47 protein-coding genes and 1 pseudogene (1 of these 48 running past the window's edge) are annotated in these 57,671 nt (G+C 61.7%); 27 read left to right on the forward strand and 21 right to left on the reverse strand.

The genetic code is table 11. From position 1 onward, the window contains the following. Positions 1-74: 74 nt before the first annotated feature. The 7 genes and pseudogenes from ABDB84_RS10480 to ABDB84_RS10510 form a co-directional block, all read right to left on the reverse strand. Positions 75-509, reverse strand: coding sequence for a phospholipase D-like domain-containing protein (locus ABDB84_RS10480; protein ID WP_345919676.1), 435 nt, complete (start codon positions 507-509; stop codon positions 75-77). A 103-nt stretch (positions 510-612) separates the two neighbouring features. After that, positions 613-1,794, reverse strand: coding sequence for a DUF3322 domain-containing protein (locus tag ABDB84_RS10485; RefSeq protein WP_345919677.1), 1,182 nt, complete (start codon positions 1,792-1,794; stop codon positions 613-615). Further along, positions 1,791-5,171 (reverse strand): ATP-binding protein, encoded by a 3,381-nt coding sequence (locus tag ABDB84_RS10490; protein WP_345919678.1) that lies wholly within the window; start codon positions 5,169-5,171, stop codon positions 1,791-1,793. The genes ABDB84_RS10485 and ABDB84_RS10490 overlap by 4 nt, the downstream gene beginning before the upstream one ends. Next, positions 5,164-5,820: a DUF4194 domain-containing protein gene (locus ABDB84_RS10495; RefSeq protein WP_345919679.1), complete on the reverse strand. Its 657-nt coding sequence runs from the start codon at positions 5,818-5,820 to the stop codon at positions 5,164-5,166. The genes ABDB84_RS10490 and ABDB84_RS10495 overlap by 8 nt, the downstream gene beginning before the upstream one ends. 36 nt (positions 5,821-5,856) lie before the next feature. Beyond that, the gene (locus tag ABDB84_RS10500) at positions 5,857-7,320 is read right to left on the reverse strand and encodes a DUF3375 domain-containing protein (RefSeq protein WP_345919680.1); all 1,464 of its coding nucleotides are present in this window, start codon (positions 7,318-7,320) and stop codon (positions 5,857-5,859) included. 20 nt (positions 7,321-7,340) lie between these two features. Beyond that, positions 7,341-7,571, reverse strand: a complete 231-nt coding sequence (locus ABDB84_RS10505) for a hypothetical protein (protein ID WP_345919681.1) — start codon at positions 7,569-7,571, stop codon at positions 7,341-7,343. Positions 7,572-7,622: 51 nt separating this feature from the next. Further along, positions 7,623-7,751, reverse strand: a pseudogene (locus tag ABDB84_RS10510) (integrase core domain-containing protein); the annotation flags it as partial. A gap of 10 nt (positions 7,752-7,761) precedes the next feature. On the opposite strand from ABDB84_RS10510, the gene ABDB84_RS10515 reads away from it, so the two are divergent. Then, a complete protein-coding gene (locus ABDB84_RS10515) occupies positions 7,762-8,085 on the forward strand; it encodes a hypothetical protein (RefSeq protein ID WP_345919682.1) in 324 nt (107 codons plus the stop codon). A gap of 311 nt (positions 8,086-8,396) precedes the next feature. Here ABDB84_RS10515 and fliE read toward each other — a convergent pair whose 3' ends face one another. Genes fliE through ABDB84_RS10530 form a run of 3 tightly spaced genes read right to left on the reverse strand, consistent with a single transcriptional unit; the run spans position 8,397 to position 11,347 of the window. Continuing rightward, complete coding sequence (gene fliE / locus ABDB84_RS10520; RefSeq protein ID WP_345919683.1) at positions 8,397-8,717, reverse strand: flagellar hook-basal body complex protein FliE; 321 nt, start codon at positions 8,715-8,717, stop codon at positions 8,397-8,399. Between the two features lie 57 nt (positions 8,718-8,774). Next, complete coding sequence (locus ABDB84_RS10525; RefSeq protein WP_345919684.1) at positions 8,775-10,187, reverse strand: sigma-54-dependent transcriptional regulator; 1,413 nt, start codon at positions 10,185-10,187, stop codon at positions 8,775-8,777. Continuing rightward, a complete protein-coding gene (locus ABDB84_RS10530; RefSeq protein ID WP_345919685.1) occupies positions 10,184-11,347 on the reverse strand; it encodes a sensor histidine kinase in 1,164 nt (387 codons plus the stop codon). Before ABDB84_RS10530 ends, ABDB84_RS10525 begins: the two co-directional genes overlap by 4 nt. A gap of 139 nt (positions 11,348-11,486) precedes the next feature. Between ABDB84_RS10530 and fliF the strand changes: the two genes are divergently transcribed. The 18 genes from fliF to ABDB84_RS10620 all read left to right on the forward strand — a co-directional run bounded on the left by fliF (position 11,487) and on the right by ABDB84_RS10620 (position 27,562). Then, complete coding sequence (gene fliF / locus ABDB84_RS10535) at positions 11,487-13,202, forward strand: flagellar basal-body MS-ring/collar protein FliF (protein WP_345919686.1); 1,716 nt, start codon at positions 11,487-11,489, stop codon at positions 13,200-13,202. Then, complete coding sequence (gene fliG, locus ABDB84_RS10540) at positions 13,186-14,190, forward strand: flagellar motor switch protein FliG (protein ID WP_428715090.1); 1,005 nt, start codon at positions 13,186-13,188, stop codon at positions 14,188-14,190. The genes fliF and fliG overlap by 17 nt, the downstream gene beginning before the upstream one ends. Before the next feature lie 79 nt (positions 14,191-14,269). Then, complete coding sequence (locus tag ABDB84_RS10545; protein ID WP_345919688.1) at positions 14,270-14,938, forward strand: flagellar assembly protein FliH; 669 nt, start codon at positions 14,270-14,272, stop codon at positions 14,936-14,938. Between the two features lie 6 nt (positions 14,939-14,944). Beyond that, positions 14,945-16,348 (forward strand): flagellar protein export ATPase FliI, encoded by a 1,404-nt coding sequence (fliI, locus tag ABDB84_RS10550; RefSeq protein WP_345919689.1) that lies wholly within the window; start codon positions 14,945-14,947, stop codon positions 16,346-16,348. A gap of 8 nt (positions 16,349-16,356) precedes the next feature. Then, positions 16,357-16,797, forward strand: coding sequence for a flagellar export protein FliJ (gene fliJ, locus ABDB84_RS10555; protein ID WP_345919690.1), 441 nt, complete (start codon positions 16,357-16,359; stop codon positions 16,795-16,797). 67 nt (positions 16,798-16,864) lie between these two features. Continuing rightward, entirely contained in the window at positions 16,865-18,352 is a 1,488-nt protein-coding gene (locus ABDB84_RS10560; protein WP_345919691.1) for a flagellar hook-length control protein FliK, read from the forward strand. A 192-nt stretch (positions 18,353-18,544) separates the two neighbouring features. Continuing rightward, positions 18,545-19,126, forward strand: a complete 582-nt coding sequence (locus ABDB84_RS10565) for a flagellar basal body-associated FliL family protein (protein WP_345919692.1) — start codon at positions 18,545-18,547, stop codon at positions 19,124-19,126. A 16-nt stretch (positions 19,127-19,142) separates the two neighbouring features. After that, on the forward strand, positions 19,143-20,165 hold the full coding sequence (gene fliM, locus ABDB84_RS10570; protein WP_345919693.1) for a flagellar motor switch protein FliM: 1,023 nt from the start codon (positions 19,143-19,145) through the stop codon (positions 20,163-20,165). After that, a complete protein-coding gene (gene fliN / locus ABDB84_RS10575; protein WP_345919694.1) occupies positions 20,158-20,568 on the forward strand; it encodes a flagellar motor switch protein FliN in 411 nt (136 codons plus the stop codon). Before fliM ends, fliN begins: the two co-directional genes overlap by 8 nt. A gap of 149 nt (positions 20,569-20,717) precedes the next feature. Next, entirely contained in the window at positions 20,718-21,143 is a 426-nt protein-coding gene (gene fliO, locus ABDB84_RS10580; protein WP_345919695.1) for a flagellar biosynthetic protein FliO, read from the forward strand. After that, a complete protein-coding gene (fliP, locus tag ABDB84_RS10585; RefSeq protein WP_345919696.1) occupies positions 21,133-21,891 on the forward strand; it encodes a flagellar type III secretion system pore protein FliP in 759 nt (252 codons plus the stop codon). The genes fliO and fliP overlap by 11 nt, the downstream gene beginning before the upstream one ends. 31 nt (positions 21,892-21,922) lie before the next feature. Further along, entirely contained in the window at positions 21,923-22,192 is a 270-nt protein-coding gene (gene fliQ, locus ABDB84_RS10590; RefSeq protein WP_345919697.1) for a flagellar biosynthesis protein FliQ, read from the forward strand. 37 nt (positions 22,193-22,229) lie between these two features. Continuing rightward, entirely contained in the window at positions 22,230-23,015 is a 786-nt protein-coding gene (gene fliR / locus ABDB84_RS10595) for a flagellar biosynthetic protein FliR (protein WP_345919698.1), read from the forward strand. A 118-nt stretch (positions 23,016-23,133) separates the two neighbouring features. After that, positions 23,134-23,913 (forward strand): septum site-determining protein MinC, encoded by a 780-nt coding sequence (minC, locus tag ABDB84_RS10600; RefSeq protein ID WP_345919699.1) that lies wholly within the window; start codon positions 23,134-23,136, stop codon positions 23,911-23,913. Between the two features lie 130 nt (positions 23,914-24,043). Beyond that, entirely contained in the window at positions 24,044-24,859 is an 816-nt protein-coding gene (minD, locus tag ABDB84_RS10605) for a septum site-determining protein MinD (RefSeq protein ID WP_345919700.1), read from the forward strand. Position 24,860: 1 nt separating this feature from the next. Further along, on the forward strand, positions 24,861-25,124 hold the full coding sequence (gene minE / locus ABDB84_RS10610) for a cell division topological specificity factor MinE (RefSeq protein WP_345919701.1): 264 nt from the start codon (positions 24,861-24,863) through the stop codon (positions 25,122-25,124). A gap of 165 nt (positions 25,125-25,289) precedes the next feature. Next, complete coding sequence (locus tag ABDB84_RS10615; RefSeq protein WP_345919702.1) at positions 25,290-25,571, forward strand: TIGR02647 family protein; 282 nt, start codon at positions 25,290-25,292, stop codon at positions 25,569-25,571. Positions 25,572-25,837: 266 nt separating this feature from the next. After that, a complete protein-coding gene (locus ABDB84_RS10620; protein WP_345919703.1) occupies positions 25,838-27,562 on the forward strand; it encodes a tetratricopeptide repeat protein in 1,725 nt (574 codons plus the stop codon). A 285-nt stretch (positions 27,563-27,847) separates the two neighbouring features. Here the strand turns inward: ABDB84_RS10620 and ABDB84_RS10625 are convergent, their stop codons facing one another. Then, a complete protein-coding gene (locus ABDB84_RS10625) occupies positions 27,848-28,153 on the reverse strand; it encodes a hypothetical protein (protein ID WP_345919704.1) in 306 nt (101 codons plus the stop codon). A 405-nt stretch (positions 28,154-28,558) separates the two neighbouring features. Between ABDB84_RS10625 and ABDB84_RS10630 the strand changes: the two genes are divergently transcribed. After that, entirely contained in the window at positions 28,559-29,701 is a 1,143-nt protein-coding gene (locus ABDB84_RS10630) for a pectinesterase family protein (RefSeq protein ID WP_345919705.1), read from the forward strand. A gap of 388 nt (positions 29,702-30,089) precedes the next feature. Here ABDB84_RS10630 and ABDB84_RS10635 read toward each other — a convergent pair whose 3' ends face one another. Then, positions 30,090-31,190, reverse strand: a complete 1,101-nt coding sequence (locus ABDB84_RS10635) for a sugar kinase (RefSeq protein ID WP_345919706.1) — start codon at positions 31,188-31,190, stop codon at positions 30,090-30,092. Positions 31,191-31,289: 99 nt separating this feature from the next. Continuing rightward, positions 31,290-32,072, reverse strand: coding sequence for a bifunctional 4-hydroxy-2-oxoglutarate aldolase/2-dehydro-3-deoxy-phosphogluconate aldolase (locus tag ABDB84_RS10640; RefSeq protein ID WP_345919707.1), 783 nt, complete (start codon positions 32,070-32,072; stop codon positions 31,290-31,292). Positions 32,073-32,174: 102 nt separating this feature from the next. Here ABDB84_RS10640 and ABDB84_RS10645 point away from each other — a divergent pair, with 102 nt between their 5' ends. Together ABDB84_RS10645 and ABDB84_RS10650 are read left to right on the forward strand one after the other, a co-directional pair. After that, a complete protein-coding gene (locus ABDB84_RS10645; RefSeq protein WP_345919708.1) occupies positions 32,175-32,516 on the forward strand; it encodes a YkgJ family cysteine cluster protein in 342 nt (113 codons plus the stop codon). A 184-nt stretch (positions 32,517-32,700) separates the two neighbouring features. Next, the gene (locus ABDB84_RS10650; RefSeq protein WP_345919709.1) at positions 32,701-34,305 is read left to right on the forward strand and encodes a methyl-accepting chemotaxis protein; all 1,605 of its coding nucleotides are present in this window, start codon (positions 32,701-32,703) and stop codon (positions 34,303-34,305) included. Positions 34,306-34,343: 38 nt separating this feature from the next. Here ABDB84_RS10650 and parC read toward each other — a convergent pair whose 3' ends face one another. After that, the gene (gene parC / locus ABDB84_RS10655; RefSeq protein ID WP_345919710.1) at positions 34,344-36,731 is read right to left on the reverse strand and encodes a DNA topoisomerase IV subunit A; all 2,388 of its coding nucleotides are present in this window, start codon (positions 36,729-36,731) and stop codon (positions 34,344-34,346) included. 227 nt (positions 36,732-36,958) lie between these two features. Here parC and hutW point away from each other — a divergent pair, with 227 nt between their 5' ends. The 5 genes from hutW (at position 36,959) to ABDB84_RS10680 (ending at position 41,849) form a co-directional block, all read left to right on the forward strand. Further along, a complete protein-coding gene (gene hutW / locus ABDB84_RS10660; protein ID WP_345919711.1) occupies positions 36,959-38,368 on the forward strand; it encodes a heme anaerobic degradation radical SAM methyltransferase ChuW/HutW in 1,410 nt (469 codons plus the stop codon). Further along, positions 38,352-38,885, forward strand: a complete 534-nt coding sequence (gene hutX / locus ABDB84_RS10665; protein ID WP_345919712.1) for a heme utilization cystosolic carrier protein HutX — start codon at positions 38,352-38,354, stop codon at positions 38,883-38,885. The genes hutW and hutX overlap by 17 nt, the downstream gene beginning before the upstream one ends. Next, positions 38,882-39,577 carry an NAD(P)H-binding protein gene (locus ABDB84_RS10670; protein ID WP_345919713.1) on the forward strand — a complete coding sequence of 232 codons (696 nt, stop codon included), beginning with the start codon at positions 38,882-38,884 and terminating at the stop codon, positions 39,575-39,577. The genes hutX and ABDB84_RS10670 overlap by 4 nt, the downstream gene beginning before the upstream one ends. Before the next feature lie 198 nt (positions 39,578-39,775). Then, on the forward strand, positions 39,776-40,444 hold the full coding sequence (locus ABDB84_RS10675) for a response regulator transcription factor (protein ID WP_345919714.1): 669 nt from the start codon (positions 39,776-39,778) through the stop codon (positions 40,442-40,444). Then, positions 40,431-41,849 carry a sensor histidine kinase gene (locus ABDB84_RS10680; protein ID WP_345919715.1) on the forward strand — a complete coding sequence of 473 codons (1,419 nt, stop codon included), beginning with the start codon at positions 40,431-40,433 and terminating at the stop codon, positions 41,847-41,849. The genes ABDB84_RS10675 and ABDB84_RS10680 overlap by 14 nt, the downstream gene beginning before the upstream one ends. A gap of 10 nt (positions 41,850-41,859) precedes the next feature. On the opposite strand, the gene ABDB84_RS10685 is transcribed toward ABDB84_RS10680, so the two are convergent. The 7 genes from ABDB84_RS10685 to ABDB84_RS10715 form a co-directional block, all read right to left on the reverse strand. Continuing rightward, positions 41,860-42,291 (reverse strand): YbaN family protein, encoded by a 432-nt coding sequence (locus tag ABDB84_RS10685; RefSeq protein WP_345919716.1) that lies wholly within the window; start codon positions 42,289-42,291, stop codon positions 41,860-41,862. 56 nt (positions 42,292-42,347) lie between these two features. Further along, entirely contained in the window at positions 42,348-42,938 is a 591-nt protein-coding gene (locus tag ABDB84_RS10690) for a biliverdin-producing heme oxygenase (RefSeq protein WP_345919717.1), read from the reverse strand. 204 nt (positions 42,939-43,142) lie between these two features. Continuing rightward, positions 43,143-45,344: a site-2 protease family protein gene (locus ABDB84_RS10695; protein ID WP_345919718.1), complete on the reverse strand. Its 2,202-nt coding sequence runs from the start codon at positions 45,342-45,344 to the stop codon at positions 43,143-43,145. A gap of 1 nt (position 45,345) precedes the next feature. Further along, a complete protein-coding gene (locus ABDB84_RS10700; RefSeq protein ID WP_345919719.1) occupies positions 45,346-46,698 on the reverse strand; it encodes an efflux RND transporter periplasmic adaptor subunit in 1,353 nt (450 codons plus the stop codon). Beyond that, a complete protein-coding gene (locus ABDB84_RS10705; protein ID WP_345919720.1) occupies positions 46,695-47,486 on the reverse strand; it encodes an efflux RND transporter periplasmic adaptor subunit in 792 nt (263 codons plus the stop codon). The genes ABDB84_RS10700 and ABDB84_RS10705 overlap by 4 nt, the downstream gene beginning before the upstream one ends. Beyond that, on the reverse strand, positions 47,476-49,188 hold the full coding sequence (locus ABDB84_RS10710; protein WP_345919721.1) for a TolC family protein: 1,713 nt from the start codon (positions 49,186-49,188) through the stop codon (positions 47,476-47,478). The genes ABDB84_RS10705 and ABDB84_RS10710 overlap by 11 nt, the downstream gene beginning before the upstream one ends. An 8-nt stretch (positions 49,189-49,196) precedes the next feature. Beyond that, a protein-coding gene (locus ABDB84_RS10715; RefSeq protein ID WP_345919722.1) for a beta strand repeat-containing protein crosses the window boundary here: on the reverse strand, positions 49,197-57,671 show its 3' portion. 1,479 nt of this gene lie beyond the right edge of the window; 8,475 of the gene's 9,954 nt are visible here — the last part of the coding sequence; the start codon falls outside the window, past its right edge — the gene reads right to left on this strand; its stop codon occupies positions 49,197-49,199.

Below are 57,671 nucleotides of genomic sequence, written 5' to 3' on the forward strand. Positions count from 1 at the left end.
CGCTTGTTGCTCATAAACACCTCCATCAGCCTGAAAGTTTAAGGCTTCAGGGTGTCTAGAAAACCCGGGGCGATTCAAAACGCAGAAAACACCTGCTCAAAGTAGCCGGCTAGCTCTTCATCATTTTGTATTGATAGATCAGCATCCGCGATGAGCTCGGCGTTTCTATTCCCGCTAAAGGCTGCAGCGGTAGCATTAGCGGATCCGAATAGCAGCTGTCGCTTCCTTCTACGTGGGTTTTCTCGAACGAATTCAAAGTAAAAGGCTTTTATATGAACAAGTGCTGTTGCACGCGCCAGCCTAACCTCAAGCTCAACATGTGGCTTGCATGAACGCTTGAATTTCTCAATATCTTCAAGCCTCACACCATCATCGACCACTAAGCATAACCGGCGAGGCTTCAAGCGCTTAACCAACTCCTTCATAAACCGAGGATCAACATACGGCGCGATCACGAGCGCTCGGTCAGTCCAATATCCGTCTGGCAAAGTAAGCAGCTCAAAGCTCATTTTTATCCCAATGACAATTCAAAGTTCTATCTGAAAAATCCAAACAAAATCAGATTCCATAGGAAAATTAGGCGACTACACTACGCCACGAAACAATCAAAGCCTATGTCTCCAAGCGGCATAGACCATCAACAATGAACCCAAACCCAATGCGCTCCTGCTCCAAGCGCACCTTGGGTTCAATTCGGTCAAAACGCAAATCGTCGTAGAGTTCCGCTTCGCTCTCAGTCAGCCGCGAAAGCACGTTATGGGAGGGCTCAGGCTCCTTCACCCAGCACACCCGATGCGCCAGCAGCACCTCCCGATTCATCAGGAAGGACTCGGCATGCGGAAAGTAGCACCTGAACTGATCAAGGATTGCGAAACCATGCGTATCCAGATCCCCCCAGTAATGCACTCGGCATTGGCGAAGCCAATCAGCTCGGGACAAAGCGTCCCAACCGTAGCCAGCGCCAAATAGCACGATGGATCTCGGCACTGAGGGGAAAGCCAGAAAGTTGGTCTCGTTCTCCGTAATAAACACCCGTTCCAGCGGCAGGGATAGTGCCGCGAAACTCTCAGCATCAAGGGTTACATCCACCAATCCCTTGCACCCCGGCACACAGACCATTTCAGGATCGAGCATCCGGAACCTGATCCGCACGGGCTTTTCCTGGAAGCCATAACGACGCACAAACTGGAATACACCCGATACGTCATCGTCGATTGCTTCCACGGGCAAGGCCAGATCAAACAACTCAGCCAGAACGCCTCGATGCGACTCAATGAACTTGGTATCAACACCCGACACATCAACCTGGCGCATGTAGATGCCAGGGCGTGGATGAGCCTTCATCCAGGCGACGACTGCCAACAGCCTCGGCCAACAGTCGGACAACTCCAAGGCTTGCATTGGCCGTTTTTGTAGCCACGCCAGCAGCACTGGCTGCGCACCCTCGGTCATCTGCCACAAAGCACGAAAACGTTCAGTCGCACTGGCCTTGCCAATCATGGCCAATGCATCGGCCAAGGAGTCCACAAAGATGGCAGAGGGCAAGCGCTGGCACCCTTGCACACGGTGAGACCACTCCCGCCACTCAAGCCTGACATGAGCAATCTCCACAATGCGTTTTGCCCAGTCGCGAACCGCCTCAAAACGATCAGACAGATCTCCTGATGCCGGCCCTCGAAAGCTCAAACGCAGCGGCCAGACAAACTCATCCGACACACAGGCTCGCAGTAGTTCGCCCCGATCCCAGAGGCGCTGCACTTGGGCGCGAACATCCGCCTGCGTTGTCCAGTTCATGACACAGCCCCAAGCGCACTGGCCTTCTGTGTGCGATATTCATCAATGGAGAGGCACCTCATGCGTGAGTCTCGACCCGCTTCGTTATGCACGAAGCCCACGCTTGAAACAAAGGGTTCAATGACGTGGATCTTCTGCAGAGGCGTCACGATCAGCAATTGCAGATTCAGTTGCTGGAACAAGCGCAAGCCGTACTGCGCCGACTCATCAGAACCCCGCCCAAAGGCCTCGTCAATGACAACAAAGCGAAAGGAACGCGAACGCACCGCGCCCCATTCCAGTCCAAATTGATACGCAAGGCTGGCGGCCAGAATCGTGTAGGCGAGCTTTTCTTTCTGCCCACCCGATTTCCCGCCTGAGTCCGAGTAATGCTCGTACTCGGTTCTGTCCTCTCTCCAACGCTCACTGGCCGCAAACAGAAACCAGTTGCGCACATCGGTCACTTTGATGGTCCAGCGGCGATCCGCATCCGATAGTCCGTCCCGGCCCCGGAACCGATCAATAATCGCTTTCACCTGCAGGAATTTAGCCTCGGAGTACTGAGCATCCTCCGACCCTGTTAGCGTCCCTTCGATGCAGGCACGCAACTCCTGCTGAAAATCCCTGATTTCCACATCAGGACTCGTCTGAGGCTCCAGCACGATGTAACGGCCGGGGTTGTAGTCGATCTCGGCAAGCGATTTGTTGATGTAGTCGATACGTTCCTTGATCGTCTCGCGCTCCCGCGCCAGTTGCGCGTTGAAGTTTGCAATCTCATTGATCGTATTGACGTTCAGCAGCTCTTTGAAGCGCTCTGCAAATCGTGGCAGATCATCCAGCTTCAGCTTTTCAAGCAGGTTTTCATACTCAAATGCCGCCTCAAGATTCGCATCAAACTCAGCCGTCTCCAGCTTGAAAGCTTCCTTGAAGGAGACCATCGCCCGAATAATCCGGGCGGCCAGATCCTTGATCTTGCCGCCAACGGCATCAATCCGTTTGTCCTGCAGCCAGGTCCGAAGCTCTCGCTCACGGTTATCGCAAGACTCAACTGTCAAAACTGCATCCACCAATGCTTCATCACGCAAGGCATCAATGCTGGCCACCAGTGCTGCATCGATGACGACATCCTGAACAAGCGGCAGGGTCTGTTCGCGTAGTTCCGTTGCATCTGTGCGGCGCTGATCCGCCTTGGCTCGCCGCTCGCGCGCAGCCACCAAGGCATCGTCGGAGGCTTGAGCAGCGACCTGCAATGCCTTCAAGCGATCATTCAGCTCCTTGAGGATGTCTGAAGCCTGTTCGAGCATCTTCAGTTCATCATCCAGCACTGCAATCTCGGTCACGACGCTTGCCCAGTCGAGCTCCTCGAAGCTGCCGAATTCTTCCAGCCGCGCCAGCGCATCCAGTCGGCCCTGAAGTCCTCTTCGCTCTGTATCGCACTTTCCGACGAGGCTACCGATTTCGCCCAGATGAGTTTCAATCTGGCGGCGCTTCGCCTCTAGGGCTGCTACCTTGGCACTGTTACTCCAGCCCAAAACGTAACGGCTGCGGTCATCAATCCTGCTACGGTCATCCTTCTCATGCCGGCCACTCGGATCCTTAATCTGACCGACACGCGTAATGGCTCGCCTCTCCCGCCGGAACTGCTCTTGCGTGGCACAGCACGCAACGTCGAAGCGCATGCTCAGTTCACGCTCAAGCCAATCGTAGTAAGGAGAATCGGGCTTGACCGAAAGTTTGCGAACCAGTGAATCAGGGTGCAGAACAGGCAAATCCGATGCCCTGCGCGCCTGAACATGGAAGTACACAAAGCGCTCACGCAGATGGTTGCCATCTACCCACTCAGCCACCGCCTTGTAGTACTCATCAGGCACCAGAAGCGCCAGGCCGAAGCCACGCAGCAAGCGCTCCGCAGCACCTTCCCACTCGCGTTCGTCTTCACGAACCTGAATCAGCTCACCCGCAAACGGCATTTCCTCGACATCCAGACCCAGCGCTTGGCACAACGCATCACGTATCTGAATCTGCCGGTGATCGATGTTACTGACTCGCTGCTTCAGACTATCGATCTCGGTCATCAGCTGCTGGTGATCGAGCCTGCCCTGGCGCAAGGTTACGCCGTGCTCGGTCAAGGCGTTCTGCAGTTCAGCATCCCGGGCGCGCACATCCTCACGCCAGATTTTCAATTGCGAACGCTGCGCAACGAAAGCCGCTTCATCTGTCGCTACCGCCTCATCCAGCACGCTGACCAGCTCGGCATAACGCACCGACTTGGCCTTGCGCGCATCCCTGATTTTTTCTTTCTTGCGAATCTCTGTCGCCAGACTCTCCAGCCTGTCTCCACCGTTGTCACTGATATCGCGCTTCAGCTTCTCGATCTGGGTGCCCTGCTCTTCAAGCTCGCTGACGAGTCGACTGACTTGTGCATCCGCTCTTGCCCACTCCTCCTGCAACGAAGCAAGGCGCTTATCCAGCAGTTCCAGTTTCAGCTGAGCAAAGTAGGCACGCAGGGTGTCACGGCATTGCCGCAGCTGCGCCACCTCTGCCAGCAACTCATCATGACGCTTGCAATCGGCCACCAGCGGCGTCAGCAAGGCCATTTGCTGCTGCGCTTTCAGCACAGCCTGATGCGCACGATTCAGATCATCGAAGTGGCCGATCAAAGCTTTGATACGCGACTCAACCTCAAACGGCTCCAGCATGTGGCTACGCACAAAATCAGTCAGATTTCCGACTGACTTCATCGATACCGTCTGGTGAAACAGCTCCAGAGCCTGATCGCTCTCGATCCCAAATCTCCGCCGGAACCAGGCACCGTAAGGAGGGAAAGTCTCAAACAGCTCCGCTCCTGAAGCTCGCAGCTTCTTGCGCAGCGCAGTGATCTCACTGCCGAAGTTGGCAAAATCTGCTGCGATCGATAAGCCTCGCTCGGCCCCCACAAAGATCCGATCAGGCTGGCCGTGTGCGTCCTTCATCCAGAAAACCTGCGCCAAGGTCACAGTCTGGTCATAGCCCGCGTTATGGAAAACACCCAGGATCACGGAATAGTTGTTGTGATCACGCAGCGACACTGGCTTTGCAGCGCCGGTCGCTTCATTGCGCTCGGATTTGTAATGCCCTAACACATAGGAACGCAAAGTGCGTTCCTTGTTTTCTGCGCCAGCCGCCTTGTTGTAGGCAATGCGATGCGCAGGCACCAGCAGTGTGGTGATCGCATCCACTAACGTGGATTTACCGGAGCCAATGTCTCCCGTCAGCAGCCCGTTCTTTCCATCAAGCTGCATGCTCCACACTCGGCCGTCAAAGGTTCCCCAGTTGAACACCTCCAGTCTGGACAACCTGAAGCCTGACAATGCATCGTCTGCAACGAAATTCAGTTCCAGCGATTGCGTGTCATTCATCGCGCGCCTCCTTTGGGGCTGCGACGCCTGACAAGGCAGACCGATACACCTCAAGCTTGGCATCGAAATCGGCCAGCCACTGTGCATCAACAAAAGCCTTCAGAATGCGGCGCACCTCATAGCTGGCTACGCCCGCCTGACTGCCCGTTGCGGGCTTGAGCTTGTGCAAAAAACCCAGCTCGGCGACCTTGTTGATCGTGGTTTCGATCTGATCGATTAACTTCGCTTCGTTGGGACCATCAGGCAGGTACAAGCGCACCAGCTCCACAACATCATCACGGCTCAGCACCAACCGTGTATCGCCTCCGCCGGCATCAAACTCAGCCAGTTTCTTGCGCAAGAGCGCAAGCATCAAGCTCACGGGAAACGAGAGCGGGCGCCGTGCAATCAGTCGAGGCAAACGCGGCGCAGGGTCATCCGCATCAGGCTCGGGGCGACTCTTCAGAAACGCATAGCCTTCGGCCTCATCCAGCACGAGATCCAGATTGAGCACGGCCACATAGTCCCGCACCTGCGCCTGCAGGTTCAGCAAGCTGGCCCACTGGCGCTCATCCTGTTCGCGATACAGCACACCTTTCAGCAAACCAATAAGCAATACCGAAAGATCTGGTGCTGGGGCGATCTCTGCCGCCGTGAAATCTTGATCCATCCCTGGTAATTCCCCTGGCTCTCGTTGCTCGCCTGGTCAGCGCATGAAAATCACCCGCGCCAGATTTGCTGTTCTTGTAACCGACTGCCCACTGGCGGACATGGCTTGCCACTCAAGCGGCTCGGGCACGTTCTCATCCACCACCACACTGAAAACATCACTGCCCAGCTGAAGATAGGCCACCAGCTCCGCCAGCCCCTGTCGCATCGGCTGAGTTGCAACCAACTCACGTAGCGTAACTTGCGCCCGGTCCTGCAGCACCTGCCGGATGTGTCGGGTCAGCCGGGCCTTATCCACCACCACCTGCTCAAACATCACAGAAGGGTCGATATCTTGCTCTCCGGCCTCCAGTGTCAGCTGGGCGATGATGGGCTTCACGGCAGGCTTGAACAAGGGGCGCTCCATCGCCAATACGATGTACGCCTGTGATTCGGTGATCTCCATCACCACCCCGGCCGGTGGAGCCTCTCGCAAGGCCATCGCCTTGCCCTCGATGGCATGCAGGATATCCATGATCCGGCGGTTTTCCAGCCAGGCCTGATCATCCAGAAAACGCCGCAACTGCTGCGACAAGGCAGCGACCGTTCGCTGGGTATGCTCCCCTGCTTCCATCCAGTCGTAATGCACGCGGCGTGTGCGGCCATCAGGCTTCAGATCCGTCACCGCAGGTAAGGCCAGCACACGATCCAGCAACTCGCTCAGCTCTTCCTGACGACGACTCGAAAGAAGAAAGTCCCAGAAGGCACGGAAGCTCCTACCCTGATCCGAGTCAGCGATGGAATCCCGCTCACCCATGATCTCTTCAAGCAAGGCGCCCTTGCTGCCATCCCACAGGGCAATCCGTTCGCGCACGCGGCGGTCCAGCTGGCGAAAGTTGTGCTCCACCTCACGAAAATCTGCCAACAATTCACGCGCTCCTTGCATGAACTGCTGAAAACGATCTTTCAGCGCAGTGTCATCCAGCAGCGGTACATCCCCCGCCACGACGCGCGAAATCTCGGCATCAATCTCGTCTCGTTTTTTCTGAAGATCCGCAATCCGTTTGGCCGGATCCGCTTCACTGCCCTCACTCATCTGCTTAAGCAGATCAAACAAGGTCAGCAAACGCGATTCAGTGCCAACAAACTGGCGCTCAGACAACTGAGATAACCAGGCAATTGCCTTTTCAGTCGCGGGGGTCAGATCGAACTGGGCTTCATCCGTACCGGGCTTGTAGAACTTACGCAACCAGCCCTTATCGGGCGCAGCCCAATCGCTCAGGTATTCCAGTCCGGGTTTCGGAAAAGCCGTTTCACCCTTCTCGCCAAGCTGCAGCCGCAGGGCATACAGCTCATCCTCCAGGGCTTCAGCAAGATCCGCTGCCGCCATCACCCGCACATTCGGCAGCACAAACACCCGATGCAGAAAACTAGTCACCAGCGGCGCATGATCCGAACGCAACAACCGCCACGCGGGGTGGTGGGTGCGTAGAGCATCGAGAGTGGCGAAGTCGAGTGTCATGCGGCTGGGTCGGCAAGTCCTTAGAACAAAGCAATCTGTCGCGTGACCTGCTCGCGTAACGAGTTGGTGTTAGCAACTCTCAATTGTTTGATGGCAGTGAGATTGAATCCCACATCGTCTTTCGCATCGCCAATGCTACCGTTATGCAGCAACAGGAAATTTTCATGCTTGAGACCCTTGCCTTGGTTGAGCCCCATCAGGTAGGTAATGTTTTTCTGGTCGGCATCGAAACTAATCCGATTCTTGGCCAACCCCTGCTAAATGGTAATCTCCCCATTAGTGGCAGCTTCCAGAAGTAGAAACTAAGTGGCTTGTGCCAGTTTCTGTTTTGATGTGAAGCCTCCTAATGCCATGTGGGGCCGTTCGTGATTGTAGATCCATAGCCATTGCGTTGCATGTTCTTGCACCTGTTCAATCGATTCAAACAGGTGCTGACTGAACATGAGCTCAGAAGAAATGTCCCCCGCAACTCGAAGCAAAGACATTCCACGCGCCTGGATCGAAACTCCAATCGTCACTGGTGATACCGCCAAGGTCGTTGTGTACCCAGGCGGAGAGAAGCACGACAAGCCGCCCGCATCCAGTCTCGGCCGCAATCTCTTCTATCTCAAGAGGGACCCCATGAGAGGCTGGCGAATCACGAATGTGCTGATTCACGACTACTGGCCAGACATCCCGAACGATCCCCACAGTTGCGAGTACGGCTTTGCCAACCGAGCACCGACGCCCGAACAAGAGAAGGACGTTCCCAAGCATTGCAAGTGATGCCTTCCACGGACATGTCACCGCCTTCGAACGCCAGCGAGGCCTGCCCTCTCTCCAAACACCTCGCCCGCAAGCGGGCAAGGGAAGTGCAGAGCGCACGGGTGAATCTTGGTTGCCAGCCCTCCAAAGTTCGGGACGATGATTTTGTCTTAATTCATACCTTCTTTTGCAAACCCCGACGACGTACTGAGGGGAAATATCGTCCAATAGCGCTTGACCTTGCAGCCCCCAATCCACCGCAAGATCTCGGCATTTGCTGTGCGCAATGAAAAAGGCGCCCTCAGGCGCCTTTTTAGCGGGAATTCGCAGGCTCAGACCGACATGTTCATGATGTCCTGATAGGCCGTGACAAGCTTGTTACGGACCTGGACCATCTGCTGGAAGGAGAGGTTGGCTTTTTGCAGGTTGACCATCACGTCTTGCAGGTTGACATTGGGGTCGCCGGCGGAGAAGTCTTGCGCCATTTGCTGGGCCGACTCTTGTGCCTGGCTCACTTGCTGCAGGGCGCCTTGCAGGGCGCTGGCGAAATCGGTGCCGCCCGCCGATTGGGCAGACGCAGTGCTCTTGCCGGCAGCTACATCTGCTGTCGCCCGCAATTGCCCAATCATCTGCTCAATACCACGTGTGTCCATAGCCGTCCGCCTCAGTGTTAGAACTGTAAAAGCAGGTTACATGCCATGAAGGTGGCCTCAGATATCGGTGAAGCCTTCTTCACGGTACTGCTGCAGTTTATAACGCAAGGTCCGTTCCGAGATACCCAGCTTTTCGACGGCTTTCTTGCGCGAGCCGCCGACCGCCTTGAGGGTATCCAGAATGTGCTGGCGCTCCAGATCGCGCATGCTGGCGGGCTTGTCAAGTGTTTGATCTGCTTGCCTTTGTAGCGCCGCACCGCCAGCACTGGCGCCTTCGTAATTGAGCGGCACGGCCGTTTGCGGCGGCGCGGCCGGTGGCGCAGATTGATTGACGAAGCTGGCGGTCGCCGGCAAGCACAGACGCACGTCATCGGCGGTGATGGTGTCACCCGAGGCGACGATGAGCGCGCGCTGCACGGTATTCTCCAGCTCACGCACATTGCCGGGCCATTGCCAGGCGGCAAGAATTGCCGCTGCTTCGTCGGCAATTTTTGCCGTTTTGCCGATCCGTTCGCCGTGCCGCTCGATGAAATGCCGCGCCAGGGGCACGATGTCGGCGGGCCGCTCACGCAGGCTGGGAATGGCCAGCGGGAAAACATTGAGGCGGTAGTAAAGGTCTTCGCGGAAGCGCCCGGCCTGCACTTCACGCATCATGTCGCGGTTGCTGGTGGCCAGCACGCGGATGTCGAGGCCGATCGGCTTCTTGCCGCCGACGCGTTCGACTTCGCGCTCCTGCAGCACGCGCAGCATTTTCGCCTGCAGCCCCAGGGGCATTTCGGAGACTTCATCAAGCAGGATGGTGCCGCCCTGCGCCTGCTCGAACTTGCCAGCCTGGGCCGTTTGCGCGCCGGTAAAACTGCCCTTCTCGAAGCCAAACAACGTAGCTTCGAGCAGATTCTCGGGAATCGCCGCGCAGTTGATGGCAACAAAGGGGCCGCTGCGGCGCCGCGAATGCTGGTGGATGTAGCGTGCAAAGACTTCTTTACCGGTACCCGACTCGCCGGTGAGCATGATGGTGGCGTCGGTCTCGGCGACCTTGGCGGCCATCGCCAGCGCGTTGCGGGTGCGCGGGTCTTGTGCCACGGTATCTTCCTGCTGTGGCGCGACGGTCGCGTGGCGACGCACATTGTCGAGCAGCACATCGGGCTCGAAGGGCTTCATGAGGAAGTCGCAAGCGCCGCCGCGCATGGCCGCCACGGCTTTGTCGACGTCGCCAAAGGCGGTCATCAGCAGCACCGGCATCTGCGCGTGTTTGGCGCGGATGTTGGCGAGCAGGGTCAGGCCGTCCATCGGGTCCATGCGCAGGTCGGTGATGACCAGATTGAAATTGGCCTGCTCCAGTTCGCGCAGCGCGTCCGGCCCGCTGGCGGCGAGTGCCACGCGGTGACCAGCGGAGCGCAGGATCATGCCGATGGCGTCGCGCAGGGCGGGATCGTCGTCGACGACGAGGATATTGAGTGCTTCGATCATGCTGTTTCTCGCTCGGTTCGGACATCGTGCTGGCTGGATGTCACGGCTGACAGGATGAAACGGAATTCGCTGCCCTCGCCCGGTGCGGAACGCAGAGCGATGTCACCACCATGGGCGCGGGCAACGCCACGTGCGATGGCCAGGCCCAGGCCGGTGCCGTCGGCACGCGTGGTGAAAAAGGGTTCAAACAGACGTGCCTGCATGTCGAGCGGGATGCCGCGCCCGTTGTCACGCACGCAAAAAGCCACTTGCTCGCCATCTTCCTCGGCCGAGAGGCGGACTTCGCCATCCTGGCCGACTGCTTGGATGGCGTTTTCAAGCAGATTGAGCAAGGCGCTGGCGATTTCCTTGCGGTTGCCGAACAGCTGCTGGGTCTGCGCCAGGCATTCGCAACTGAAGCGGATGTCCTGCGCGCGCGCCACGGGCTCGATGGTGGCCGCCAGTTCAGCGATCAGATCACAGGCGCCGAACTGCTCGCGCCCTAGCGCTTCGCCGCGCGCAAAGATCAGCATGTCGTCGATCAGCTTCTTGAGGTGGCGCAGACGCTCCACCGCGCGCTCGGCGACGCTGACGCGGTCGGCAGCATCCAGATGCACGGTGGCCAGATGGCCGGTGTAGAGCAGCGCAGCCGACAACGGCGTGCGCAGCTGGTGCGCCAGCGAGGCGACCATCTCGCCCATCGAGGCCAGGCGTTCGTTACGTGAGGAGGTCAGGCGCATGCGCCAGGCTTCGGTGACATCATGAACCAGCACGATGCGGCCGCCCGACTGCGTCTGGCTGGTCGCCGAGATCGACACCCGGCGCACCTGCATCGGGTCTTCCGGCACCGGCGCCAGCGCCCACTCGCCGGGCGTATCGCTGGCCTGCAGGGCCTGCGCCGCGAACTCCTGCCAGTCACGCGCCTTGAGTTCGACACCAAAAATGTCCTGCGCCGCCCCATTGCATTGTTCGACGCGGCCTTGCTGATCCAGCACCACCACGCCGGCCGGCAAGGCGGCGAGCAGCAGATCGAGACGTTCGGTGAGCACCCCGACCTGGCCCTGCAAACCACTATAGGCAACGGTCAGCTCGTCGGACGCGCGGGCGAAGACCTGGAATGCCTCGGCCAGGCTGGCGGCATCGAGTGGCTGCGCGAAGGTTTGCAGATCAGGCGTGCTCATGGCGAAATCGGTGATGACACGCCTTGCACTCTAGCCCCGCAAGCGGTGCGCGAGCCACGGGAGAAGCCGGCAAAACTTGCCGCTTATCGACAACTTGCCGCCCTCGGCCGCAGCGCAGAATGCGTTCATCACAAATGGGATGAGTGCATTTCAAGAGATGGCTGCCGACAACGCCCTGCCGCAACCAGCCACATCGCCCATGCAGGCGATCATGGACAATCTGGCCCGCCTCACCGCCAAGCAGAAAATTGCTGGCGCGGTGGCCTTGGCCGTGGCCATTGCCTTGATTGCCGGCGTCTGGATGTGGAGCAGCCAGCCGCAGTACGCCATCCTGTTCTCCAATATCGCTGAAAAAGACGGCGGCGCGATCATCACCGCGCTGCAGCAGCAAAACGTGCCCTACCGGGTCGAAAACGCAGGCGGCACCATCCTCGTGCCGAGCACCCGTGCCAATGAACTGCGCCTGCTGCTGGCTTCGCAAGGCCTGCCCAAGGGGGGCCTGGTCGGCTTCGAGCTGCTCGAAAACCAGAAGATCGGCATCTCGCAATTCAACGAGCAGATCAATTACCAGCGCGGCCTCGAAGGCGAGCTGGCGCGCACCATTCAGTCCCTCGCGGCGGTGTCGGGCGCCCGCGTGCATCTGGCGATCCCCAAACAAACCGCATTCCTGCGCGACGCGCAAAAGCCGACGGCTTCGGTGGTGGTCAGCCTCAATCCGGGGCGTCGCCTGGAGCCCCAGCAGATTGCCGGCATCCTGCACCTGGTTGCCGCCAGCGTGCCGGAGCTCTCGACCAGCCAGGTCAGCGTAATCGATCAGAACGGCAACCTGCTCACGCGCAGCGGCGATGGCCGCTCTTCTGGCCTCGATTCGACCCAGCTCGGTTACATCGAGGAAGTCGAAAACAGCTACATCAAGCGTATCGACAGCATTCTCGAACCGGTGCTGGGCGCGGGCAATTTCAAGGCCCAGGTGACGGCCGACATCGACTTTGACACCACCGAGCAGACCTCGGAGACCTACAAGCCGAATCCGCCGCCGAACACCACCATCCGCAGCCAGCAAACGGCCGAGAATGCTACCAATATGCCGCAAGCCATCGGCGTGCCGGGCGCGCTGAGCAACCAGCCACCGGTGCCCGCATCGGCGCCGCTGACCAGCCCTGCCGTGCCGGGCACGAGCGGCGGCCAATCGCAACCGAGCACCATCAACAAGAGTTCGACCGTCAATTACGAGGTCGACAAGACCGTGCAGCACGTCAAGCGCGCGCTCGGCTCGGTACGTCGCCTGTCGGTCGCCATGGTGGTCAACAACAAGCTGGAAAAAGGCCCCAAGGGCGACAGCAAATCGGTGCCGCATACCGAAGAGGAACTCAAGAAGATCAACGATCTGGTGCGTGAAGCCGTCGGCCTGAACAAGGATCGCGGCGACACCCTCAACCTCGTCAATACCGCCTTTACCGAACCGGTGCGCGAAGAAGTCGCCGAGCTGCCGCTGTGGAAGAACCCGGAAGTCATCGCCAACGGCAAGGAAGCGCTGCGCTGGCTGCTGCTGCTCGGGGTGATCCTGTTCGTGGCACGCGGCGTCATCAAACCCTTGCTGGGCACCCTGATACCGCCCAAGCCGACGGAAGAGGAAACTGCCGAAAGCGAAGACGCCGCAGCCGAGGCCGAAGCGGCGGCGGCCAGCGAGCTCAACGACGATGGTGTTTCGCAGGAAGTCATGGAGGCCGAACTGGCCAAGATGAGTTTCGAGAAGAAACTCGCCCGCGCACGCGAAATCGCCGAGAAGGAACCGCGCGTGGTTGCTCAACTCTTGAAGGAATGGCTGGCAGGAGGCCCTGGTGGCGGACACTAACGAAGCGCTCGACGATTGCGCACTGCTCTTGCTGACGCTCGGCCCCGATCGTGCGGCCGAGGTTCTCAAACACATGTCGCCGCGCGAGGTGCAAAAGCTCGGCAGCGCGATGGCCAAGCTGCCACCGCAGCCACGCGAACGCGTCGAAAAGCTGGTCGAACAGATGCAGCTGCATGCCGCGCGCGGCTCGCAGATCGAGGCGCACGAAGACGACATTCGCATCATGCTGACCAAGGCGCTCGGCGACGAACGCGCCGCCAACCTGATCTCGCGCGTGCTGCAAGGCTCGGACACGGCCGGTATCGAATCGCTCAAGTGGATGGATGCGGCCACCGCGGCCGACCTGATCAAGAACGAACACCCGCAGATCATCGCCACCATCCTGGTGCACCTGGAGTTCGATCACGCCGGCGAAATCCTCAAGCATTTCACCGAACGCCAGCGCAATGACATTCTGCTGCGCATCGCCACCCTCGATGGCGTGCAGCCGACCGCCCTGCGCGAACTCAATGAAGCGCTCACCCGCGTGCTCTCCGGCTCCGGCAATTCGCTCAAGAAGACGTCGATGGGCGGCACCAAGCATGCGGCTGAAATCCTCAACTTCGTCGGCAGCGCGGCCGAGACCGCGATTCTCGACAATGTGCGCGAATACGACCCGGATCTGGCGCAACGCATCCTCGACGAAATGTTCGTCTTCGAGAACCTCATGGATGTCGATGACCGTGGCATCCAGGTGATCCTGCGCGAAGTGCAGTCCGATCAGCTGATTCTCGCCCTCAAGGGCGCTAATCCGGAAATGCGCGAGAAGATCTTCAAGAATATGTCATCGCGGGCGGCCGAGATGATGCGCGAAGACCTCGAAAGCAAAGGCCCGGTGCGTCTCTCCGAAGTCGAAGGCGCGCAGAAGGAAGTGCTCAAGATTGCACGTCGCCTCTCCGAAGAAGGGCAGATTGCGCTGGGCGGCGGCGGCGACGACGCCTTTGTGTAAGACAGAAGTTCCGGCAATGCGGACCCACAAGACAATGACCCCGCCGCGCACTGCGCGGCTTATGAGAGGCTGATCCAGCATGTCTTCCGTGATCCAGAACAATCAAGCTTCGGGGGCCTATCGGCGGGTGGAGTTCGTCAATTTCGACGCCCCCCAGACCACGCATGCAGCGGCGCAACAAGCCCAGCAAGAAGAAATCATCCCCGAACGCCTGGAAGTGGCGCCCGGCATCACCCTGCCCACCGCCGACGATCTTGAACGCCTGCACCAGGAAGCCTGGAAAGAAGGCTATGCCGCCGGCTACGACGAAGGCAGCGCACGCGGTCGCCTGGAAGCGGCCGAACTGCACCAGTTGCTGCAATCCTTCGATGCCGCGCTGTCGAATTTCGATCAGGAAGTCGCCGAAGAGCTGCAAGCCCTGGCGCTGGAAATCGCCCGCCAGGTCGTGCGCGACAGCCTCAAGCTGCAACCGGAGAGCGTGCTGGCGGTGATCCGCGAAGCCCTCTCGCAACTGCCGCAAAGTGGCGCCACCATTCACGTCAACACGCAAGATGCGGCGCTGGTGCGCCAGTATCTGGGCGAGCAGTTCGAAAGTGCCGGACACCGTCTGATCGAGAGCGACAAGGTCACGCCCGGCGGCTGCCTGGTCGACTCGGAGGGCGGGCAGATCGACGCACAGATCGCCACCCGCTGGCGCCGCGTGGTGGAAAACATCACCCGCAACGTACCGCCGCTGGACGAGGAGTAAGCGCAGATGGAGCACTTCGGCGCCACCTGGCGTGGCTTCCTGCATGACTGCCGCAAGCTCTCACGCGCCTCGACGCCGTTCCAGGTGTCGGGCCGGCTGACGCGCATCAACGGCCTGGTCATGGAAGCGGCCGGGCTCAAGCTGCCGCTGGGCTCCGGCTGCCGGGTGCTGGTGCCGGGCAGCAGCGGAGTCGAGGCTGAAGTGGTCGGCTTCTCAGGCGAAAAGCTGTTCATGATGCCGACCGACGATGTCTTCGGTCTGGCGCCGGGCGCCCACGTGATTCCCAACGAGCCCTCGCAGCCCACGCCAACCGCCGCCGAACGCGTCGAACCGCGCCGCCGCGCCTCGGACCGCGCCAAGCACCTGCCGGTCGGCGACGAACTGCTCGGCCGCGTCATCGATGGCGCCGGCCGGCCGCTCGACAGCCTGGGACCAATCAACACCACGCATTCGCGCTCGCTGCAAAGCCGGCCGATCAATCCGCTGGCACGGGCGCCGATTTCGCGCAGCCTGGATGTCGGCATCCGCGCCATCAACAGCCTGCTCACCGTCGGCCGTGGCCAGCGCCTGGGCCTGTTCGCCGGCTCGGGCGTCGGCAAATCGGTGCTGATCGGCATGATGGCGCGCTACACCGCCGCCGATGTGATCGTCGTCGGCCTGATCGGCGAACGCGGCCGCGAAGTCAAGGAATTCATCGAACATAATCTGGGCGAAACGGGTCGTGCCCGCTCGGTGATTGTCGCCGCGCCGGCTGACACCAGCCCGCTGATGCGCCTGCAGGGCGCCTCCTACGCCACCACCATTGCCGAGTATTTCCGCGATCAGGGCAAGCAGGTGCTGCTGATCATGGATTCGCTCACCCGCTACGCCATGGCGCAGCGCGAGATCGCACTGGCCATCGGCGAACCGCCGGTCACGCGCGGCTACCCGCCTTCAGTGTTCGCCCGCCTGCCGGCGCTGGTCGAGCGTGCCGGCAACGGCCCGGAAGGCGGCGGCTCGATCACGGCTTTCTACACCGTGCTCGCCGAGGGCGATGACCAGCAGGATCCGATTGCCGACTCGGCGCGGGCCATTCTCGACGGCCACTTCGTGCTGACCCGTGCGCTCGCCGACCAGGGCCATTACCCGGCAATCGACATCGAACAATCGATCTCGCGCGCCATGCATGGCCTGATCCGCCCCGCTCACTTCGATCTGGTCCGCCGCTTCAAGCAGCTGTTCTCGCGCTACCAGCGCTCGCGCGACCTGATCGCCGTCGGCGCCTACCAGACCGGCGCCGACCCGCTGCTCGATGAAGCAGTGCGCATGTACCCGATTCTGGAGAGCTTTCTGCAGCAGAAAATCGAAGAACAGGCCGGTTTTGACCAGAGCCTGAGCAGCCTGTACGCCATGTTTGGCGCCCAATACTGAGTACGAAAATGGCATCCAGTCCGATCAAGGCCCTGCTCGAACACGCCCACACCAAGGTTGACGAAGCCACGCGTCGCCTCGGCGAGCTGCTGGCCAGCGAACAAGCCTGCGAGGTCAAGCTCGACATGCTGATGCAATACCGCAAGGAATACCGCGAACGCTTCATGCAGGCCGCGCAGACCGGCATCGGCCCCGACGCCTGGCGTAACTACAGCGGCTTCATCAACAAGCTCGACGAAGCCATCGGGCAGCAGCAGAAAGTCGTTGAGCATTCGCGCAACATGACCGCCAACGGCCAGCAGCAGTGGGTGCACGAACGCAACCGCATGAAGGCCTTCGACGCCCTCTCGCAACGCCAGATCGCGCAAGCCCAGCACATCCACAACAAACAGGAACAGCGGCAAAGCGACGAGCACGCCATCAAGCTCTATCGCAAGACCGACGAATAAACCGCGCTGCGGCGCCATGGCACACGCCTTGCTGTAGTCCGTCCAGACACATCAAGAGGAAGCTGCCATGGCGGAAGCCCAAGTCAGTCCAGTCATACCGCTCAGCCCCGTTGCCGCGCTGCCCGGCGGCAATGCACGCATGAATGCGAATGCTGCCGACAATGCTTCATCCGATTTCGCACGCGTGCTGCAAGACAAGCAAAGCGCTATGACGCCGGCGCCCAGCCAAGCCGAGCTGGCGCAACAGAGCCCGCTCGCCAAGACCACGCAGGGTGCGCAAAAGCCCGCCGCAAACGCTGCCCGCAAGCCGCAGGAAGGCTCGCAGAACAGCGAAAAAACCACTGCGGAAAAGCCTGCCGATACGGCCGAAGCCACCCCGGAAGCGGCGCCCGAGAGCCCCAAGACCCCTGCCGAGCCCGCCGATGCAGCGCAGCGCAGCGCCGAGGAAGTGCCGGCAGCCCCGCTGCTCAACCCCGCCGACAAGCCGCTGAGCCCCGCCGAAATGGCGCAGATGCTCAGCGCTGCCGGCATCCAGGCGCAGGCCTCGCAGCAACTTGGGCGCAATACGCCGGCCACGACGACCGAGGCCAGCGATACCGCCGCGATCATCGCCAGCGCCAATGTGCCGACACGTTTTTCGGCGGCCGGCGCCAAGCTGGAGGATGCGAGCGATGCCGCAGCCGCCGCTGCCAGTACCGTGCCGGACAGCGCAGCGGCGCTGCCGCCAAACCCGGCAACATTGAGTACGACGACGGAAAAGCCTGCCGCCACCACGGCAAACCTTGCCAGCCCGACGGAAAAAAGCGCCCTGCCGCTTGGCGACTCGCCACGCGCGGGCAACGGCGGGGCTCAGCAGGAACAGAGCCCGGGCGAACGCCGCGAAGGCGCGGCCCAGTCGGACAGCCACAGCTCAGGTAAACCGCTGCTGGAGCTGGCCAATGCGGGCGGCAGCGACAAGATCGCACAAGACAGGCTGGCCGCCAGCAAGTCCGACTTTGCCAGCGCGCTGGAGCAAGCCAGTGCCGGCAACGAACAGGTCGGCAACACCATGCTGCAACAGACTGCCTCGTCGAATCTGCAGGGCGTGCCGCACGCCGCCGCGCCGCAACACGCGATCAACACCCCGGTCGGGCGCCACGGCTGGGCCGAAGAAGTCAGCCAGCAGGTGGTGTGGTCGAGCAAGAACGATAACGGCCGTGCCGACCTGGTCCTCACGCCGCCGCAGATGGGGCGCATCGAGATCTCGATCAATCTCAATGGTGACCAGGCCAGCGCCAGCTTCGTCGCGCAGAACCCGGTGGCGCGTGAAGCCCTGCAAGACGCCATGCCGCGCCTGCGTGAAGCGCTGGCGCAGTCGGGCATCCAGCTCGGCCAGGCCGATGTCAGTGCCGGCCAGAGCGGGCAAAGTGGTCAGAGCCATCAGAGTGCGCAGAGCAATCCCTATGGCAGCAACCGTCGCGGCAGTAACAGCCTCGCGGCAAGCGGTGGCATCGGTGAGCTGCGCAGTACCAGCTGGACGCGACAAGGCAATGGCCTGGTCGATACCTTCGCCTGATCGAAGACCATGAAAAGCAAAGAATTTTCGGGCAAGCCTTCATTTGGGACCGGCTTTGTCCGTTATTCAGAGCTTGGCGACCTGCATTGCCAGAAGACAATGCACAAGTCGCAGGTGGCGACAGCATGCGCTGCACGCACGCGCAGCAAACGCCGCCGGAACTCATGGATTGAATTGGTTAGGTGATCTGACATGTCGAGCAAGGAAGCCAGTAAAGCGGCAGATGCAGGCGCAGCGGTAGCGCCCAAAAAGAGCAAGAAACTGCTGTTCACCATCATTGGTGTGGCCGTCATCACCCTCGTTGTGGGGGCCGCAGCGGGCTACGTGATCGGACACAAGACGGCGGCTGTAGCCGTCGACGAGCATGGCAATAGCGAAGCACATCAGGAAGAAAAAAAGGGCGAGCCTGAAAAGCCGCCGGTTTTCGTGGCGCTGGAACCTTTCACGGTGAACCTGCAGCCCGATGGCAGCGGCGGCGACCAGTTCCTGCAGATGTCGGTTTCGCTGCAGGTTGAAGATGACAAGAAAGGCGAAGAGCTCAAGACCATGATGCCGCGCATCCGCCATGAAATCCTCAGTCTCGCGGCCGCCAAGAAGGCGGCCGAAGTGACCTCGCCGGATGGCCGTGAAGGCCTCTCCACCGAGATCCAGGATGTCGTGAACGAAGCCATGGGTTTCGAGCCGCCCAAGCGCAGCCGCCGCAAGAGCAAGGTGGAAGAAGAGCCCGAGGGCCCGATCAAGGGCGTGTTCTTCACCCAGTTCATCGTGCAATAGACGGGACGAATTCGTCATGGCCCAGGATTTTCTCTCCCAGGAAGAAGTTGATGCCCTCCTCAAGGGCGTCACGGGGGAGCTTGACGAGCCCGATGACGCCGGCGGTGGCGAAGCCGGCATACGCACCTATGACCTGGCCACGCAGGAACGCATCGTGCGCGGGCGCATGCCCACGCTCGAACTCATCCACGAGCGCTTTGCGCGCTACCTGCGGATCGGCTTGTTCAACTACATGCACCGCAATGCGGAAGTCTCGGTCGGCCCGATCCGCGTGCAGAAGTACAGCGAGTTCGTGCGCAACCTGGTGGTGCCGACCAATCTGAACCTGGTCCTCGCCAAGCCGCTGCGCGGCACGGGTTTGATGGTCTTCGATCCGGACCTGGTGTTCCTCGTCGTCGACAACATGTTCGGCGGCGACGGCCGTTTCCACACCCGCGTTGAAGGCCGTGACTTCACGGCCACCGAGCAGCGCATCATCCAGGGCTTGCTCAAGGTGGTGTTCGCCGAATACGAACGCGCCTGGGCGCCGGTGTTCACGCTGCAGTTCGAGTACATCCGCTCGGAAATGAATTCGCAGTTCGCCAACATCGCCACACCCAGCGAAATCGTCGTCGCCACCTCCTTCACCCTGGAATTCGGCGGCGCGCAGGCCGACATGCATATCTGCCTGCCCTATTCAATGGTCGAACCGATTCGCGATGTGCTCTACAGCTCGATGCAGTCGGACCACATCACGCAGGACAAGCGCTGGGTCAGCCTGATGACCAAACAGGTGCAGGCCGTCGACATCGAACTGATCGCGCGCCTGGCAACCGCCACCGTCACCCTGCGTGACATTGTCAATTTCAAGGCTGGCGACGTGATTCCGCTCGATGTCAGCACCTCGGTCCAGGCCCACGTCGATGGCGTGGGCGTGCTCGAATGCCAATACGGCGTGCAGGGCGGACACTATGCACTCAAGGTCGATCGCTTCATCGCCCCGGAGGACAAGGAAATCAACCTGATCGCCAGCAAACTGGGAGTACAACAAGATGGCTGATATCGACAACGAAACAGAAGTCAGCGAAGACGATTGGGCCGCCGCCATGCAGGAGCAGGCGGTGGAAGACAATGGCCACGCCGCCGCGCAGCCGGCCAGCTTCCAGAGCTTTGACGGCACCGCGCCGAAGACCACCTCGATGAACGACTTCGACCTGATCCTCGACATCCCCGTGCAACTGACGGTCGAGCTCGGCCGCACCAAGATCTCGATCCGCAACCTGCTGCAACTGGCCCACGGTTCGGTGGTGGAGCTCGACGCCCTGGCCGGCGAACCGATGGACGTGCTGGTCAATGGCACCCTGATCGCTCAAGGTGAGGTGGTCGTCGTCAATGACAAGTTCGGCATCCGCCTGACCGACATCATCACCCCCTCCGAACGCGTGCGCAAACTGCGCAACTAATCAGCATCCGGCGCACGCGTGCGGCAAAGCCGCGCATGTGCGTCGCAACCGGCAAGATTTGCCGCTGTTTTTCGCCCCTTCTCCGCCCAGTCAACACCGGCTTCAATGCGTAATCTGCGCAGCATGCAGATACATTCAGTCAACACGCCGTGAAGCCCATCTCCTCCCGAATTCCGGCTGCCCTGCTGCCGGCACTCTGCGCCAGCAGCGCGCACGCCAACGAAGCACTGCCTTCCACCGCAGGCAGCATTGCGCAAATGCTGTTCGGCCTGGTCATCGTGCTGGCCGCGCTGATCGGTACCTTGTTCCTGCTGCGCCGCCTGCAAGCGGGACGCAGCCAGATCATCGATGGGCTCAAGGTGATCGGCGCCACCCACGTCGGCCCACGCGAGCGCGTGGTGCTGCTCAATGTCGGCAGCAAGGTGCTGGTGCTCGGTGTCACGCCCGGCCGCGTCAATGCCTTGCACGTACTGGATGCCGCCGAATTGCCGATGAAAGAAGCTGCGGCGCAACCGGTCAGCGCAGATTTCGCTGCGCGCCTGCGCCAGCTGCTGGAGAAGCGCCATGCTTCGTAAGCGCCTGTGTCGTGCCCTGCCTTGCGCCGCCCTGCTTGGCGCGGCGCTCTTGAGCTCACCCGAGGCACTCGCGCAAGCCATGCCGGCGCTGACCAGCACGCCCGCGCCCGGTGGCGGCACGACCTGGAGTCTGTCGCTGCAGACTCTGATCATGATGACTTCGCTGACCTTCATCCCGGCCATCGTGCTGATGATGAGTGGTTTCACGCGCATCATCATCGTCATGTCGATGCTGCGTCAGGCCATGGGCACCCAGACCTCGCCGCCGAATCAAGTGATCGTCGGCCTGTCGCTGTTCCTCACCTTCTTTGTCATGTCGCCGGTCATCGACAAGGTCTATACCGACGCCTGGGTGCCGCTATCGAGCAACCAGATCCAGTTTGATGAAGCCATCGTACGTGCATCGGTGCCGGTCAAAGCTTTCATGCTGCGCCAGATGCGCGACAGCGATCTCTCACTCTTCACCAAGCTGGCCAAGGTGCCCAAGGTCGAAAAGGCCTCTGATCTGCCGATGCGCGTGATCGTGCCAGCCTTCGTCACCAGCGAGCTGAAGACTGCCTTCCAGATCGGCTTCATCGTCTTCCTGCCCTTCCTGGTCATCGACATGGTGGTGGCCTCGGTGCTGATGTCGATGGGCATGATGATGATGTCACCGGTGATCATCTCGCTCCCCTTCAAGATCATGCTGTTCGTGCTGGTCGATGGCTGGAACCTGCTGATCGCCTCCCTCGTCGGCAGCTTCGGCTAAGCCCCCAACAGATCATTCAAGGAGCCCGGAGATGACCCCAACCACTGTAGTTGAGCTCGGACGCGAAGCCATGATCATTGCCTTGCTGGTGGCGGCGCCGATGTTCATCGCCGCCCTGGCCACTGGGCTGCTGATCAGCATCCTGCAGGCGGCCACGCAGATCAACGAAGCCACCCTGTCCTTTGTGCCCAAGCTGGTGGTGATGTTCGGCACGCTGATCCTGGTCGGGCCGTGGATGATCACCCTGCTCACCGACTACATCCGCCGCCTCTTCGAATCGATACCCGGCATCATCGGCTAGCACCAGCGCACTGAGCCCACGACAGGCACCACCACCAATGCTGCAGATCACCACGGCCCAGCTCAATGCCATGATCGTCGCCTGGGTCTTTCCCATGGTGCGCGTGCTTGCCTTTCTGGCCGCCGCGCCGATCTTCAGCAACTCCGGCATTCCACAGCGGGTCAAGCTGATTGTTGGCCTGGCCATCGGCTTTGCCGTGGCCGCCTCGCTGCCGCCACAGAACATGAGCGATCCGGGCAGTTACATCGGCCTCGCCATCCTCGCCGAACAGATGCTGATCGGCGCCGGCCTGGGCTTTGTCATGCGCGTGGTGTTTGCTGCCGTCGATGCGGCGGGCTCACTGATCGGCCTGCAGATGGGGCTCTCCTTCGCCTCATTTTTTGACCCGCAAACGCAGGGTCAAACCGCCGTCATCGCCTCGATCATCGGCATCATCGCATCACTGCTATTTCTCTCACTCAACGGCCACTTGATGCTCATCGACGCACTGGCACACAGCTTTGAATGGCTACCGATCTCTGCCAAGCCAATGCGCGCCGATGGCTGGCTGCTGCTGGCACGCAGCGGCAGCATCATCTTTTCCACCGGCCTGCTGCTCTCCCTGCCGGTGGTCGCCGCCCTGCTCATGACCAATATCGCGCTGGCCGTGCTGACGCGTGCGGCCCCGCAACTCAATCTATTCGCGGTCGGCTTTCCGATCACCTCGACCATCGGCATCGCCGTCATCTGGCTGAGCATGCCGACCCTCGCCTACGTGCTCGAAGGGGTCTTTGACGAAGGCATCGCCAACATCGCCGTCATCGCGCGCAACTGGGTTCCCTAGGGCGTATTCACACGCCAATCGCCACCAAACCGCGCATGCGACTTGCCCGAAACCCCCTCAAAAAGTAGACTCAGGCGCTTTGTTACCTGTTCATGAACGCCACGAGCGTCCGCCCACTATGTCCAAGCCCATCGAGTTCAAGGCCGGAAGCCTCTCCGCCATGTCGGCCATCGTTCGCGAACTCGACAACGTCAAGCTCTCCGACACCATGCACACCATGCTGGGCGGGCTGGGCGAGTTCTTCGCTGGCGAAGCCACCATCATCGATCTGAGCCAGCTCGACAAGGCGCCCGAACGCGCCGACTGGGCGGGTTTGCTGAGTCTGCTGCGCCGTTACGGCCTGCAACCGGTGGCGGTTAAACAGGTTCCCGAACACCTTGAGAGCAGCGCCCGCAAAGCAGGCTTGGCGATCCTCGATGCCGGCAGCGGAAAGATGAATGGCGAGCGCGCCGTCGATGCCGCCAGCCCCGCCGCAGCGCCTGCCGCCAGCGAGCCGGTGAGCCCGGCACCCCAGGTGAATCTGGACGTCTCGCCGCCACCGGCTGCCGCCACCATGATCATCGAGCGCCCGCTGCGCTCCGGCCAGCAAGTCTATGCGCGCGGCAGCGACGTGGTGATCATCGGCGGGGTCAGCAATGGCGCCGAAGTCATCGCCGACGGCAGCATCCACTGCTATGGCCCGCTGCGTGGCCGCGCGCTGGCAGGCGCCCAAGGCAATACCAAGGCCCGTATCATCACCACCTGCTTTGCACCTGAGCTGGTGTCGATTGCCGGCGTCTATCGCACCTTCGAACGCGGCCTGGCCGCCAGCCTGGCCGGCAAAGCTGCGCATGCGGTGCTGCGCGCAGACCAGAACGGCCAGCAAAGCCTCAACATTGAAGCCTTGCTGCTCGATTGACCCCTGCAGACAGGAAACCCGTTAAGCTTGCTAAAAGCCCGAACATCAGGACAACTGCATCACGATCAGCCGACACTTGCAGTCTGCTGCCATGCAGTGTCCAGTCGCAATAACCGAGAGAGGATTTAACGTGACACGTGTGATCGTCGTAACGTCTGGCAAAGGTGGCGTCGGCAAGACAACCTCCAGCGCCAGTTTCGCGTCGGGCCTCGCCCTGCGTGGTTTCAAGACCGCCGTCATCGACTTCGATGTGGGCCTGCGCAACCTTGATCTGATCATGGGTTGCGAGCGTCGCGTCGTGTATGACTTCGTCAACGTCATCAGCGGCGACGCCAATCTGCATCAAGCCCTGATCAAGGACAAGCACTGCGAAAACCTCTTCGTGCTGCCCGCCTCGCAGACGCGGGACAAGGACGCGCTGACCGAAGAAGGTGTCGAGAAGGTCATCAAGGACCTCGAACACATGGGCTTCGACTACATCGTCTGCGACTCGCCCGCCGGTATCGAGCATGGCGCCATCATGGCGCTGACCTTTGCTGACGAAGCCATCGTCGTCACCAATCCGGAAGTCTCCTCGATCCGTGACTCGGACCGCATCCTGGGCATCCTGCAAAGCAAGAGCCGCCGTGCGCGCGATGGCCAGGAGCCGGTCAAGGAGCATCTGCTGATCACCCGCTACAGCCCCAAGCGCGTTGAAGAAGGCGAAATGCTTTCCTACAAGGACGTGCAGGAGCTGCTGCGCATTCCGCTGATCGGCGTGATCCCCGAGGCCGAATGCGTACTGCAAGCCTCCAACTCGGGCACGCCCGTGATCCACGCCAAGGAAGAAGATGCTGCAGCCGCCTACCAAGACATCGTTGCGCGTTTCCTCGGCGAAGAGCGCGAGCTGCGCTTTGTGAGTTACGAGAAGCCCGGCCTCCTCAAGCGTTTGTTCGGAGGTGCTTGAAATGTCCTGGCTCGACAAGATTTTCGGCACCGCCCAACCCAAGTCCGCCGCGCGCGCCAAGGAACGGCTGACCCTCGTGATCGCCCACCAGCGCGCCGAAGAGAGCGCGCCGGACTTCCTGCCCGCGCTGCAAAAAGACCTCGTCGCCGTGATCTCCAAGTACGTCAAGATCAATGCCGACGACATCACCGTGCAACTGGAAAAACGCGACAACTACGAAGTGCTTGAAGTGAATATCGTGATGCCTGAAGCGGGCGTCCGTTAAAAGCCCGCGCCAGCGCGCCCAGCCCGGCCACGGCCGGGCTTTTTTGCGCCCCACACACCGCGCTCTGCCTTTTTTCACAATAAAACTACTGGGGTTGATACCGATCAGCACGCGGCGGGCAGTGCTACAGAATGCTATGGCTGCGCCCAATAAAAGGAGACAGGTATGCGCTTTACGCCCGAACTGATCGAGGAACTCAACACCCTCGCCCGTTTTGACCTCGCTACGAATCAACAAGGCATCAAGATCCACAAGACAGCAGAACCCGCGATCATCGCCACCTGCCAGCGCCTGCATCGCAAAGGCCTGATTACCCAGGTCGATGGCGGCTACCTCACTCCCCTCGGTCGCGATGCGGCCGAACATGCAGAAATCATTCTCAGCATCCTGACTTCGCGTCCGAACGGTGTCAGCGTCGAACACAGCGAAACTGTGGCCTACAGCTAAACAAAAATGCGTTGATCAAAGGCCTCCGTCAAAATCGGAGGCCTTTTTTATTGCCGCTCGCTGATTGCCCTTTCAATTCGTATATTTAAAAAACTATTTTTAATTCACTTCCTAAATTTCCTGCAACGGCCACGAATTTATTCACAAGACCTAAAAACAGCCGAAATACGTTATGACAAAGACTAGTGATTGAAATCAAATCCCGTTACCATCCTCATCAAAAGCCAAAATAAAATACTCAAATGAGCTACCGGGGGTGGTGATCGATGCCTGAAATTTCAGTCCACACAAAACAGGATGCCATTCCGCCGTTCTGGCTAAAACTCCCGTTTTTCCTGCTGTTTCCCTTTCGCCTTGGCCCACTGGTGTTCATGGTTTGCATCATTGCCGGCAGCGCTCTGGCAGGACTGGCTTTCGGCTCCTTGGGCTTGATCCTCAAAGGCTCACTCGCCTACTTAGGCTTACGCTACGCGTTCAATGTTCTGGATCTGTTTTCCCAGGGACGGTTCGAGAGCGAGTCGGTCGACAATAATCTCTGGGGGCCCGAAAAACGGCCCGCTAAATTCGGGCTGGTCATCGCGCTATTTTTACTGGCGGGTGCCACGCTCGGAAACAAGCTGCTCGATTCACGCATCAAGAACGACGCCAGCGCACAGACGCTCATTCTCGAGCGCTACAAGGCTGAGCAAAGCAAAGCCATGGAAGACGCCGCTCGCCAGAGGGAAGCCTTCAATCAGCGCATCGGTCTAGACTCCGCCAAGCCCGCCAGCGCACCAGCACCTGCCGCCACGGAGCGTAATGCCTCAGGCGAAGACGACGAAGATGCTGCGGATCGAGCGCTCTCGTCCAGCGAGCTCAGTGCAACAATGCCGTCCGCCTTGCCAGGAGGCTCCGACACAGCAGCGAATACTGACGGTGCAAGGCATCGTGCAGAGATTCTTGAAATGTATCGCCCGCAACTGGGCGATGCACTCTGGTTCAAACTTCAACCGACCTGGTTCTGGCTGATCATGGCCGCACTGAGCCTGATGCTGCCGGCCTCAGCCATCGTCATTGCGCTCGAAGACCGCTTTTTCAAAGCACTCAATCCCGGCAACATCCTTCTCCTGGGCAACGCCATGGGCAAAGCTTATTTTGCCTTGTGGGCACTGTTTCTCCTCATCGTGGGCAGTCGTCAGCTCGCCATGTCAGCGGGCCAGCACTGGCCCATCTACATTCGCTTCCCACTCGAAATGGGTATCGCCAACTACCTCGGCTTGGTGCTGTTTGCGATGATGGGTTATGCGCTCTATCAGTACCATCAGGAGCTCGGCCTTGATGTTTCAGTTGATTTCGACAGCCACCAACGCGCTGGCGGCGTGTCTGGCATTGCCAAAGCCGGTTCAGCACACGCTGCGCTACGCAAGAACGAAGCAACAGATCCTCTGGAGCGAAAAATTCAGGCAGCACTTGAAGCGGGCGACGTTGACGAAGCCATTGCCGAGCTCAAGGACGCCATGCGCTATGACCGCTTCGATCCAGTGCAAAACACGCGCATGCACGAGCTCTATGTCATCAAGGGCGACCTGAAGCTCACGCTCTCGCATGGCCAGCAATGGCTGAGCGCACTGACCCGTGCTCAACGCGGCGTGGAAGGACTAGGCGCTCTGCAAAAACTGCGTGAACTGGATCCCTCTTTTGCCATCACGGACAGCAACATTATCTTTCCGCTAGCCCAAGCCGCTTATCAGAAACGCGATTACAAGTGTGCCATCGAGCTCATCCGCGGCTTCGAAAAGCGCTTCCCCAAGCACAAAGACACGGCGGCTGTTTTTTTACTGGGTGCGAAAATCTCCAGTGAGTTTCTCCGCAAGGATGAGCAAGCCATCAAAATGCTGCGCGCAGTGATTACTCACTTCCCGGACGACGCCAACATCGCAGAAGCAAAGGTATACCTGTCTGTTTTGGAGAAAATCATGAGCAGCGCGACACCTGCACGCTCAGCTGGCTGAGCCTGAACGACACGCATACATTACGACGAGAGCGTGTTCATAGCGCCCTCGCAGAACAGCAACACAAGCGGATGTCGCTCCCGGACGCTGAGCGGATTCGGCCTCCACGCAAGTAGAAAATCCTCATCCACTCAAGGCCTGCCCATGAATGGACAGACCAGATTCAATCTGCAGTGACTCAGGGCTCAGGATGGCACTTCACGCAGCAGAGCCGGCGTGCCCCGCTGAGGCAAGAATGCTTGAGTTCCCGACAGTATTCGAGGGGGGCTCGTCATGCTTATGCCATCAAGGCTCGATGCTGATCAGAATGCTGCGCGTGGCACTCAAACTGCCCGCGCTCACGCTGAGACTCAAGACGACGTTGCTGGTGCTGCTGACGGTCGGCGCCGTGAACGACACACTCTCCGCAGTCGTTCCGGTCAGCGCCAGCGCTGGGCCTGAGGTTTGCGTCCAGACATAGCGTATGCCCGCCGCCGCAAGCTCGCTGGAGGCCGTCACGGAGGCACTGACGGAGACCGGATAGCCGCTTCGCGGAGCGCTGGGCGAATACACCAGCGCGTCGATACTCAGCCCGCTGTTGGTGCTCGTCACCGTGCTATCCGTGCTGCTACCGCCACAGGCACTCAAGCTGATAAGCAAGACACAGACAAACCAGACCCGGACATGAATCAGGCATACAGGCCAAGCGATGTTCATTGATCAAACCCTGAAATTCTGGGCAGTGCTCAAGCTGCAAAACCGACGGCTAGCACCATAGCCCGCACCCCACCAAGCTTAGCAGCAGGCCAGCGCAGGGATTATGGCGCAGGCAAAACGGCGTAAATCAGCGTCAGCCCGGCACTTCAGGCAGCCACGGGGGCGCGCTTCCAATTCGCATGTTCGAACGGCTTTCTTGCGCCAGCCGTGAAATTTTCACCGCAGCTCCGGAAGATCGATCCGTAAGATGAATACGGGCATGCCACACCGCCCTCATACCAATAAAAGGAGACAAGCATCATGCGTAATTTCGCACTGCGTCATGCCGTGCTGGCGACCCTTGGCGCCTGCCTGATCGGCAACGCACTGGCCGTCAGCAGCACCTCGACGCGACCACAGCTCTCAAGCAGCAGCGCAGCCAGCTACACCATTGCCAAATACATGGGTAGCTGGGACCCTACAGGCGGTGTCGGCAGCGTCTCGGGCTTCAGCGCCAAATACACCGTCGCGGCGGACGGTTCGGGCACGCACAAAACCGTGCAGGCGGCCATCACCGCTGCAGTCAATGCCGGCGGCAGCTCGCGCATCTACATCGCCGTCAAGGCTGGCACCTACCGTGAAGTGGTTTGTGTCCCCAGTGCCGCACCGCCGATCACCCTCTACAGCAGCAATAGCGATGCCAGCAAGACGGTGATCGTGTACAACAATGCCAACCCGAAGCCGAAGTCTTCGGGGACCTCGGCCAATGCCTGCACGCCGAACGCCTCCGCCACCACCTACGGTACGGCCGGCAGTGCCACGTTCTCGGCCTTCTCGGCAGGCTTCCGCGCCAAGAACATCAGCATCTCGAACGACTACAAAGAAGACACTTATTCAAGCAGCAATCAGGCAGCCGTTGCCTTGATGGCACAGGGCGATCAGCAGATCTACGAGAACGTGCGCGTGCTGGGCAACCAGGACACCCTGCTCAGCTACACCGCCTCGGCCACGACCGTGGCTCACCACTACTTCCTCAACAGCTATGTCGAGGGCGATACCGACTTCATCTTCGGTCGTGGCACGGCGGTGTTCAACAATGTCGAAATCCGTTATCTGACGGCCCGCAAGAGCAACGGTGCGATCCTCGCGCCGAGCACGGCGGCGAGCAACAATTACGGCTTCCTGATCATCAACAGCAAGCTGACCCAGAGCGGTTCGGCCAGCAATTCGGTCTATCTGGGCCGCGCCTGGGATGAGAGCGTAGGCTCGCTGTCGAACTACAAGAACGGCAGCTCGCCGAACGGCCAGGCCGTGATCCGCGACACCGCGATCAGCGGCCATGTGATCCTCAAAGCGCCCTGGGGTTCATCCACGATCAGCCGTCCATACTGCTCATCAGGCTGCAGCTACTCGGCCAACCGCTTCTACGAGTACAACAACAGCGGCGCCGGCAGCGGTAACTAAGTAGCCTGCCATCAATGAAAAGCCCGCAGGTTTTGCCTGCGGGCTTTTTTATTAGCTAGGGGCTAGGGGCTAGGGGCTAGGGGCTAGGGGCTAGGGGCTAGGGGCTAGGGGCTAGGGGCTAGGGGCTAGGGGAAAGTAGCGCCCGTATCTCCAAAATCAAGATTTTTTTTGAACAAAACGAAAGATATTGAACACGGCATTGCTCAAACAAAAAGCCTGAAGACTCTCCGCCTTCAGGCTTTTTGTTGTAACTACGACCACACCGAGATTTGCGCAGAAAGCGTAGCGAGCGGCCCAAGATCGAAACGAGGAGCGGATACGTACGTGAGTACGTTGAGCACCGGAGTTTCGAGATTGGGCCGCGCAGTAGCTTTATGCGTAAATCGGATTAGCGAATGACGCGAGCGCCCTTGCCCTTCATCGCCGCTTCGACTTCTTCCACGCGCACCATCGAGGTGTCGCCCGGGGTCGACATGGCCAGTGCACCGTGCGCTGCGCCGTATTCGACAGCGGCTTGCGGGCCCTTGTTTTCCAGGAAGCCGTAGGCCAGACCGGAAGCGAAACCGTCACCACCGCCAACGCGGTCGTAGATTTCCAGGTTGTCGCGCTTCATCGATTCGTAGATCTTGCCGTCGTACCAGACGATCGCCGACCAGTCGTTGATCGAAGCGGTCTTGGCGTTACGCAGGGTGGTGGCGGCAACCTTGAAGTTCGGGAAGGCCTTGACGGCGGTCTCGATCATCTTCTTGAAACCTTCGGTTTCGATGTTGGTCAGGTGCTCGTCAGCGCCTTCGACTTCGAAGCCCAGGCAGGCGGTGAAGTCTTCTTCGTTACCGATCATCACGTCGACGTACTTGGCGATTTCGCGATTGATCTTTTGTGCGCCTTCCTTGCCACCTTGGCTCTTCCACAGCGAAGCGCGGTAGTTCAGGTCGTAGGCCACGACGGTGCCGTACTTTTGAGCCACTTCAACGGCTTCCAGCACAGCTTCGGCGGTGTTCGATGCCAGAGCGGCGAAGATGCCACCGGTCTGGAACCAACGCACGCCTTCTTCGCCAAACAGCTTTTCCCAGTTCACTTCACCCGGGCGGATTTGCGAAGCAGCCGAGTGGCCGCGGTCGGAACAACCCAGTGCCGGACGGGGACCGAAGCCCTTTTCCGTGAAGTTCAGGCCGACGCGGGTGTTGCGACCCAGACCGTCGAAATCGCGCCAGATGACGTGCGACATGTCGACGCCGCCTTGCATGATGAAGTCTTCAACCAGCCAGCCCAGATCGTTCTTCGGCAGTGCGGTGACGACAGCAGCGCGCTTGCCCCAGCACTTGCGCATGGCACGTGCAACGTTGTACTCACCGCCACCTTCCCAGACCTGGAAAGTACGGGTGTTGCGCACGCGGCCAAAACCCGGGTCGAAACGCAGCATGACTTCACCGAAAGAAACGCAGTCCCACTTGGTCTCGGCAGCGGATTTGATGATCAGTTCAGACATTTTTCCTGATTCCTTTGTTTATATGGAATGTGTGAGGCAGTAATTGCACCGCGGGCCGTACAGCTTGCGCTGCACGGCCCGACGGGATTCAGAAACAGATTACTTGGCGGCCAGTTCGGCCTTGATCGTCTTGATCAGTTCGACAACCTTGCGCACATTGGCTTCGATACCGGCGTAGTCCTTGGCCTTGAGCAGTTCCTTGGTGATCAGGTTGCTGCCGATGCCGCAAGCGACGATGCCAGCGCCATACCACTTGCGCAGCGACTCTTCGGTCGGCTCGACACCGCCGGTGGGCATGATGCGCGTCCAGGGCATCGGGCCCATGACGCTCTTGACGAACTCGGGGCCGCCCACGGAAGAACCCGGGAAGACCTTGACGATTTCGCAGCCCAGCTCTTGTGCGTCACCGATTTCGGTGGCCGAACCACAGCCGGGGCTGTAGGGGATGCCGCGACGGTTACAGACCTTGGCGACGTCTGCATTGAGCAGCGGGCCGACGATGAACTTGGCGCCGTTGGCAATGTAGATGCCGGCGGTCGGTGCATCGACGATGGAGCCCACGCCCATGATGACCGACGGGTCAGCCTTGGCGAAATACTTAGTCACTTCGTAGAACACGTGCGAGGCGAAATCGCCACGGTTGGTGAACTCGATACACTTGGCGCCACCATTGGCACAAGCCTGAATGACGTTCTTGCACACTTCGAAGTCCGGATCGTAGAACACCGGGATCACGGCCTGTTCCATCATCGCGGCCAGAACTGCCATACGGTCTTTTGCTGCCATCTCGAAAATCTCCCAAAGAAAGGAATGTGCGCCAGAAACTGGTGCAAGCGCGCTATTTTCACCGAATAGCGCGCGCGTATCAAGGCAAACCCTCATGTCGCAATGCAGCAACAGCAGCTTGTTTGCCTCGAATCAAGGCCTTTTGTGCCAACAAAGATGGCCAAGCGCACATTGACGGTGCGTGGGAGAATCCGGCCGATGAGCCCCCTTCCCTCCGACATGAGCGCCCACAGCACGGGCGAAGAGATCAGTTGCAGCAACTGTGAAGCTTGCTGCTGCAAGCTGGAGGTGATCCTCATGGGCGAAGACGCCGTCCCCCGCCATCTCACCCGCGAAGATGCCTGGGGCGGCGAAGTGATGCGCCGGCTCGACGATGGCTGGTGCGTCGCACTCGATCGCGACAGCATGCTGTGCAACATCTATGAGCGCCGTCCTGGCGTTTGTCGCGACTACGAGATGGGTGGCGTCGAATGCATCGAAGAACGCGCCCATCTGGATGCCGCGCGCCCACTGCGACGCTGGCCCCTGACGAAAGACTAAAACGCAGGCCAGGAAGCCCCCTCCTGAGGTCCGTTTGAGGCCGAAAAATCAATGACATATGATTTTGACGTAGCGCAAGACATGAATATCTTCACGTCAAGAAAACTGTCAATACGCCGATAGCCGGAATGACAACCCAGTGAAAACAATCAGCGCTCACGCTAATTTGAACGAGACCAATCCCATGTCTATCACCCGTAAGCTCATCATCCTTGCCCTGGTCGCGGCACTCTCCCTCATCACCGTCAGCGTCGTTTCCATGTACACCTCGGCCGCTGAAGAGCGCGCCATCAAGACCATCAACACCCGTTCAGTACCCGGTCTCAATATCCTGCACAGCCTGCGCTCCGATCTGCAACAGATTGCACTGGGGCTGTTCCGCATCGTGCTTGCCCCGGATCCGACGGCCAACGCCGCCATCGAGAACGAACTGACAAAATACAGCCAGAACATCAGAAACAACTTCGCCGCGTACAAGGAGATGTTGCGCAGCGAACGTGGCCGCGAGCTCTATGCAGCGGAAAAGCTGGTGCTCGACGACTATCTGAGTCTGCTCGATCAATTCCTCGCGCTCAGCCGCAAGGGCGAAGTACCCAAGGACTTTGCCGGCCCGATGGGCGCCAAGCGTGCCGAGTTGAGCAAGCTGCTCACTGAACACATCGAGCTGGGCGTCAAGGTCGCCAATCAGGAATCCGAACTGGCTTTGGAAGCGGCACAGAATGGCGGACGCATTGCCATCGCGACGGTCATCATTTCATTGCTACTGGTTGGCGCAATCAGCTATTCGGTCATTCGCAGCATCAATCGCTCGCTGCACGAAATCCAGAGCACCATGGACCGCATCGAAGGCTCGCTGGACTTCACCGCACGTGCCCAGGTCTTTGGCCGCGATGAAATCGCCAGCGTCTCCAGCGCCTTGAACCGCCTCGTCGACCGGCTGGCGCGCAGTTTCCGCAATATCGCCGAACAGACCAACAAGATCACCCATGCCTCCAGCCAGATGAGTGGCAGTGCCCAGCAAGCTGCACAGGCGGCGAGCCAGCAAAGCGATGCAGCCTCCAGCATGGCCGCCGGCATCGAGGAGATGACGGTCAGCATCACCCATGTCAGCGACCGTTCGGGTGAAGCGCGTGATCTCTCCAGAAGCTCCGGCCAGCTGGCTCAGGACGGCATCCGCGTAATCAACGAGACGGTGCAGGACATCAATGCCATCGCCCAGTCGGTCACCCAGGTGTCAGGACATATCGACAAGCTCGAAGCGCATGGCGATCGCATTTCGTCGATTGTGTCGGTGATCCGCGAAGTGGCCGATCAGACCAATCTGCTGGCGCTCAATGCCGCCATCGAGGCGGCGCGCGCCGGCGAACAAGGTCGCGGCTTTGCCGTGGTGGCCGACGAAGTACGCAAACTGGCCGAGCGCACGGCCGGCTCCACGGCCGAGATTGCCACCATGGTCGAGTCGATCCGCGCCGTCTCGCAGGACGCTGCCCTGCGCATGAAGGATGCCGTCAGCCTGGTCGATGCCGGTGTGCAGCGCGCGGGCATTGCCAGCGCGGCAATCAGCAAGATCAGCGAAGGCAGCCACAGCGCACTGGCCATGTCCGAAGAGATCTCCAGCGCGCTCAAGGAGCAGAGCACGACCAGCACCGCCATCGCCAACCAGGTCGAACGCATCGCCCAATCGGCTGATGAAAGCAGCATCAGCGCACGCCGCAGTGCCGACACCGCGCGCGAGCTGGAACAACTGGCCAGCGCCATGCAACAGGTGGTTGCCACCTACAAGATCTGAGCCTTGCCGCGCGGCGGAATGCCGCGCGCATTGCACACTCAGAGCAGGCTGCGCATCGCCAGCGGCTTGACCTTCGGCGCCAGCGTGCCGCCCTTGCGCGCACGCTTGCCGCGGCAGGCCTCCAGCGCAACGCCCTTGACCTGCAGCTCGACATCCTTGCCGCCACGCCCCGAGCCAATCACCACCAGGGCATCGCTGGGCGGGCAGCAGACGGCCACCAGCTCTTCCTTCTCGTCCAGGCCCATGACGATCATGCCGCGACCACGCGCCATGACCTTCATCTCGGCACGCGGGAAATACAGCAGACGTCCATTGCCCGAGACCGCAGCAATCCATTCGCCGCGGATGCGCGTCGGTGCCAGCACGCTTTCCTTGTCTTCCAGGGTCATGAAGGCCTTGCCGGCGCGCTGACGCCCCACCAGCTCTTCAAGCTTGGTGATGAAGCCATAGCTGCCCGAGTTGGCGAAGAGGTATTCGGCCGCCGGATCATCGGTGAAGGCCTGCGCAATCCGCGCGCCCGGCTGCAGCTCGATCAGGGTGGTGATCGGCACGCCATCGCCACGCCCACCGGGCAGATCGGCAATGCGCACGGAATACGCGCGCCCTTGGGTGTCGATCAGCAGCAGCGGCCAGGTAGTGCGCGCTTCGGCCACCAGGAAGGCGCTGTCGCCGCTCTTGTAGCTCAGCGTCTGCGCATCGATGCCGTGGCCCTGGCGCGTGCGCACCCAGCCGTTCTTCGACAGGATCACCGTCACAGGCTCATCGAGCACCGGCGCGTCGACATTGGCGACGGACGCAGCGGCCTCGATCAGGGTACGGCGGTCATCGCCGTACTTCTTGGTGTCTTCGGCGATTTCCTTGAGAATCAGGCGCGTCATCGCACCACGATTCTCAAGCAGCTCAACGAGGCCGCTGCGCTCCTCGCGCAAGGCGGCCAGCTCCTTCTCGATCTGGATGTATTCCAGGCGCGCCAACTGGCGCAGGCGGATTTCGAGAATGTCTTCCGCTTGCGTGTCGGAGAGACCAAAGCGTGCGATCAGTTCAGCCTTGGGTTCGTCGGCCTCGCGGATCACCTTGATCACTTCGTCGATATGCAACCAGGCAATCTGCCGGCCTTCGAGGATGTGAATGCGACGATCCACTTGCGCCAGACGATGGCGCGTACGACGCTCGACCGTGCTGAAGCGGAACGCAATCCACTCGGTCAGTACATCCTTCAGCCCCTTCTGTGCCGGCCGGCCATCGAGACCGATGAGGGTGAAATTGAGCGGCACCGAGGACTCAAGACTGGTATGCGCGAGCAATACGCGCATCAGCTCTTCCGGCTCCTGGGTGCGCGTCTTCGGTTCGAAGATCAGGCGCACGGCCGCCTTGTCGGAGCTCTCGTCACGCGCCGCATCGAGCACGCCGAGCAAGAGCGCCTTGTTGTTCTTTTCGTCCTGGCTGACTTCCTTCTTGCCCGCCTTGGGCTGCGGATTGGTGACCGCTTCGATCTCGGAGAGCACACGCGAGCTCGACACGCCATGCGGCAGCTCATCGACGATGATGCGCCAGGCTCCGCGCGCCAGCTGCTCGACACGCCAGCGCGCGCGCATGCGGATCGAGCCACGGCCATTGGTGTAGGCATCGCGCAAAGCGCTGTCGGGCGAGATGATCTGGCCGCCACCGGGGAAGTCCGGCCCCGGCAGCACGGCGCGGATTTCATCCAGCGTGGACTCGGGCTTCTTGATCAGCAAGGTCACCGCAGCCGCCACTTCGCGCAGATTGTGCGGCTGGCACTCGGTCGCCATGCCCACGGCGATGCCCGAAGCGCCGTTGAGCAAGAGCATCGGCAAGCGCGCCGGGAAGAGTTTGGGCTCTTCGAAAGCGCCATCGTAGTTGGGCACGAAATCCACCGTGCCCATATTGATTTCCGACAGCAGCAGCTCGGCAATCGGCGTCAGGCGCATTTCGGTGTAACGCATCGCAGCCGCGCCATCGCCATCACGCGAACCGAAATTGCCCTGACCATCGATCAGCGGATAGCGCAGCGAGAAATCCTGCGCCATGCGTACCGCAGCGTCATACACCGAGGAGTCGCCGTGCGGATGCAGCTTACCGATCACGTCCCCCACCACGCGGGCCGACTTGACCGGCTTGGCGCCCGGTACCAGGCGCATCTCGCTCATCGCGAAGAGGATGCGGCGCTGCACCGGCTTCATGCCATCTTCGACCTGCGGCAAGGCGCGGCCACGCACCACACTCATCGCGTAGGCGAGATAGGCACGCTCGGCAAAGACCGCGATCGGTAGATGGTCGTCGGGCAAAGCCTCTAAAGCGGGCGGTTCAGGCGGCTCGGTAGGCGGCGCAGATGAATCTTTGACGGGCGGGGAAGCGACGACGGCGTCGTCGTCGCCAAACAGGTCAGGCTCGTGCTCTTGTTGCATGCGCGGGAAATGGTGTCGGAAGAAAGTCAGGCCAAATTATCGCAGCAAGCCTGTGTTCCCACCAAGCGATCTTGCCCGGATGAGCCCTTGCAGAACCAGGCATGCGCTCTCCGCACACAGCCTCCGAGCGAGACGGCGAGGCTTAAGGAATCTTAAGCATCGCGCCGTTGCTGCAAGCTCCAAATAGGAATTACTCTCAATTCCATACCCAAACAGCGCTCCCCGCCATGGCCTATCCGCTCTCTGTTGCCAGCCTGCTCGTCCCCTTCGAGCGACGCGTCCTGCACCCCTGGATGAGTCGTGGCCTGCGCCCGATCCCTGAGTTCGATTCGCTCTACCCCGCTTTACTGAGCCACACCCACGCGCCACGCCTGGCCTATCTGCACATTCCTTTCTGCGCCAACCATTGCCTCTTCTGCGGTTTTTATCGCAACAAGTCTAGTGCGTCCGCCATGCGCAGCTATGTCGATGGCCTGATCGCAGAGATCGCACTGGAAGGGCTGCGCGAGGGTAGCCGCAACGCGCCAATCGACGCCGTGTTCTTTGGCGGTGGCACACCCAGCGCCCTGTCCGCCGAAGATCTGAACCGCATTCTCGGCGCACTGCGCGAACATCTGCCGCTCGCCGCAGATTGCGAAATCACCATCGAGGGACGCGTAAGCGGCTTTGACGACGAGAAGATCGACGCGTGTCTGGAAGGCGGCGCCAACCGCTTTTCCATCGGCATCCAGAGCTTCGATACAGCCCTGCGCCGCCGCATGGGCCGCAAGGCCACCCGCGAAGAGGCAACGCGGTTTCTGCGTGCGCTGGTCGAGCGTGAGCGCGCCGCCGTGGTCTGTGACCTGATTTACGGCCTGCCGCTGCAGACCGATGCGATCTGGCGCCAGGACGTCGCGCTGTGCCATGAAATCGGGTTGGACGGCGTCGACCTCTACTGCCTCACCGTGCATGCAGAAAGCCCGCTCGCGCTGTCCATCGACAAAGGCGCACTGCCGGCACCCGCCGACAACACAACGGCCGCCCGCCGCTATCAAGAAGGCGGCGAAATACTCGATGCCGCCGGCTGGCAGCGGCTCAGCCAGGCCCACTGGCGGCGTACGGCACGCGAGAGAAACCGCTACAACAACGCCACCAAGTCGGGCGCCGACTGCCTGGCCTTTGGTGCCGGCGCGGGCGGCATGCTGGCCGCTCACCGCTTCATGCAAGAAGGCGACAAGGACAGTTACTTGAGCCGCATCAGCAGCGGGCAAAAAGCCATCCGCAGCATGCTCGCACCAGCGCCGCACCACCATGCCTGCGGCAAGGTGATGGCTGCGCTGGAAGATGGCAGCCTGGACCTGGCCGAGCTGGATCAGCTCGTCGAACCCGGCTTCGTCAGCGCCCTCGCCCCGCTGATCCAGTACTGGAGCGCACAAGGCCTGTGCAGGCAGCACAACGATCAGCTGACGCTAACGCCGCTGGGCCGTTACTGGCACAACAACATCGCAGCCCAGCTCTTCACCTTGATCGGCCACTACCTCGACGGGCCGCTTGCCAGCGCTGGCGAACGGCCCGCAGGCGGGCATCCGATCAGCCTTGCAGGCCTGGCATCTCCCGCTCCAAAACCCAAGGGACATCCTCATGAACATCTCACATGAAACCTCCGGCAACGCGCTGGAGACACTGCGCACGCTGCTGGCGAGCAATCCTTCAGGCGTCCTGGAAACCCTTGCGGCCGAGCACGCTGTCAGCACGCAAACCGTCGTCGAATGTCTGCCTGCCGCCCACCGCAGCTTCGCCGCAGGCAGTGAAGCGGAACGCGTACTGCTGGAAATATCTGCATGGGGCTCCGTCACCGTGCTGGTGCACACCCCGGACCTAATCCTCGAATGCAAGGGGCCACTCCCTGCCGGCCGCTGCGCGCACGGTTACTACAACATTGGCGGCGGCAGTCCGCTCAGCGGACATCTGCGTCTGGACCGCTGCGCGGCGATTGCCTTCGTCCGCCGCCCCTTCATGGGCGCGGATAGCTGTTCGGTGAATTTCTTCAATGCCGCCGGCGAAGCCATGTTCAAGGTTTTTGTCGGTCGCGATGAGAAGCGCGCGCTGCGGGCTGATCAACTCCAATTTTTCACGCAGCTGCGCGAACAGCTTTGCGGGGAGATCGCAGGATGAGTGAGCAAACTCTGATTGTTTTCGGCGCCCGCCAGGGGCTCGGACTGGCGCTGGTGCAGCTGGCCTGCGCGGCGAACTGGAAAGTACACGCCGTCGTACGCCCCGGTGCGGAGCACGCCGCCCTGGCCGCCACGGGCTGCGCGATCCACTTTGCAGACGCCTTGTCCGCCGAAGCCGTCAACGCCTGTTTCAGGGGACGCACACGCCTTGCCTGGGTGGTCAGCACCTTGAGCGACACCCAAGGCATGGCGGACGCGGCCGGCAACATCCATGTCATCCAGGCCGCCGTGCGCAGCAAAGCCAAGGGCGTGTTGCTGGTCTCATCCTTGGGCGCGGGCGACAGCCGCGCCCATGCCTCCGACAGGCTGCTGGCCGCCATCGGTCATGTGCTGAGCGCCAAAACACTGGCCGAAGAAGCGCTGCGCAACAGTGGCCTGCCGTTCTGCATCCTCCGCCCCGGTGGCCTCGTTGACGGCCCTCCCCGTGGCACTGCGCAACTGCTGCGCGCAGCCGACGCGCACGGCTTCATCCGGCGCAGCGATCTTGCCTTGATGATGTTCAGACTACTCGAAGAAGGCCGCCTGCTTGATCAAACCCGCACGGCCATCGACCCGTCCTGTCCCCCACCGACGCGCTACGCAGCCAGCTCGCAGGCCCCTGAAGCGCACCCGGCCAAGGCCATCCCCACCTGAGCCGCCTGCTGCAGACATGGTGACGAGCTCTTTTGTTGAGAATGATTCTCAATTACAATGCTACTCCTATTCCAGTAGCCATCTTGTCCGCAGCTACCAAGCCTCCAGAGCCGTGATTCGAACACGGCACGGCAGACCGGCAAGCTGCGGAAAACGCCTTAGGGCCAGCCAACGAATCTTTCACAAGCAAAGCAAAACATGCGTGTACTGATAGTTGAAGACGATACCCGGGTGAGCTATTGGCTCAGTTGCAAATTGCAGAACTGCGGCCACAACTGCCGCCTGGTCGAAGATGGCGAAACGGCGCTGTGCGTCATGGAGAAGGAGGCTTTCGACGCCATCCTGATCGACCGCATGCTGCCCGGCATCAGCGGCATCGACGTCCTCAAGGCCTTGCAGCATCGTCCGCATCCGCCCGCCATGGTTCTCTCGGCCGTCGACCAGCCCAGTGATCGCATCGAAGGCTTGCGCGCCGGTGCTGCAGACTATCTGGGCAAGCCCTTCGATTTCACCGAGCTGCTGCTGCGCCTGGAAGGACTGGTGCAGCGCGGCCAGTCGAACCGTGAATCGGAACAGCAGCTGTCAATCGAAGACCTGATTATTGATCGCCGCAACCGTCGCGTCAGCCGGGGCGGCCAGGCCATCGATTTAACCGAGAAGGAATATGCCCTGCTGCTGGTGCTGGCCGAACATCCGGGTCGCAGCGTCAGTCGCGCCATGCTGCTGGAGAAGGTATGGGGTTATCAATTCGACCCGCAGACCAATCTCATCGACGTGCATATCTCCAAACTGCGTGCCAAGGTAGACCGCGGCTTCCAGCGCTCGCTGCTGCGCACCATCCGTGCGGTGGGATATGTCCTGGGCTGAACGCATCATCCGCTTGATCGAAACAAGCACCTTCAAACACGCCGCACTCAGCGCATTCGTCTTCCTCCTGATGGCCTTCGGCTCGATGCTCTTGAGCAGCCGACAGATCGAAAGCCTGTTGCTCGACCACGTGCAAGGCCTTGTTCTCTCCGATATCCAGGCACAGCAGCGCCAAAGCCTGGGCAACGCATATAGCCTGGCGAGTCGTCTGTCTCGCGAACCGCACCACGAAAAGGACGACAAGATCGCGCTGGTACTCAGCCCTGACGGTCGCGTGCTCTACGGTAATCACAAGTTGCGCCAGGCGGTCCTCGAACGCCAGAGCACGGCAAACGGCTGGCACAACCTCAGTATCCCCGCCAGCGATACGCCGCCCATGCGCCTGGTCGGCATGCAGTTGCGGCTCCCTGATGGCGGCCTCTTCCTGAGTGCATTCAATGTCCTGCCAATGCTCGAACGCGTACGCGTGATTCCCATCGTGACCGGCGCCGGACTCTTCGCCGTGCTGCTCAGCAGCCTGGCCATCGGTCTCTACTCCAGCCTGCGCAGCATGCGCCGCGTCGACCGCATCCGTTCGGCACTGCGCGCCTACGTCGGCGGCGAACGCGGAGTCACCGTGCCGGCCAGCCTGAACGGTGACGAATTCGATCTGCTCGGCACGGACATCAACAACGTACTGGCACGGATCAGCTTGCTGATGGACGAGGTCAAGAGCGTCAGCAGCCACCTTGCGCATGAATTGCGCACCCCGCTGACACGTCTCCATAACCGGCTGGAAAACGCCGCCGAACGTGTGGATGATGAGCTACGCGGCGAGATTCTCGCTGCTGTGGAAGAAGCCGAACGCATCCAGCGGATGTTCAAAGCCGTGCTGCGCATCGGCGAGATTGAGGCCGGACGCTGCGCGCATTATTTCGAATGGTTCGACGCCTACGCGCTGCTCAAAGATGTCACTGATTACTACCAGCCCCTGGCTGACAGCAACGGCATCCGCTTGCAGCTGGAGGCTAGCGCCGGCGGCAAACTCTTTGGCGACCGTGCCCTGCTCTTCCAGGCGCTGGCCAATCTGCTCGAAAACGCCCTGAAATATGCCGGCGACAAAGCTTGCATCACCCTGCTGGCCCGTCTGCGCGACGGCTGTGTCGAAATCGGCGTCGCCGACGATGGGCCAGGCATTCCAGCCAATCAGCGCGGCGAGGCGGTCAAGCGCTTCCGCCGCCTGCATGGCAGCGAACAGAGCGGCAGCGGACTGGGGCTGGCACTGGTCAACGCAATCACCAAACTCCACTCGGGCGCCTTGCTGCTTGAAGAAAACCCGCCTTGCGGGTTGCTCGCCGTACTGCGTCTGGCGCGCAATCACTGGGACGAAGAGCGCGCCAGCCTGATCGAAGCTTTGCGCAGCTGAGGCCGCCGCCTCAGTCTGCGGCCGCCTGCGGCTCGGGGCGCCGCCACATCCAGAAGGCGCCAGCCGCCATGCCCAGCGCAACCAGCACCACCACCCAGTGGTACGGCACCACGAAGGCCATCACAACCAGGCACGCGCTCATCGCCAGCGATGCGCTGAGCTTGGTGCGGCGCGATACACAGCCACCGCTCTGCCAATTGCGGATCATCGGTCCGAACACCGGATGACGGCACAGCCAGCCATGAAAGCGTGGCGAGCTCTTGCTGGCGGCAAAGGCCGCCAGCAAGATGAACTCGGTGGTCGGGATGCCCGGAATGAACAAGGCCACGATGCCAATCGCAAAACTCAGCCCGGCCACCAGCAGCCAGAGGACACGCCGGCGAGGACTGAGCGGCGTAGCGAGGCTTTGCTCACCGCGGACAATGACTTGTTGTCGAATCATGCTTTGTATTTTGGCGCAGTTTCCGGCGCAATGGCCGCCTGCCGCGCCAGCGTCCTTCAGTTGAGCTGAAAATGATGTTGCAGGAGTTCGCCAAAGCGATCATAGGCGAGATTCGCCCCGGCGATGACCTGGTCATGGTCGGCAAAAGGAATCTGCTCGCTGTCCAGCGAGGCCACGAAGCGACGCCAGACCTGGGCACGCCCTTCCGGATAGGCGGCCAGATTGCGTGCGCCAAATTCGGCCGACAAGCCCAGGCGCGCCTGCGCTTCCTTGAACAGGAAAGCGGCGCCAAGCGTCGAACCTTCCGACACATACAGCCAACCCAATGCAGCCGGCATGCTCACACCAACACTGGCAATCGGCGCCTCAGGCACTGCTGCGCCCAGATCGGCAAGATCGTCGCGTGAAGCCTGCTGGCGGCCACGGCTATCCAGATCCGGCACCGCTGCGCGCACCGCGGGGTCAGCAAACAGATGCTCGATATCGCGCTGAAACAGGTACTGCGCGGCCACAAAGCGCGCATAGGCTTCGCGACTCGAGAAAGGATTGCCACGCTCCATCAAGCGATGCATGCGTTCGTGCTGGGCAGCCGTCTCGCCCTTGAGGCGGGAAGAAAGGCTGACGGAGGGGCTTGTGATGTCATTCATAATGGGTTTCTCTCGTCGCTGATCAATCAAGGTCAAAAAATGGCAAACCCGCACAGAACATCTGTATCGAAGACCGACGCGGCATGCCGAAGAATTGTCTTTTTACGACAGACGGCTGCGTCTGACACGTTAAGTTATCTTCATGTTTTGCCGCCTCGCTGAACGCAGCGCGCGGCAGGTTTTGCGGCCGGAAAAGTGCCGCGATCAGAAGCCGCTTTCTCGCAGCAACACCGACAGCATGCGACGCCAGGCAGCCAGCGCGATGCTCTGTGCCGGCGCGGCAATGCTCAAACGGCCACGCAAGACCTGCGGGCGCGGCATCGCTGCGCTGCCTGCCTGTGGCGCCAGCAGTACGCGATAAACCGGCTGCTCAGGCATCCAGCTGCCCCCCTCGGCGTCCCCCGGCACGCGCGTCGCAGCAATGCCACCGCCATGCGCTGAAATCAGCTCGGTATGCGTGGCTAGACGCCGCGTCGCCGTGCGCGCAATCTCGCGCACCGTGAGCGACAGCGGGGCGACAGCGGGATCCTCCGCCACGAAAGTCGCCGTCGCCCCGCGCTCGATGCGCTGCAGATCGGCCTCCGCCACATAGGCTTCGACCCGCGCAGACTCCGGCGTTGCCAGCGTGCCCAGCCACTCGCCCGCCGACAGCCATTCGCCTTCGCGCAGCGGTACGGCCAGATCGACGAGCTGCCCTGCGAAAGCCGCACGCACGGTCAGCGCATCGAGCTGGCGAGCGAGCACCGCATCACGCGCGCGCGCCGCCTGCAACTCGCTCTGGGCGACCGGTACGCCCGCTGACCCAGCCTGGCGCATCGACTGGAAACTGGTCTGCCACACCAGCGTCTGGATACGGCGCTGCAACAGCGCCCGCTCATGCTCGAGCTCGGGTGCCTGCAAGACGAAAAGTGGCGTACCGGCATTCACCCGCGTGCCCGCGGCGACCAGGATACGGCTGACCTGGGCGCTGACCGGCGCCACCAGCTGCGCCTGACGTTCAGCATGCAATAGCGCCGGCGCCTGCACACTGCTGCGCCAGGGCAGGATCAGCACGAGCAGCAGGATCAGCAAGAGCGTCAGGCTGAGCCGGCTGCGTCGGTTCCAGGCCGCTTTGCCGCGCTGCTGCAGCCGCTCCCGCCATTGAAACAATTCACTCATGATGGGTTTGACCAGAAAGACACCGATTTCCACCGCGAATAGCGCGATGCCGAGCAGCTTGAAAGCAAAGTGATAGACCAGCAGCGCGATGCCCAGAAAGAGAAAAAAACGATAGATCCAGACGCAAAAGGCATACGCACACAGCACTCGGGCGCGCCAAGGGGCGAACACCTCGGGAGCGGCCTCGCCCAGATCGAACAGCCATTCACGCAGCCGCCAACGCGCCAGCGCAAAGGCGCGCTGCTGCAGATTCGGCACATTGAGCGCGTCTGCGAGCAGGAAGTAGCCGTCAAAGCGCATGAAGGGATTGAGGTTCACGGCCAGCGTCAGCAACCAGGTGGTGGTCGCCAACATGAAGGCAGCGCTGCGCAGCATGCCATCGGGCAAAAAGCTCCAGGCCAGCGTCGCCCAGGCAGCAATCGCCGTCTCGGCCAGCATGCCGGCGGCACCGATACTCATCCGCTGGCGCCGCGAAGCCAGGCGCCAGGCGCCCGAAGTGTCGGTGTAGAGCACCGGCCACATGACCATGAAGGCCACGCCCATGCTGGCCACGCGGCAGCCGTGGTGGCGCGCGACAAAGGCATGGCCCAGTTCATGGGCAATTTTCGTCGCGCCCAGCACCAGGGCTGCCAGCGCAGCGCCCTCCAGACTGAAGAAATACAGGAAGGTATGGACAAAGGCATCCCATTGCCGCGCCACCAGAAACAGCCCCAGCACAGCCGCCAGCAGCGTGGCGAGGGCAAAGCGGCGATTGAGGAAGACATGCCGCACCGAGGGCAGCATGCGCAGCAACATGCCGTCCGGGCGCAGCAACGGAATGCGGAAGAACAGATAGTGTTTGAGCAACTGACTCAGCCACGATACCTCACGCTGACGCTGGACTTGCGCCAGCATCGCTTGCACGGCTTGCGGTCCCTGCACGCGCACCAGCTCATTGAGCTGCAGGAAGCGCGCGAAATGCTGCACATCCTCGGCCTGCAGCTTCAAGGCCGTTTCGCGCGAGACCGCGTCGGCCACCGCCTGCGCACTGCCCAGAGACCAGCGCGCGAGCATTTCAGCTTCCGCCCGGCCGAGCTGGAAGAACTGCGCCCGGCCCGGATCTTCCAGCGACCAGGCGGGCGAACCGTCGTGATTGCGCGGCGCCACATGCAGCAGCAATTCTTCGCGCAGCAGGGGCCAATCCGGGCGCCCCGCCGACACGGCCGCCTGCGCCGTCCTTCCGCTGTCGAGCACAGCTTGAGCGGACATCTCAGATCCCCAGCCAGACGCGGGCGGCCGCCAGCGGACGACGCAACACGTAAAAGATCAGTGTGCGGCGTTCGCCGTAGAGCTTGGCGGTTCCCTTCAAACCCACGCGCGGGATGCCCTCGCCCGCCGCCAGACGGGCCCGCACGCGGTAAGCCAGACTGCCATCCGCCGTTGGCATGGCGCGGTAGCCGACGCGCAACAGACGCGCCGTCAGTGGGCTGGCCGGCGAGCTATTGAGGAACATCAGCACTTGCGCCCCGGCCGGCAAGGCAATCGCATCGGCCACTGGCAGCAAGATTTCCAGCTCGACATCCTGCGGGTCAGCAATCTGCAGGATGCGCTCACCCGGCTGCACCGGCTTGCCGATCCAGTCAGCGGGATCATCGAGAATCACCGTGCCCGGCCGCTCGGCACGGAGTTGGGTGCGCGCCAGCGAACGGCTGTAGTAATCGAGATCCGCAGCAGCCTGATCACGGCGGCCCTGCAGCAGCGCCAGACCGGCCTTGCTGCGCTCGTCGAACAAGGCTTGCTGTTGGCCCTGGCGCAGTTCGGCCTCGGCCACCGCCAAGGCCTGGCGCGCCGCTTCCAGGCGCCCTTCCAGTTCGCGTGCGTCCAGTGCCACGAGTAGCTGGCCGGCCACCACCTGTTGATCGGGCTGCACCGCGACACGATCGACCACGCCTTGCAAGGGCGCGCGGACAGCCACCGGCGCACGCGCTACAAGCTCCGCCGGTGCCAGCACCGATTGGCGCACCGGCAGCGCCGCCAGCAACAGCAGCAGACCTGCTCCCGCCAGCCACCAGGTCCGCCGCTGTTGCGGCAGACGCAGCCCGGCCAGCCAGCTGCGCGGACTCGACGCCTGGCTGGCGCGCAAGGCATGCCAGGCGTGTGCCGCGGCATCGGCCAACAAGGCCAGGAGCGATGTTTCATGTGCCTGCCAGGCCTGCTCGCGCAGCAACAGCAAGCCCGCTGGAGGCTCGCCCGGCCAGTGCAGCGGCAACCACCAGGCATGCGCCGGCAAATGCTCAAGCCAGCTTGCCCGTTCATCCTCCGGCGGCAACACGACACCCGGCGCGTTCAAGGTCGGCGTACAGCGCGAGAGCAAGGCCGCCAGCCAGACATTGAACGGCGCGTTGTCCTCCACCACGGCCAGGCCGGACAGCGCCAGAATCCGCCCGCCCTGCGCAGTGCCACGCCACAGCACAGCCTGGCGGTAAGGCAGCAAGGCATGCGTGTCATTGACCAGCAGGAAGTACAGCTCGTCCTCGCTGCGACACGCACGCAGGCCTTGCTCCAGCTGCACCAGCAAGGCCAGCGCGGCCTCCGCGTGTGCGGCGGGTTCAAGCGCGCTCATGGCTTGCCGGTACCGGCCGGCGGATCGATCCGCACGCTGCCGCTCATGCCGTGCAGCAGGACCGCCTCGCCACGACCGCTGGCGGGATTATCCAGGCGGCCAATGACTTTCACCGACTGACTCACCGGATCAATGCTGCCGGCAATGCGCAACACGCGTGCGACGTGACGCTGCCCTGTTTCATCGACCGTCAGCTGCATCGGCATGCCCGGCTTGAGCCAGGCCAGCCAGCGCGACGGCACAATGGTCTGCACCTCGAAAGCGCTGTCGTCATACACGCTGAGCAGTTCCTTGCCTTCGGCGACATGCTCGGCCGCGCGCACAAAGGTCTCGCCGACGCGTCCGGCAAAAGGCGCGCTGACGCTACAGCGGCGCACCATGACGCGCTCCACGCCGCTCTCTGCACCCGCGACGGCCAGCGCCGCGCGGGCTTGCTCGACATCGGCCCGGCTGATCGATTTGAGCGCATCGAGCTGCTCGGCGACCTCCAGCTTCTTTCGCGCCGCCAGCTCGGCCTGTTCAGCACGCGACAAACGGGCGCGATTGAGGGCGCAGTCATAGCTGACCAGGACCTCGCCCTGTTTGAAGCGCTGCCCCTCGCGCAGCGGCATGCTGCTGATCCGGCCGGCCAGCTCACTGGTCAGCACGGCATAACGTACCGCCATCAGCTGGGCCCGCAAGCCAGTCGTGCCCTCGCGCGCGGCAGCGGTCGGGCCATCGGCCAGCGCCATGGCCGAACACAGGGCCAGCCATAGCACACCCAGATGGCGCAAAGCATTAACGCGCATCAGCCACGCCTCCGCCTGCTTCCAGCGAGCCCAGGCTGCGCCAGCGCTCGCCGCTGACCTGGCGTAGCGTCGGAGATGGCAGCACGGCCGCCACCGGGGCCGGCACAGCAGCTGCCGGCGCGGGCGCCGCAACCACACTGGCGACGCTCGCCGCGGGCAGACGCGGGATCTCCAGCGTGCCGGAGGCAATCACCGCATCGGTGCGACGGATGGCCGATGCCAGGCCTTCTACGCTGTGATCGCCGAGCTGCGCAGGCAAAGGATCGATACCGGCCGCCTGCAGCAACATGCCCTGGGCATTGAGCAGATCGGCATAGGCCAGATCCCGTGCACGCGCCGCCAACAAGGCCTCGACGCGGGCGCGCGTCAGCTCAAGCTGGGTTTCGGCGCGGCTGCGACTGGCGTTCTCGACCTGGCGATGGATATCGCGCTGCAGGCTGCTCAATTCACCAGCCCTGACGAAGACCTGCTCGGCACGGCTGCGTTCCAGCCAGGCAATGTTGACCTGGGTGAGCACACTCATGCGCAAGGCCTGACGCCGCAACTCTGCCACGTGCTCACGCCGCTCCGCGCTGCGCGAGATGGCCGGCCAGGACAACACATTGAGCAGATTCCAGCTCACTTGCACGCCGGCATCGGCCCACGAGTTGTTAACCAGGAAGTGGTTGCTGTCCTGGTTCAGCCCGGCAAACAGGGACGCATTGGGTAATAGACGCAGCAGGGCCATGCGCGTCTCCAGCAGTGCATTGCGCGACTGGTAAGCCTCTTCACGCAGTTCTGCCCGACCCGTGATCGCCAGCGACTCGAATTGCTCGCGCTGATACGGCAAGGCGGGGACCTGCATTTTCGCGTCATCGACCGCAGCCAGGCTGAACTCAGCGCCAGGAGCCAGGTTCATCAGGCTGGCCAGGCGGGCCTTGGCCACCGAGAGTTCGGCATCCAGCGCTTCGAGCTGGCGCACAAAGCCAATCAGGTCACGCTGGTAACGCAGTGCGGCCAAGGGCGCGACCAGACGCTTGTCCTGGCTCTGGCGCGAGAGCTCGAGCGCTTGCCGCGTTTCCGCCAGGGCATTGCTCACCTCGGCGCGCAAGCGTTGCGCCGTCACCGCAGTCCAGTAGGCGCTACGCGCCTGGCGCACGATGTCAGCGACCACCCGGCGGCGGCGCTCCTCGGCCGCCAGCGCCTTGTTGCCTTGCGCCTTGGCGCCGAAATAGCTCAAGCCGAAATCCAGCACATTCCATGACAGCTGCAAACTGGCGGTATCGCCATTGCGCTCCTGACTGGTGGACGCTTCGAGCGATTCGCTGCCGGTGCGCAGGGACTGACTGGAAGAGCCGTAGTCATTGCTGCGCGTGCGCAGCCCGGCCTGCGCCGTCAGGCGCGGCAGCATGCCCTGGTTCTGCACGACCACAAGATCGTCCTCCAGTGCCCGTTCCATCAAGGCCAGACGCTGCTGCAGGTTGTACTTGAGGGTGCGGGCGACGGCTTCTTCCAGCGTCAGCGGCCCTTTCACGGGCTCCTGTGCGGCAAACATCAGTTGGCGATCTGCCTGGTCCTGGCGCAGCAGGTCGTGTTGCGTCAGCGCTACAGGCGGAGTCACCGCACAACCGGCCAGTGCCGCCAGGCTGGCGACGGCCAGCATGCGCAGCGCGAAGCGGGGAGTGACCGCCAGCTGGCGGCCGGAGCTCTTATTGGAATTCATCACGGTATTCAACCTTCCACGGACATTCGTTGTTGGTGAGGATTTGCAGCATTCGGCGACTGCAGACTGGCGAGCAAGCGGGCGGCATCAGCGCGCAGATCAGGCACTGCATGCGTGCGTAGCAACTGGCTCAAGGAGGATTTGCCGGCAAGGCCGGGCGCAGCGCTGTCGGCTGCGGCGCCATCGGCGTGCAGCTCCAGCGGGATGCTCAGCGTGCGCCCGTCGAGGGTGCGGGCTTCGAGCAGCAGCCAGATCGTACTGTTGCGCTGACCGGCGGCCACAATCAGGCCTTGTTCCTGGTCCAGGCGGATGCCGCTGTCCGCCGGCAAAACACGCCCATCCGCCAGCCGCAGGCTGATACTGAGCAGCGGCTCGCTGCTCCGGAACAGAGCACGCGGCAAGACGATGAACTGGCGGTTGCCACTGACATCGCGCTGCCAGCTGGCACTGAAACGCTCCACACGCGCCGATAGCCCGCCGTCGGCCGCTGCCAGCGCGAGTGGCGTACGCTGACCATCGGCCAGCAAGATTCCGGCATCAGCTTGCTCGTCCGCCAGACGCTGGGCCTCGGCGGCATCCAGCATATCGAGCAGCGCGCGCCCGCTCGAAGTAGGTTCAGGCACCGGCTCGGGCGAGTTGGCCACACCTGCTGGCGTGCTCACGCCGAGCGATGTCGCCAGCCGCTGGAACAGCATCCCTTGCGCGGCGCTCAGCTCGGGCGCCTCGCGGACCCGCTCGGTGTTCAGCAGCACGACCGGCATCACCGCCGGGCTTTGCGCCAGCGGCAAGCTTTCCGCCTGCACCGTCAGCAGAATGCTGCGCGTCGCACTGCCGCCACGTCCGTCACTGACGCTGATCAGCAAGGGATACGCCCCAGCCTGCAACGGACTGCCGCTGAGGCTCAGGCCGGTGGCGTCAAAACTCAAGCCGCTGGGCAGGCCGCTCACGCTCCAGCTCAGCGCGTCGCCATCCGCGTCGCTGAACAGACTGCTCGGCAGCGTCACCTGATAAGCCTGGCCGACGGTGGCCGCGCTCAGGCTGTAGCTGGCCTCGCTGGCGAGCGGCGCGGCATTGGCCGCCTCAACGCTCAAGCTGAAGCTGCGCTGCGCCTGGGCGCCCGAGGGATCGGTCGCCGTCACGGTCAGCGTGTAGGAACCGCTGCTGCTGAGCGTGCCGGAGAGCGTGCGCGTCGCAGCGTCAAAACTCAGACCGCTGGGCAGGCCGCTCACGCTCCAGCTCAGCGCGTCGCCATCCGGATCACTGAACAGACTGGCCGGCAACGTTACCTGATAAACCTGGCCGACCGTGGCCGTGCTCAGGCTGTAGCTGACCTCGCTGGCAAGCGGTGCCTGATTGCTCGATGCCAGGGTGGTGACCTGCTGGCTGTACGCGACACTATTGGCCTGCCCATCGTTGAACACCAGGCTGATGCTGTGGCTACCAACGCTGCCGCTTGCATTGCTGTAGGTGATCTGGCGCAGGATGGCATTGGCCTGCGCCTGGCTCAAGCTGGCGCTGAAGCTCAGCGTTGCGCTGTCACCGCTCTGTACCAGGGTGGCGACAGCGCTGCCATTGAACAGGATGCTGGTGCCGCTGAGGCTATAGCCTGCGCCATCCTGGAAGCCGAAGCGATCACCGCTCTGACCGATGAGGCTCAGGCTGGCGCCCTGATAATCATTCGCAGCATCCAGCTCTGCATCGCTCAGGCTCAGCGCCGGCGCCAGCAGCACCGGCGTACCGCCAATCTGCACCGCCGGAGCAGGCTGTTCCGGCAGCCTCAACACATCCAGGCCGCTGCCCAGCACCAGCAGGCCGCCATCGGCGGACACGGCAAGCTGCTGCGCACCGCTCTGCCCGCTGTGCGAAGAAAGCGGTTGCCAGGTCGCGGTGGCGTAATAGTTCAGCGTTCCGTCAGCGAGGCTGACGAACAGCGCCTTGCCGTCCGTCGAGAGGCTCACATCACTGATCCCGGAAGCACTGATCGAGCCCAGGTGGGTCAGCACACCGCTGCCGGTATCCAGCGAGAAAGCATCAATCTGCGAGCCGCTGGCGACGACCACGGTGCGGCCGTCATCACTCACCGTGATCGATTGCAGGCCCTGCAACGTAGCGCTGCCGGTGCGGGTATAACCAAGCAGGCTGAGTGCGCCACTGGCGTCGCGCTGATAGACGATCAGGGAAGAACCCGCGGCGGCATTGGTGACCACATAGACCAGATCACCCTGGCTGACGATGTCGGTCGCTGCCCAGAGATTGGGCGCGCTCCACATGTCGCCATCGATTTTTCCGGCGTAGCTCAAGGCACCGCTGCTGGCATCACGGTTGAGCCAGACCAGTTTTTGGTTGCCGCTGCTGAAGAGGTAGAGGTTCTGGCCATCTTCCGAGAGTGCAAACCCCTCGATGCCGGAGAGCGCGCCGCCATGCAGCGCATAGTCCTCGGATATCGAGCCGGCATAGGTGATCTGGCCCGCGCTGTCGACACTGAACCAGGCGATCACACCTTGCTGGCTCTGTGCCGTCTCACTCAGGGCATACAGGGTCTTGCCATCGGCAGAGAGCTGCAGTTGCTCGATGGCGCTCAAGCCCGACGCTGCCGCGAAAGTCTTCACATAGCTCAGCACCCCGCTGCTGGTGTCGCGGCTGAACAAGGCGATGGCGCCATTGACATCGGCGACATAGACCAGGCGCCCATCGCTGGAGAGCGTACCGGCGCTGAGCGTATCCAGCCCGGCTACCGCGGCCACTTGCTGCAAGGACTCCAAGGCCCCCAGCGACAGCACCGGGTCGCTACCGATACTCGGCAAATCATTGCTGGCGCTGATGGCGATGGATAGCTCCAGCGCTGCGGAGCTCAAGCCGCGCTGGTCGACCAGGGTGATCTGAACCGCCACACTGCCCACCGGCGCATCGCTGCTGTTGGCATAGCTGATCTGCCGCAGCACGTTTTGCACATCGGCCGTGGTCGGGATCACGCCTGCCGCGTCGCTGAAGCGGATCGTCACCACACCATCGGCGATGCTGAAGCTAGCAATGGCCTTGCCGTCCTTGAGCAAGCTGCTGCCACTCAGGCTCAGACCGTTGCCCGACAGGAAGCCCAGGCTATCGCTTGCGCTGTGACCTTCGCCCAGGCTCAGGGTGAGCACCGCAGCGTCGTAATTGCCGGCACCGCCATTGAAGGCGTCCATCTGCGCATCGCTCACCGTCACCCCCGGTGCAATGGCGATCGCGGCGGCCTGTTCGCTGTAGCTGACCGCCGAGCCGCCGCCCAGGCTGGGCGCGCTATTGACGGCGCTGGCCGCGGCCAGGCTGACGATGGCCTGGCTGCTTGCCGTGGCCGCATTGTTTCCGTCGCCAGAGTCTTTGATGCTCAGACTGATGCTGCGCGTGCCGCTGAGGGCGTCACCACTGTTGCTGTAACTCAGGCTGTCGATGACGCTCTGGGCACGCTCCACACTGTCGTTCAGATACAAGGTCACGATGGTCTTGCCATCTGCGATCTTGACCGCGTAGACGATGCCAGTGGCGGTGGTGAGGGTGCCGCTGGTGGCGGTATCCAGCACGATCTTGCCGCCGTCCACACCAAGAATGTCGCTGGCATTGGCGGCATCCAGGGTGAGGACCACCTGCCAGACCGTCTGCCCGGCCTCCACGGTGTCGATGCGGGTGTTCTGGAACAGCTTGACCGCCTCGCCTTCGGCATGGAAGCTCGGGCTCAGCCCGCTGGTCTCGATCGACGGCGCATCATTGACGCCTGCGAGCGCGACATCAACGCTCAGAGTGTCGGTATGGCCACTCCCATCATTGAGCTGCAGCTGAAAGCTTGCCGTAGCGGCAGGGTCATTGCTGCTGTTGCTGTAGGCGATCTGACGCAGCACGTTCTGCGCCATGGCCTGGCTGATGCTGGCGGTAAAGCTCAGGGTGAGCTTGCCGTCCTGTTGGACGAAGTCGGCAATGGCCTGGCCATTGAGCAGGATCTTGCCGTTTTCCAGGCTCAGGCCGTTGCCTGCGAGGAAACTGAAGACATCCTCGGCCTGAGCGCCAGCGCTGCGTTCAATGACGATGCTGGCGCCCTGATAGTCGCCTGCACCGCCGTTGAGCACATCCAGTTGCGGATCGGACAAGGTCGCGCCGGGCAGCAAGGCCACGGCTTCGCCATCCTCGACGTAAGTGGACGTGGCGGGCTTCAGATCCAGCACCAGCAAACCGTCGTTCCAGGAGAAGGTACCGGTCAGATAAAGCTGGCTGCCATCGGCACTGAGGCTGGCCTGGCGCAATGTCCCGAAATCGACCTCGTAGCCGCCCCAGCTGTAAGCCTCGCCGACGCCGCTGATCCATTCATGCAATTCGAATGCACCGGAAGCATTGCGCAGATAAATGCCGATCTTGCTCTCGGCAATGACGATCAGTGCGGCACCGTCCTGGGACACGATCAGTTGCTTGGGCTGTGCGTCGAGCGTGATGACGCTGCCGGTCACGCTCAGGCTGCCATCGCTGCCGACGCTGAAGCTGTGCACGCTGCTGTCATCAACGACATACAGGGTCTTGCCATCGGGCGACAGGGTGAGCGAGCTGGTGTAGTAGTACTGCGCGCTCGCCGCCGGATTGGCGCCCTGCACATCGCGCAGGTGCACCAGGCTGCCATCACTGCTGACGCTGAATACGCTGACCAGGGTGTCACCGCCGGTCGTGCCGGCGAACAGGAACAAACCATCGCTGGAAAACTGCAGCGCGCTGAACTGCGCCTCCAGATTACTCAGCGTTTCCGAGTCTTTCTCGACCCAGTTGCCGTTCTCGCGCTGGAATACTTTGAGCGTGTCGCCTGCAGTCAGGTAGAGGCTGTTGCCCTGGACGCTGACCTCACCGGTGGTGGCAATGCTCAGACTGCCCAGAGTGCTCAACGCGCCACTCGCGGTGTCACGACTGAACACCGCAATACCGCTGGCATTGATCACATAAAGTGTTGCGCCATCATTCGACACACCGATGGCGCTGCCCCCTTGCAGGCCGTTGTCGGCACTGGCATCCAGCGTAGCCTGCAGGCTCAACGAGCCATCCGCATTGCGCAGGAAGGTGTAGAGGGTCGTGATCTCGACATCGCTACCGGTGCCTGTTGCCTCGTTATAAACCCACTCCGAAGTCGTGCGCAGCGCATAAACCTGGTCGCCCACGCTGACCACATCCAGCAGGCCGGCGTAGGGATTGGGGTAGTTGTCGGAGCGGATCAGTTCGGCCAGTTCGAGGGCACCGGTTTCGGCGCCCAGCACGGGATCCTGCCCCACCTCGACCTGCACCGTGGCCGCAATGGCCAGCGCGCTCGCATCGACCCCACCATTGGCCGTAGCACCATTGTCCTGAATCGCGCTCAGCGTGATCACACGCGCCCCGGCTACGCCAGTCGCCTTGTCACTGTTGGCGTAGGCGATGCCATCGATCAGGCTGGCGGCTGCCGTGCTGCTCAAGCCTGCGCTGCTGCTCAGCACCACGGTCGCCACCCCGGTGTCGGCATCGACACTGACCTGCCAGCTGTAGCCGCTGCTCGTCGTGCCACTGCCGGCCACCAGGGCCACGGTCGTGCCATCGATCCGCAGGGTTTCGCTGGCGCCGTTGTGCAGACCGGACACGGTCAGCGTCAGACGGGTGATCGCCTGCGCGCTTTCGACGGTGGACACGGAGACATTGGCGAACAGGTCGACTGCCGCCTCACCCGCGCTCTGCTGCGTGCTGAGCGCCGTGGCGCTGACGATCGGCGCATCGTTCAGCTCGCTCACCGTCAGATTGATATTCATCGAGGACTTGCCGCTCGCAAACGGGTCCTGCACCGCCAGGGTGAGGCTCAGCTGCGCGCCGGGATCCTTGCTCGTATTGGTGTAACGGATCTGGTGCAGCAGCGCATTGGCGACAGCCGTGCTGACATCGCCGGTGAAGACCACGCTCAGTGTGCCGCCTTCGTTGCTGAAATGAGCGATGACTTCGCCATTGAGCAGGATCTCACTGCCCACCAGGCTGAGGCCGTTGCCCGCAGTAAAGCCGTAGCTGTCATCGGCATTGGCGCCTGTTGAGCGCACCAGGCTAAGGGTTGCGCCCTTGTAATTGCCGGCGCCGCCATTGAGCGCATCGTAATCGGCATCCGCCAGGTTCAGGGACGTGGCCGGATGGATGCTGCTGCCCTCGGCATAGGCCAGATTCAGGGAAGCTGGCGCGCTGACCAGACTCAGCACCGGGGTGCCGAAATACAGGTTGCGCCCAGCGTAGATCGATTGGCCGTCGGCACTCACGGCGATTCGCGACACCGCGCCGGCAATGCTCAGGGTACTGGCCAGCACCGGCGTGCCATCCGCCGCCAGGTGGTAGATCGCCAGCTTGCTGCTCGCACCGCCACCGGCGTAGAGCGTCGTGCCGTCCTCCGACAGGAAAACGACATGCGGGTATTGGCTGAGGCTGGAGTAGATGCTGTTGGTGGCATTGACCAGGCTCAGGGTATTGCTCTCTCTGACATAGCTCAGGGTGGTCAGGAAGCCGTTGGTGGTCACCAGGTAGATATGCCCGTCGTCCGAGACGGCAAGTGAAGCGCCTCCGTTGAACGCGCTAGAGCTGCTGATGGTGAAACTGCTGCTGGTTCCACTGATGGCGTCGGCATAGCTCAGCGTGGTTCCGCTGCGGGTGAGCTGGCCCGCCTCGCTGAGGCTGCCATCGGACGCGGGGGTGAAGATCGTCAAACGTGAGTTGGAAGCAAGGACGTAAACAGTGCCGTCGTTGCCGACGGCCATGGTCACGGCGGTCCCCAGGCCTGCCTTGGAAGTGTCCTTGTCAAGCAGACTCAAGCTGCCCGCATCACTGAGCTGATAGGTGTAGAGCGTCGTGGCCGACAGTACGTAGAGATTGCGGCCCTCGCTGGCTGCGCGAATGTCGACGACCTTCTCGCTGGGCCCGGCCAGCTGGCCGAGCAGGCTCAGCGTGCCGCTGCTGGCATCCACCTGGAACACGCTGAGGGTATAGGCAGTGGTGCTGCCGGTAGAGCTATAGCCTGCGAGGTAAAGCACGCTGCCATCGGCCGAAAAAGCCACCGCGGTGACACCCTGCAGGCCGTCAATCTCGATGCCGTTGTCGGCATTGCCATCATCGGCCGTGCCTTGACGGAAGGTTTGCAGCAGCGTCAGCGCCCCACTGGCGGTATCACGTGCATAGACGCTCAGGTAGTGAGTGCCGCCTGCGTTGTTGGCCGTGCTGCCAGCGATCACCAGGGTGTGGCCATCCGCGGACAGCTGAATGCTGTTGACGTAATAGTTGTAGCCACTGAGGCTGCCATCACTGCTGTAGATCAGCTGGTCGGCACTGAGCACCAGTTCCGGCGTATGGTTGTCGGCCTCGGCCTGTGAGATCACGCGCAGGCTCAGGCTCAGTTCAGCGCTGGCACCGTGCTCATCGGTGACTTTCACACTGATCTGGTAGTCACCCACACTGCTTGGTGTGCCGCTGAGCGTGCGGGTCGCAGCGTCGAACACCAGCCCCTCGGGCAAGCTGCTGACGCTCCAGCTCAGCGTGCTATCGGCGTACAGGCTGTCGGCATCGCTGAACAGCGCGGCGCTCAGGGTCTGACTGTAGGCGCTACCGACCGTCACGCTGGCCAGCGTGGCCGGCGCATCCGCGCTCACGCTCGGCGCTCGGTTATCGATCTGCTCGACCACCAGATTCAGGGTCAATGCAGCACTGGCGCCATAGATATCGCTTGCCGTGACGACGAGCGTGTATTGCCCCACGGCGGTGGTGCTGCCGGACAGGGTGCGGGTAAGCGGGTCAAAGCTGAGCCCGGCGGGCAGGCCGGAGACCGACCAGCTCAGCGTATCGCCGTCGAGATCGCTAAACAGCGTAGCCGGCAAGGTGGTGCTATAGGCGGTTTCAGTGGTGACCGTGGGTGGCGTGAAGTCGCCGACGCTGGCCTGCGGCACGCTGTTGGCGCGCAAGCTGAGGCTTAAAACACTGCTCACCAGCAAGCCATCGCTGAGCTGAACATCGAGTGTGAGCAGACTGCCGGTGAGGATCGTCGCAGGACTGCTGTAAGTGAGCTGCTGCAGCACTTGATTGGCCACCGCCGTGCTGGTGTTGGCGCTGAAGCTGAGGTTCAGCCGGCCTTGCTGATCGACGCTGAAACTGGCGATCACGCTGCCATCCAGCGTGATGCTGCTGCCGGACAAAACCAGGCCATTACCTGCTGCGAAGCCGAAGCTGCCCCCCGCAACGCTCGGACTGACACTGATACTGGCGCCCTTGTAATTGCCTGCGCCATCGTTCAATGCATCGAAGTTGCTGTCGCTCAAGCGCAGCCCGCTGGCAAAGCTGTTGGCCTCGCCCAGATTCAGATTATGGATCGTGCTGTAACGGCTCAGCGTGCCGCCGGCGACCAGTAGCGAGCCCTGTGCCGAGACCGCAATGTCACGGCCACTGCCCGCGCCGGTCACGCTGCCGACAGGACTCAGATCGCCATT

The organism is Uliginosibacterium sediminicola, from assembly GCF_039631295.1.
GTDB lineage: Bacteria > Pseudomonadota > Gammaproteobacteria > Burkholderiales > Rhodocyclaceae > Viridibacterium > Viridibacterium sediminicola.

Excerpts from the sequence above, each read along its gene's own strand:
- ABDB84_RS10480 (WP_345919676.1), bottom strand. The coding sequence starts at position 509 with ATGAGCTTTGAGCTGCTTACTTTGCCAGACGGATATTGGACTGACCGA.
- ABDB84_RS10485 (WP_345919677.1), bottom strand. The coding sequence starts at position 1,794 with ATGAACTGGACAACGCAGGCGGATGTTCGCGCCCAAGTGCAGCGCCTC.
- ABDB84_RS10490 (WP_345919678.1), bottom strand. The coding sequence starts at position 5,171 with ATGAATGACACGCAATCGCTGGAACTGAATTTCGTTGCAGACGATGCA.
- ABDB84_RS10495 (WP_345919679.1), bottom strand. The coding sequence starts at position 5,820 with ATGGATCAAGATTTCACGGCGGCAGAGATCGCCCCAGCACCAGATCTT.
- ABDB84_RS10500 (WP_345919680.1), bottom strand. The coding sequence starts at position 7,320 with ATGACACTCGACTTCGCCACTCTCGATGCTCTACGCACCCACCACCCC.
- ABDB84_RS10515 (WP_345919682.1), top strand. The coding sequence starts at position 7,762 with ATGAGCTCAGAAGAAATGTCCCCCGCAACTCGAAGCAAAGACATTCCA.
- fliE (WP_345919683.1), bottom strand. The coding sequence starts at position 8,717 with ATGGACACACGTGGTATTGAGCAGATGATTGGGCAATTGCGGGCGACA.
- ABDB84_RS10525 (WP_345919684.1), bottom strand. The coding sequence starts at position 10,187 with ATGATCGAAGCACTCAATATCCTCGTCGTCGACGACGATCCCGCCCTG.
- ABDB84_RS10530 (WP_345919685.1), bottom strand. The coding sequence starts at position 11,347 with ATGAGCACGCCTGATCTGCAAACCTTCGCGCAGCCACTCGATGCCGCC.
- fliF (WP_345919686.1), top strand. The coding sequence starts at position 11,487 with ATGAGTGCATTTCAAGAGATGGCTGCCGACAACGCCCTGCCGCAACCA.
- ABDB84_RS10545 (WP_345919688.1), top strand. The coding sequence starts at position 14,270 with ATGTCTTCCGTGATCCAGAACAATCAAGCTTCGGGGGCCTATCGGCGG.
- fliI (WP_345919689.1), top strand. The coding sequence starts at position 14,945 with ATGGAGCACTTCGGCGCCACCTGGCGTGGCTTCCTGCATGACTGCCGC.
- fliJ (WP_345919690.1), top strand. The coding sequence starts at position 16,357 with ATGGCATCCAGTCCGATCAAGGCCCTGCTCGAACACGCCCACACCAAG.
- ABDB84_RS10560 (WP_345919691.1), top strand. The coding sequence starts at position 16,865 with ATGGCGGAAGCCCAAGTCAGTCCAGTCATACCGCTCAGCCCCGTTGCC.
- ABDB84_RS10565 (WP_345919692.1), top strand. The coding sequence starts at position 18,545 with ATGTCGAGCAAGGAAGCCAGTAAAGCGGCAGATGCAGGCGCAGCGGTA.
- fliM (WP_345919693.1), top strand. The coding sequence starts at position 19,143 with ATGGCCCAGGATTTTCTCTCCCAGGAAGAAGTTGATGCCCTCCTCAAG.
- fliN (WP_345919694.1), top strand. The coding sequence starts at position 20,158 with ATGGCTGATATCGACAACGAAACAGAAGTCAGCGAAGACGATTGGGCC.
- fliP (WP_345919696.1), top strand. The coding sequence starts at position 21,133 with ATGCTTCGTAAGCGCCTGTGTCGTGCCCTGCCTTGCGCCGCCCTGCTT.
- fliQ (WP_345919697.1), top strand. The coding sequence starts at position 21,923 with ATGACCCCAACCACTGTAGTTGAGCTCGGACGCGAAGCCATGATCATT.
- fliR (WP_345919698.1), top strand. The coding sequence starts at position 22,230 with ATGCTGCAGATCACCACGGCCCAGCTCAATGCCATGATCGTCGCCTGG.
- minC (WP_345919699.1), top strand. The coding sequence starts at position 23,134 with ATGTCCAAGCCCATCGAGTTCAAGGCCGGAAGCCTCTCCGCCATGTCG.
- minE (WP_345919701.1), top strand. The coding sequence starts at position 24,861 with ATGTCCTGGCTCGACAAGATTTTCGGCACCGCCCAACCCAAGTCCGCC.
- ABDB84_RS10615 (WP_345919702.1), top strand. The coding sequence starts at position 25,290 with ATGCGCTTTACGCCCGAACTGATCGAGGAACTCAACACCCTCGCCCGT.
- ABDB84_RS10620 (WP_345919703.1), top strand. The coding sequence starts at position 25,838 with ATGCCTGAAATTTCAGTCCACACAAAACAGGATGCCATTCCGCCGTTC.
- ABDB84_RS10630 (WP_345919705.1), top strand. The coding sequence starts at position 28,559 with ATGCGTAATTTCGCACTGCGTCATGCCGTGCTGGCGACCCTTGGCGCC.
- ABDB84_RS10635 (WP_345919706.1), bottom strand. The coding sequence starts at position 31,190 with ATGTCTGAACTGATCATCAAATCCGCTGCCGAGACCAAGTGGGACTGC.
- ABDB84_RS10640 (WP_345919707.1), bottom strand. The coding sequence starts at position 32,072 with ATGAGGGTTTGCCTTGATACGCGCGCGCTATTCGGTGAAAATAGCGCG.
- ABDB84_RS10645 (WP_345919708.1), top strand. The coding sequence starts at position 32,175 with ATGAGCCCCCTTCCCTCCGACATGAGCGCCCACAGCACGGGCGAAGAG.
- ABDB84_RS10650 (WP_345919709.1), top strand. The coding sequence starts at position 32,701 with ATGTCTATCACCCGTAAGCTCATCATCCTTGCCCTGGTCGCGGCACTC.
- parC (WP_345919710.1), bottom strand. The coding sequence starts at position 36,731 with ATGCAACAAGAGCACGAGCCTGACCTGTTTGGCGACGACGACGCCGTC.
- hutW (WP_345919711.1), top strand. The coding sequence starts at position 36,959 with ATGGCCTATCCGCTCTCTGTTGCCAGCCTGCTCGTCCCCTTCGAGCGA.
- hutX (WP_345919712.1), top strand. The coding sequence starts at position 38,352 with ATGAACATCTCACATGAAACCTCCGGCAACGCGCTGGAGACACTGCGC.
- ABDB84_RS10670 (WP_345919713.1), top strand. The coding sequence starts at position 38,882 with ATGAGTGAGCAAACTCTGATTGTTTTCGGCGCCCGCCAGGGGCTCGGA.
- ABDB84_RS10675 (WP_345919714.1), top strand. The coding sequence starts at position 39,776 with ATGCGTGTACTGATAGTTGAAGACGATACCCGGGTGAGCTATTGGCTC.
- ABDB84_RS10680 (WP_345919715.1), top strand. The coding sequence starts at position 40,431 with ATGTCCTGGGCTGAACGCATCATCCGCTTGATCGAAACAAGCACCTTC.
- ABDB84_RS10685 (WP_345919716.1), bottom strand. The coding sequence starts at position 42,291 with ATGATTCGACAACAAGTCATTGTCCGCGGTGAGCAAAGCCTCGCTACG.
- ABDB84_RS10690 (WP_345919717.1), bottom strand. The coding sequence starts at position 42,938 with ATGAATGACATCACAAGCCCCTCCGTCAGCCTTTCTTCCCGCCTCAAG.
- ABDB84_RS10695 (WP_345919718.1), bottom strand. The coding sequence starts at position 45,344 with ATGTCCGCTCAAGCTGTGCTCGACAGCGGAAGGACGGCGCAGGCGGCC.
- ABDB84_RS10700 (WP_345919719.1), bottom strand. The coding sequence starts at position 46,698 with ATGAGCGCGCTTGAACCCGCCGCACACGCGGAGGCCGCGCTGGCCTTG.
- ABDB84_RS10705 (WP_345919720.1), bottom strand. The coding sequence starts at position 47,486 with ATGCGCGTTAATGCTTTGCGCCATCTGGGTGTGCTATGGCTGGCCCTG.
- ABDB84_RS10710 (WP_345919721.1), bottom strand. The coding sequence starts at position 49,188 with ATGAATTCCAATAAGAGCTCCGGCCGCCAGCTGGCGGTCACTCCCCGC.